Here is a 55,698-nt window from a genome sequence, read left to right on the forward strand (position 1 = left end):
AACCACTTGCGCTTTCGATCTCTCGTTAGCGGGAGGCGAATTCTACAGCGTTACACGCTGCTGTCAACACCTCTTTTTAACCGCTTTCGACCGAGAGGATCGAATCGTTAATAAGGCGAAAACGCACTGCCTTACTCACTGCTTCCGGCTTCGATGAACTGAAGCCTAAGCGCTGCTGAAACTGATTAACTCATTGAATCTCAAGGAGTTTTCCGTTTCGACTGCGCCGGAATTGGGGCGAATTATAGAGAGATATAATCAGCCGTCAACCGTTAATTTCAAAAAACTGTCATATCAGTCAGAACGCCCCAGAAAAGCAAAGGCCGGCCCCATGGGGCCGGCCTTCTGTTACCTCACGCCTTACAGGCTAGGAAAGGCAAATTGCGAGGCCTCATGGCTGGCACGTTGCGGCCAGCGCTGAGTAATGGCCTTGCGACGAGTATAGAAACGCACGCCATCAGGACCGTAGGCATGCAGGTCACCAAACAGCGAACGCTTCCAACCGCCGAAGCTGTGATAAGCCACAGGTACCGGCAGCGGTACGTTGACCCCCACCATGCCCACTTCGATCTCGTCACAGAACAGGCGAGCCGCTTCACCATCACGAGTGAAGATGCAGGTGCCATTGCCATATTCGTGATCGTTGATCAGTTGCATCGCCTCTTCCAGGCTGTTGACCCGAACGATGCACAGCACCGGACCGAAGATCTCTTCCTTATAGATGCGCATCTCCGGAGTGACACGATCGAACAGGCAGCCCCCCAGGAAGAAGCCGTCTTCATGACCGGCCACGCTCAGGCCACGACCGTCCACCACCAATTGCGCGCCCGCGGCAACACCGTCTTCGACATAACCACTGACCTTGTCCCGCGCTTGAGCAGTAACCAACGGCCCCATGTCCAGACCACAAGAGGTACCGGCACCAATCTTCAGCGCCTTGATTTGCGGCACCAGCTTGGTCACCAGGGCGTCAGCCACTTGATCGCCCACGCACACGGCAACGGAGATCGCCATGCAGCGCTCACCGCAGGAACCATAGGCAGCCCCCATCAGCGCACTGACTGCGTTATCCAGGTCGGCATCGGGCATCAGCACCGCATGGTTCTTCGCCCCGCCCAGTGCCTGGACGCGCTTGCCGCGCTTGGTACCTTCGGCATAGATGTACTCGGCAATCGGCGTCGAGCCAACAAAGCTCAGCGCCTTCACCTCCGGCGCCTCGATCAGCGCGTCCACCGCGGTCTTGTCACCATGCACCACGTTCAGCACGCCCTTGGGCAGGCCAGCCTCGTGCAGCAACTCGGCAATCAGCAGGGTCGAGCTTGGATCGCGCTCGGAAGGCTTGAGGATGAAGCAGTTGCCACAGGCGATCGCCAGCGGATACATCCACAGCGGCACCATGGCCGGGAAGTTGAATGGGGTGATACCGGCCACCACGCCCAGCGGCTGGAAGTCGGACCAGGCATCGATATTCGGCCCCACGTTACGGCTGTACTCGCCCTTCAGAATCTCTGGCGCGGCACAGGCGTACTCGACGTTCTCGATACCGCGCTTCAATTCACCCGCAGCGTCTTCCAGCGTCTTGCCATGTTCTTCGCTGATCAGTTGGGCAATGCGCGCCTCGTTCTGCTCCAGCAGTTGCTTGAAGCGAAACATCACCTGGGCACGCTTGGCTGGCGGAGTATTGCGCCAGGCCGGGAAAGCCGACTTGGCCGAGTCGATGGCTTGCTGGATGGTTTCGCGACTGGCCAGCGGCACCTTATGAATAGCCTGACCGGTGGACGGATTGAATACATCGCTGCTGCGACCGTTGTCGCTCACCAGCTCACCGTGGATCAGGTGTTGAATCAGACTCATGCGGGGACTCCTGAAAGAAGGAAGGCGCAGGCACGGAACATATCGTGCCTGCCTCTATATATAAGAAGGATCGAATCAGTCGAGCTTGTTCAGCACTTCACCAACGGCATCGAACAGGCGATCAAGATCCTGCGGCTTGCTGTTGAAGGTTGGCCCGAACTGCAGGGTGTCGCCGCCGAAACGCACGTAGAAGCCGGCTTTCCACAGGGCCATGCCGGCCTCGAATGGACGCACGATGGCATCACCATCACGCGGGGCAATCTGGATCGCGCCGGCCAGGCCGAAGTTACGGATATCGATCACGTTCTTCGCCCCCTTGATGCCGTGCAGTGCATTCTCGAAATGCGGTGCAACTTCAGCCACGCTCTGCACCAGGTTTTCCTTCTGCAGCAGATCCAGTGCCGCCAGCCCCGCAGCACAAGCCACCGGATGCGCCGAATAGGTGTAGCCGTGAGGGAATTCCACGGCGTACTCAGGCGTCGCCTGGTTCATGAAGGTCTGATAGATCTCGGAAGTGGCAATCACCGCGCCCATCGGAATTGCGCCGTTGGTGACCTGCTTGGCCACGCACATCAAATCCGGGGTAACGCCGAAGCTGTCGGCACCGAACATGGCACCGGTACGGCCAAAGCCGGTGATCACTTCGTCAAACACCAGCAGGATGCTGTGCTGATCACAGATTTCCCGCAGACGCTTGAGGTAGCCCTGTGGCGGTACCAGCACGCCCGCAGAACCGGCCATAGGCTCGACGAAGACTGCGGCGATGTTGGACGCGTCATGCAGTTCGATCAGTTTCAGCAGCTCGTCGGCCAGGGCAATACCGCCCTGCTCCGGCATGCCACGGGAAAACGCGTTGCTGGCCAACAAAGTGTGCGGCAGGTGATCGACATCCATCATCGCCTGACCGAACAGCTTACGGTTGCCATTGACCCCACCCAGGCTGGTGCCGGCGATGTTCACCCCGTGATAGCCACGGGCACGGCCGATCATCTTGGTCTTGGTCGGCTGGCCCTTCAGGCGCCAGTAGGCCCGCACCATCTTCACCGCGGTATCGGCGCACTCGGAACCGGAGTCGGTGAAAAACACATGATTGAGGTTGCCGGGAGTCAGGTCGGTGATCTTCTCCGCCAGCTGGAACGACAGCGGATGACCGTATTGGAAGCCCGGCGAGTAATCCAGGGTGCCCAGTTGCTTGGCCACCGCCTCCTGGATCTCCTTACGCGAGTGACCGGCGCCGCAGGTCCACAGGCCCGACAGCGAGTCATACACCTTGCGGCCCTTGTCATCCACCAGCCAGCTGCCCTCGGCGCCGACGATCAGGCGCGGGTCGCGCTGGAAGTTGCGGTTGGCGGTGTAGGGCATCCAGTGAGCATCGAGCTTGAGCTGGCTGGCCAGGGACTGAGGGGCGGTTTCCGGCATGTTCATGAGCAAAACCTCGCAAGGCAATGAAGCGGCGTAGGAATAGAAGCGTTGTTGCAGCTAAGTTGCCACGGCTATAAAGTCGATGAAATCCAACTTTAATAACCTTCAGTCAGGCATTCCCTAAACATATGAGCAGCCGTCGAGCCGACCCGCTGGCACAAGTCAGCGACTTTGATATCCGCCTGCTGCGGATCTTTCGCAGCGTGGTGGAGTGCGGCGGCTTCTCCGCGGCCGAGACCGTGCTCGGCATCGGCCGCTCGGCCATCAGCCAGCAGATGAGCGACCTGGAGCAGCGCCTCGGCCTGCGCCTGTGCCAACGCGGACGCGCCGGTTTTTCCCTGACCGAAGAAGGCCGCGAGGTCTACCAATCGAGCCTGCAACTGCTCAGCGCCCTGGAAAGCTTCCGCACCGAGGTCAACGGCCTGCACCGCCATCTGCGCGGCGAACTGATCATCGGCCTCACCGACAACCTGGTGACCCTGCCCCACATGCGCATCACCCACGCCCTGGCGCAGTTGAAGGAACGCGGCCCGGACGTGCAGATCCAGATCCGCATGATCGCGCCCAACGAAGTCGAGCAAGGGGTGCTCGACGGCCGCCTGCACGTTGGCGTGGTGCCTCAGGCCAGCGCCCTGTCCGGCCTGGAATACCAGCCGCTGTACGATGAGCGCTCGCTGCTGTACTGCGCCGTGGGCCATCCGCTGTTCTACGTCGACGACAGGCAACTGGACGACCAGCGCCTCAACGACCAGGACGCCATCGCCCCGACCTTCCGTCTGCCGGCGGAGATCCAGGCCCGTTACCAGGCCCTGAACTGCACCGCCAGCGCCTCCGATCGCGAAGGCATGGCTTTCCTGATTCTCACCGGGCGCTACATCGGCTACCTGCCCGACCACTATGCCGCGCTCTGGGTGCAGCAAGGCCGCTTGCGCGCCCTCAAGCCCAAGTCGCGCTTCTATGACCTGAGCCTGTCCTCGGTCACACGCAAGGGCCGGCGCCCTCATCTGGTGCTGGAAAGCTTCCTGGAAAGCCTTGCGGCCACTCGCTGAAACCGCTCTGCCCCAGCCCCGCAAACACCCAGAACGACACTAATCCGACGCCAGAAAACCCGGCGGTGCAGGCCCATCGCAGCTTTTGTTCCGCCAAGGCTTGTCTGATCACCCCGGGTACGTTATCAACGCAGAGGTTGCACCCACAGACTCCGCTCGGAAACCTCCATGACCTTTGAAGTCCCCGCCCACAGCGCTCCGCATCCCGGCAAACCCGCCAGCCGCATCCGCCAGAAGAATGAACAGGCGATCATCCAGGCCGCCGAGGACGAATTCGCCCGTCACGGTTTCAAAGGCACCAGCATGAACACCATCGCGCAGAAGGCCGGGCTGCCCAAGGCCAACCTGCACTACTACTTCACCAACAAGCTGGGGCTGTACATCGCGGTGCTGAGCAACATCCTCGAACTCTGGGACAGCACCTTCAACACCCTCACCGCCGAGGACGACCCCGCCGAGGCCCTGACCCGCTACATCCGCGCCAAGATGGAGTTCTCCCGCCGCCAGCCACAGGCCTCGCGGATCTTCGCCATGGAGATCATCAGCGGCGGGCAATGCCTCAGCGAATACTTCAGCCAGGACTACCGCACCTGGTTCCAGGGCCGCGCCAATGTGTTCCAGGCCTGGATCGACGCCGGCAAGATGGACCCAGTCGACCCCGTGCACCTGATCTTCCTGCTCTGGGGCAGCACCCAGCACTATGCCGACTTCGCCACCCAGATCTGCCGCGTCACCGGCCGCAGCCGCCTGACCAAGCAGGATTTCGACGCCGCCGGCAGCAACCTGATCCGCATCATCCTCAAAGGCTGCGGCCTGACCGTTGCCGAGAAAGACTGACGCCCATGCCCTTTACCCTGGCCGGCCTGTGCGAGTACCGCGAGGAAATCCGCAAAAGCCGCTTCATCACCTTCGCCGCGCCCATTAGCAGCGCGGCCGAGGCCCACGCCTTTATCCAGCAGTACAGCGACCTTAATGCCTCGCACAACTGCTGGGCCTGGAAACTTGCCGACCAGTACCGCAGCAACGACGATGGCGAACCCGGCGGCACCGCCGGGCGCCCGATCCTCGCGGCCATCGAGGCCCAGGACTGCGACCAGGTAGCGGTGCTGGTGATCCGCTGGTACGGCGGCATCCAACTGGGCACCGGCGGCCTGGCCCGGGCTTATGGCGGCGGCGCCAACAAATGCCTGCAAGGCGCCGAGCGCATCGCCCTGATCAACCGCGTGCCACTGCGCTGTGCTTGCAGCTTCAGCGAACTGGCGCTGGTCAAGCTGCGGGTCGCCGAGCTGGGCGGGCTGCTGGTCCAGGAAGACTTCACCGGCAACGGCGTGGAACTGCAGCTGGCCCTGGGCGAAGCCCAGATCGACACCCTGCAACAGCAACTGGCCGACCTCAGTCGCGGGCGCATTCTCTTGCAGCGTTGAACGCACCAAGGCAGCCCGCCCCCTCTGTGCATAACCGGCAAGCCCCCTGCGCAGTTGCCCACATCGGCTGTGCACCCGCCTGTGGATAACCTGAGCACACACGGCTGTAACCCTTCTGCAACGTGGCTTTGCCGGCTTTGCTCAGTTTTTGTGCAAAGCCTTGCCAAGGCAAACTTTTCCACCAAAAAACAGCAAGTTAGCGCGCTATATCGCCATTGGAAGACAGGCCCGCCGCGCTTATGCCCAAGCTCCCGGCTTGCGCACAAATACTGTGGAGCAAGTTGTGGATAACCCGTGCAAGGCTGCTCCAGCCGCTGGCGGCACAGGGCCTGCGGGCAACTGATCATATTTTGCTCAAAGCGCAGCGAACGAAAACCGCGCCGTTTCGGCCCCCTTGCCCCGTAGTGGTGCCCATCCTGGCTCAGCTCCGCCGGTTACAGGTGCAGGCGAAGCCGGGCTGCGGGCGTTCCTGACCCACTGGCCAGGAAATTGCTTTATCCACAGGCACAACGCCAAGCCGCCGAGCCTGTCATGCCCAATCCCTCTGTGCCACCTGCAACAACACCGCGCCTGCAACTGCGCCAGATCTGCAAAAGCTATCCCGGCTGCCGGGCCAACGACGCCATCGACCTGTGCATCGCCCCCGGTGAAATCCATGCCTTGCTGGGGGAGAACGGCGCCGGCAAAAGCACTTTGATGAAAATCATCTATGGGGTGATCCAGGCCGACTCGGGGGAGTTGCTCTGGCAAGGCCGCCGGCAACCGATCAACAGCCCGGCCCAGGCCCGCAGCCTGGGGATCGGCATGGTGTTCCAGCATTTCTCGCTGTTCGAAACCCTCAGCGTGGCGCAGAACATCGCCCTGGCCATGGGCCCCGCGGCCGGCACCCCAAGCCAGCTGGAGGGACGCATCCGCCAGGTCGCGCAGCGCTATGGCATGGCCCTGGAACCCCAGCGCCTGGTACACAGCCTGTCCATCGGCGAACGCCAGCGAGTGGAAATCCTCCGCTGCCTGATGCAGGACATTCGCCTGCTGATCCTCGACGAACCCACCTCGGTGCTCACCCCACAAGAAGCCGAAGCGCTGTTCATCACCCTGCGCCGGCTGGCCGCGGAAGGCTGCAGCATTCTGTTTATCAGCCACAAGCTGGCCGAGGTCCGCGCCCTGTGTCACAGCGCCACGGTACTGCGTGGCGGTCGAGTGGCCGGGCACTGCATTCCGGCGCAATGCAACGACCACCAGCTGGCGCGGCTGATGGTGGGAGACGCGGCCACCCTGCTCGGCGACCACCCCAAGGCCAGCGGCGGCAAGGACTTCCTGCGTATCGACAACCTCAGCTGGCACAACCCCGATCCCTTCGGCTGTTCCCTCAAAGGCATCGACTTGAGCCTGCGCAGCGGCGAGATCGTCGGCATCGCCGGGGTCGCCGGCAATGGCCAGGACGAGCTGCTGGCCCTGCTCAGCGGCGAGCAACCGCTGCCACGCACCGAGGCGCAACGTATCCGCTTCGCCGGCCAGGCCGTGGGCCATCTGCTGCCTGCCGCCCGCCGCCAGCAAGGGCTGGCCTTTGTCCCCGCCGAGCGCCTGGGGCAAGGCGCAGTGCCGGACCTGAGCCTGGAAGACAACGCCCTGCTCAGTTCCTTTCAGCAAGGCTTGGTACGCCACGGCCTGATCCGCAGGAAGCAGGTCCGGGCCCTGGCCGAACGCATTATCCAGCGCTTCAGGGTCAAGGCCGGCGGCAGCCTGAGCCCGGCCCGCAGCCTGTCCGGCGGCAACCTGCAGAAGTTCATCCTCGGCCGCGAAATCCTCCAGCAACCGCGCCTGCTGGTAGCCGCCCATCCGACCTGGGGCGTGGACGTCGGCGCCGCCGCCAGCATTCACCAGGCCCTGATCACCCTGCGGGATGCCGGCGCGGCGATCCTGGTGATCTCCGAAGACCTGGATGAACTCTTGCAGATCAGCGATCGCATCGGCGCCCTGTGCAACGGGCGACTCACGGCCCTGCAAGACAGCGCCACCACCACTCTGGTGGAAGTCGGCGGCTGGATGGCCGGGCGCTTCCCCTCCTCCCCTTCAACCTCCCTGTCGCTATAACGGAGTCATCCATGCTGCTGTCACTCGAACCTCGCGGTCGGCCATCGCGGCTGATGCTCTGCTGCTCGCCGCTGCTGGCCGCACTGCTGACTCTGGGCTGCGGCGCCCTGCTGTTCATGGCCCTGGGGCAAGACCCGCTGCAAGCCCTGCACACCCTGCTGATCGCCCCGGTCAGCGACCTGTACGGCGTCTCGGAGCTACTGGTCAAGGCACTGCCGATCCTGCTCTGCGCCCTGGGCCTGGCGGTGGCCTACCAGGCGCGCATCTGGAATATCGGTGCCGAAGGCCAACTGTTGCTCGGCGCCCTGGCCGGCAGCGCCCTGGCGGTCAACCTGATCGGCCTGCAAAGCCGCTGGGCACTGCTGCTGATCCTGCTCACCGGCACCCTCGCCGGGGCCGCCTGGGCCGGGCTTACCGCCTGGCTGCGCACGCGCTTCAATGCCAATGAAATCCTCACCAGCATCATGCTCAACTACATCGCCCTGAACCTGCTGCTGTACAGCGTGCACGGTCCGTTGAAAGACCCGGGCGGCTTCAACTTCCCCGAGTCGGCGATGTTCGGCGAGACCAGCCGCCTGCCGTTGCTGATGGACGACGGCCGGCTGCATGCCGGGGTGTATTTCGCCCTGCTGGCCCTGGTGGCGGTCTGGGTATTGCTGCAAAAAAGCTTTGTCGGTTTCCAGATCAAGGTGCTCGGGCTGGCCCCCCGCGCCGCCGCTTTCGTTGGCTTGCGCCACAAGCGCCTGATCTGGCTGGCACTGTTGATCAGCGGCGCCCTGGCGGGGCTGGCCGGGGTCTGCGAAGTCTCCGGGCCCATCGGCCAACTGGTGCCGCAAGTCTCCCCAGGCTACGGCTATGCGGCGATCACCGTGGCCTTTCTCGGGCGCCTGAAACCCATCGGCATCCTGTGTTCCAGCCTGCTGATGGCCCTGCTCTACCTGGGCGGCGAAAGCGCGCAGATGAGCCTCAACCTACCCCAAGCCATCACCCAGCTGTTCCAGGGCATGATGCTGTTCTTCCTCCTCGCCTGTGACGTGCTGATTCTCTACCGGCCGCGCCTGAAGCTGCGCTGGGTGCGCCGCGACACTCCCGCTACCGCCACTGCCGGAGCCCTTTGATGGACATCGATCTGCTGAGCAATATTTTCTACGCCATGGTTCGTTGCGGCACGCCGCTGCTGCTAGTGGCCCTGGGCGAGCTGATCTGCGAGAAGAGCGGCGTGCTCAACCTGGGCCAGGAAGGCATGATGCTGTGCGGTGCGGTCATAGGGTTTATCGTCGCCCTGAGCACCGGCCAGCTCTGGCTTGGGGTACTGCTGGCGATGGCGGCGGGCATGCTGCTGTCGGCGCTATTCGCTCTGGTGGCCCTGGGGTTCAACGCCAACCAGGTGGCCACCGGGCTGGCCCTGAGCATCTTCGGCGTGGGGCTTTCGAGCTTTGTCGGCGCAGCCTGGGTCGGCAAGCCCCTGGCGGGGTTCGAGCCCCTGGCGATTCCACTGCTCAGTGATATTCCGCTGGTCGGGCGCATGCTGTTTGCCCAGGACCTGCTGGTGTACCTGTCCTTTGCCCTGTTCGCCCTGGTGGCCTGGTTGATCGGCAAGAGCCGCATCGGCCTGATCATCCAGGCCGTCGGCGAAAACCCCGATGCCGCCAGCGCCCTGGGCCTGCAGGTGCTGCGGGTGCGCACCCTGGCAGTACTGTTCGGCGGCGCCATGGCCGGGCTGGCCGGGGCTTATCTGTCCCTGGCCTACACCCCGATGTGGGCCGAGAACATGAGCGCCGGCCGCGGCTGGATCGCCCTGGCCCTGGTGGTGTTCGCCAGCTGGCGTGTGTGGCGGCTACTGCTCGGGGCCTACCTGTTCGGCCTGGCGAGCATCCTGCACCTGGTGGCCCAGGGCCTGGGGCTGGCGATCCCCTCCAACCTGCTGGCGATGCTGCCCTATGCCGCCACCATCCTGGTGCTGGTGCTGTTATCCCGGGATGCCGTGCGCACCCGCCTCTATGCTCCGCTGTCCCTGGGCCAGCCCTGGCGGGCGGGACGTTGACCCCCGCGCGCCATTACGCCTTGGTGCCGGGCGAAACTGATCAGACAGCGCCGCCCGTGGCGGCCATGTCCTGCACCCGCTGCCGGGCGCCTTCGCGCACTGGCAGCCACTGCGCCACGCACCAGGCCAGCTCGAAGCACATGAACACCCCGATCAGCACCGTGCCCCCCTGCCAGAGGGCATAGCCCATCCAGGTGGCGAACAGGAGGCGCCCCAGGCCGTCATAACGACCGAAGGCCTGCTGCGGATCGACAATGCGCAGCAGCGACCACACACAGACAATCGAGCCCATCAGGTTGGCCATCAGCATATGCACAGGCTCGAACGGCGGCAGGCTTCCCGGCAAGTGCAAGGCCTGGGCCGTGTCCTGCATCAGCCCGTGCAGGGCCATGAAACTCCAGGGGGTGACAAAGGCCAGGGTCACCAGCAGGTCGTACCAGGCACTGGCCCGGACCAGGGTCCGGTATTGTTCGCGGGTCCACATAAGTATCGCTCCATAGATTCAAGGAGCGCGCAGGCTAAAGCCTGGAGTATGCTCCAAGGTCAAGCCCTTCGAGTGCCCCATCATGCGTATTGGAGAACTGGCCGACGCCTGCGCCGTCAGCCGCGACACCCTGCGGTTCTACGAGCAGCGCGGCCTGATCGCCGCCCGGCGCAGCGCCAATGGCTATCGCGACTATCCTGTGGAAGTGGTCCAGCTGGTGCTCTATATCAAGACCGCCCAGCGCCTGGGCTTCAGCCTCGAGGAAATCGGCAGCAGCGTCGGCGCCCTGTGGCAGAACGCCAAGCCGGACCAGGCCGTGGCGCAACTTCTGCGCGACAAACTGAGCCTGATCGAAACCCGCATCGACCAATTGCAGCAACTGCGCCAGGAACTGCAACAACGCCTGGGGCAAGCCTGTCCACTGAACCCCTGATCTTCACTCTTCAAGGAATCCTGTTATGTCCACGGCAAAAACCGCACTGATCATCGGCGCCTCCCGGGGCCTGGGCCTCGGCCTGGTGCAACGCCTGCTGGAAGACGGCTGGCAAGTCACCGCCACCGTGCGCGATCCGCACAAGGCCCAGGCCCTGCAAGCCCTGGGCAAGGTGCAAATCGAACAGCTGGACATGGACGATCAGCAAGCGCAGGCCGCCCTGAGCCAGAAGCTCCAGGGCCAGGTCTTCGATCTGCTGTTCGTCAACGCCGGGGTCAAGGGCCCGGACAACCAACTACCGGGCCAGGCCACCCAGGCCGAAGTCGGCCAGCTGTTCTTCACCAATGCCGTGGCACCGATCAACCTGGCCCAGCGCTTTGTCGGGCAGATCCGCAAGGACAGCGGCGTGCTGGCGTTCATGAGTTCGGTGCTGGGCAGCGTGACCATGCCCGACGCCCCGGAACTGGCGCTGTACAAGGCCAGCAAGGCGGCGCTGAACTCCATGACCAACAGTTTCGTGACCCAGCTTGCGCAAAAACTCACGGTGCTCTCGCTGCACCCGGGCTGGGTAAAGACCGACATGGGCGGCGAAGGCGCCGACATCGACGTGGAAACCAGCACCCGCGGGCTGGTCGCCCAGATCAATGCCTACACCGGCAAGGGCGGCCATCACTTCATCAACTACAAGGGCGAAACCATCCCCTGGTAAGCCAAGGCGCCCGCCGCAACCGGCTTGCCGGCGAGCGGGCGACTGCCCTAAACTCCCCCGCGCGCCCTTCCCGGGCGCCCCTGGATCAGCAGACAGGGCAACACTGAGCTGGCTAACCTGAACCCACTTTCAGAGGAGCCGGCCACCATGCCTGCGATCCGTACCTGGTTAAAAAATCCCCTGGCCATCTTCACCGGCAATGCCTTGGACGCCCGCGGCGGCCTGGTGCTGCAAGACGGCCTGATCGTCGAAGTGCTGGGGCTCGGCCAACACCCCGCCAGCCCTTGCCAGCAGATCTTCGATGCCCGCGAGCATGTGCTGCTGCCGGGCCTGATCAACACCCATCATCACTTCTACCAAACCCTGACCCGCGCCTGGGCGCCGGTGGTCAACCAGCCGCTGTTCCCCTGGCTGAAAACCCTGTACCCGGTCTGGGCCCGGCTGACTCCGGAAAAGCTCGCTCTGGCCACCAAGGTTGCCCTGGCCGAGTTGCTGCTGTCGGGCTGCACCACCGCCGCCGACCATCACTACCTGTTCCCCGACGGCCTGGAAAACGCCATCGACGTGCAAGTCGAAAGCGTGCGTAAACTGGGCATGCGCGCCATGCTCACCCGCGGCTCGATGAGCCTTGGCGAAAAGGACGGCGGCCTGCCACCGCAACAGACCGTGCAAGAGGGCCAGGTGATTCTCGACGACAGTCAGCGCCTGATCCGGCAGTACCACCAGCGAGGTGATGGCGCGCAGATCCAGATCGCCCTGGCGCCCTGCTCACCGTTCTCGGTGACCCCGGAAATCATGGCCGCCAGCGCGGAAATGGCCGAGGCCCTGGATGTACGCCTGCACACTCACCTCGCCGAAACCCTCGACGAAGAAGACTTCTGCCTGCAGCGTTTCGGCCTGCGCACCGTGGATTACCTGGACAGCGTCGGCTGGCTCGGCCCCCGTACCTGGCTGGCCCACGGCATCCATTTCAACCCCGATGAAATTGCCCGCCTCGGCGTCGCCGGCACCGGTATCTGCCATTGTCCGAGTTCCAACATGCGCCTGGCCTCGGGCATCTGCCCCAGTATCGAACTGACCGACGCGGGTGCGCTGTTCGGGCTGGGGGTAGATGGCTCGGCGTCCAACGACGCCTCGAACATGATCCTCGAAGCACGCCAGGCGCTGTACATCCAACGCCTGCGTTACGGCGCCGAGCAGATCACCCCGGAGCGCGTCTTGGGCTGGGCGACCCGGGGTTCGGCGAGCCTGTTGGGCCGCACCGACATCGGCGAACTGACAGTGGGCAAGCAGGCCGACCTGGCCTTGTTCAAGCTCGATGAGCTGCGTTTCTCGGGCAGCCATGATCCGCTTTCGGCGCTGCTGTTGTGCGGCGCGGATCGGGCGGATCGGGTCATGATTGGCGGCAAGTGGCGGGTGATCGATGGTCAAGTCGAAGGGCTGGACCTGAAGAACCTGATCGCCGATCACAGCCAGGCGGCGCGGCACCTGATCGCCGGTAGCTGATCCTTGCTTGCAGCGGCGAGGGAGCGATCCCTCGCCTTCGCATCGAGCGCAATCAGAGTGAGGAAACATGTTAGTTTTGCGCCCCCGAACGAGCCGCTTCAAGGACATTAGGTGAGACACAAACACGGACTGGCGCTCTGCATCGCGCTGCTGATTTCAGGCTGCGAGAAACAGGCAGTTGCTGGCCCGCCCAGCAAGGTGTTGTCACCTGGAAAAGTGGCAGAAATTGCTTCGACCATCAGCCGCAAATACCCGGACCTTTCCCCGCAAACCCGCGAGGCCGTGCTCAATACGGTCGTGCGCTCGATCGACAACATGGTGCGGATTGAAGGTGGCGAATTCCAGATGGGTGATTTCGGCTGGCCCCGTGGCTTCGACCCACAGGCCTTGTGCCAATGGCCCTGTGGCGTGGACCCGGCAAACATGGAGCGGATCAGCCTCGACGTCGACGACGACTTCGTGCACCCGGTCAAATTGAGCAGCTATTACCTGTCCTCGCTGCAAACCACACTGGGCGACTTCGATCTGTTCTTCCTGGCGCAAGGCAAGCCGCTATTCGACGAAAAACTGCGTAACCGCGCAGAGATGAAACACCTCTACCAGGAAAACCTGCCCGCCCCGGCTTCACGAGATTGGCAAGAAGCCAAGGATTATTGTGGCTGGCTGGCAGACCTCAGCGGCTACCCCATCGACCTTCCGACCGAGGCCCAATGGGAATATGCGGCGCGTAACCGTGGCCAGTCGGTGATGTTCGCCACCGACAACGGCAACCTGGATTACGGCCGCAACTTTCCAGCACCTGACGACAATCAGCCGTTCGCCGTGGACAGGTTTGCACCCAACCCTCTGGGCCTCTACAACCTCACCGGCAATGCCAGTGAATGGGTCAACGATTGGTACGACAAACACTACTACCGTGAATCGCCCGTGGAGAACCCGCAAGGGCCTGAAACAGGCATTAATCGGGCACAACGTGGCGCCAACAACCAGATTGCTAACGACCCGACCTTTTCACCTTCGGCCAGCACCGTGCGCCGTTGGCGGTGGGGGGTCCTATCGCCCTGGAATGCCCCCGGTGTGAGTTTCCGCTGTGCCATCCAGTCCGCCCAGGCGCTTTAGAGCCCCAGCAACGACAGCATGATGAAGGTGGCAAACAGGACGAAGTGGGTCATGCCCTCGATGGCATTGGTTTCACCGTCGTTGAGGTTGATGGCGCTGACGATCAGGGTGATGAACACCATCACCGTCTGCACCGGGGTCATGGCCATCTGGAACGGCTGGCCGGTGTACAGGGCCATGGCCTCCATCACCGGCACCGTGAGGATCACCGTCGACAGTGACGCTCCCAGGGCCACGTTGACCACCGACTGCATGCGGTTGGCCAAGGCCGCGCGCAGGGCAGTGAGAATTTCCGGCGCAGCGGAAATCGCCGCCACCAGGATCGCCGTGATCACCGGCGGCGCGCCCGTGCCTTCCAGGCCCAGGTCCAGGGTCTTGGACATCACCTCGGCCAGGGCACCGATCACCACCACCCCGAACACCAGGATGCCGATGCTCCAGCCCAGGTTGATGGTGGCGGGCTGTTCCTGGCTTTCCTTGTTGCGACGCTTTTCCGGGTAGCTGTAGCTGAAGAAATAGCTATGGGGCCCGACCTGCATACGCAGGAACAAGGTGTAGAGCACCACCATGGCGCCGATGGTGAAGGCCGAGTAAACCTTCCAGTCGGCCTCGGGGATGAACTCCGGCACCACCATCGACACCCCCATGGCGGTGAGAATCATCACGCTGTAGGTGCGTGCCGAATCGTCGTTGTAGGGCTGCTCGCCATGCTTGATGCCGCCCATCAGCGCGGCCAGGCCGAGGATGCCGTTGATGTCCAGCATCACCGCCGAATAGATGGTGTCGCGCACCAGGGTCGGCGAAGCATGGTTGCTCATCATGATCGCCAGGATCACCACCTCCACCAGCACTGCGGCCAGGGTCAGGATCATGCTGCCGTAGGGGTCGCCGACCTTTTCCGCCAGCAGTTCGGCGTGGTGGGCGACACGCATCGAGGCGACGACGATAAAGCCGATCAGCACCAGCCCGGACAGCAGGGCGATGCCCTGGCCGCTGCCCAGCAGCAGGTGTTCGAGAGGGTAGGCGGCCACGGCGGCCAAGAGCGCAAGCAGTAGAAACCGTTCTTGCTTGAGGGAAGTGAGCATTGCAGTCCTTTGACGGAATAAAAAACGAGTACAGGAGATGACTGAAAGACCGTACCGAGTCACTAACGTTTCGTTACAAGTGCGCGCACCAACCTCAGGCACCACGCCCCGGCATGGCCCCTGAGAACAGCCCCGCTCCGTAGGAGCTGGCTTGCCAGCGAAATGGCCACCACCAATCCCCTGTAAAAACCGGCTCGCCGGCGAAGAAGCCTCTTTGTTGTCCTGTTGGTCAGCTATTTGCATTGCCCTCCAACGCCTGCCGCCTCAGCCAACCCGATAACCACATGGAGCTCCAATTCATGCACAAACGCCCGTTGTCCACATTGCTCTGCAGCCTGGTCGCCGTCATCGGCCTGTGTGCCAGCCTCGGCGCCAGCGCCGCCGATCCGCTGAAGGTCGGCTTCGTCTATATCGGCCCCATCGGCGACCACGGCTGGACCTACCAGCATGAACAGGGACGCAAGGCACTGATGGAAAAGTTCGGTGAGCAGATCAAGACCAACTACGTGGAAAACGTCGCCGAGGGCGCCGATGCCGAGCGGGTGATCCGCAACATGGCCAAGGACAACTACGACCTGATCTTCACCACCTCCTTCGGCTACATGAACCCCACCCTGAAAGTCGCCAAACAATTCCCCAAGGTGACCTTCGAACACGCCACCGGCTACAAGCAGGACAAGAACCTCGGCACCTACCTGGCGCGCACCTACGAGGGCCGTTATGTCGGCGGCTTCCTCGCGGCGAAGATGACCAAGAGCAAGAAGATCGGCTATGTCGCCTCCTTCCCGATCCCGGAAGTGATCCGCGACATCAACGCCATCCAGCTGGCCCTGAACAAATACAACCCGGGCACCGAGATCAAGGTGGTGTGGGTCAACTCCTGGTTCGACCCGGGCAAGGAAGCCGACGCCGCCAACGCCCTGATCGACCAGGGCGCCGACGTGATCTTCCAGCACACCGACAGCCCGGCGCCGATCCAGGCCGCGGAACGCCGTGGCGTATATGCCGTGGGCTACGCCTCGGACATGGCCCACTTCGGGCCCAAGGCGGTGCTGACCTCCATCGTCAACAACTGGGGCCCGCACTATATCCAGGCCACCCAGGGGGTGATGGACCACAGCTGGAAATCCCAGGACTACTGGGGCGGCCTGAAAGAAGGTACGGTTGAGTTGCCCCTCAGCGACCTGCTGCCGGCCCCGGTGAAAACCCAGGCCGAGCAGATCATCGCCAGCATCAAGAGCGGTGAGTTCCACCCCTTCAGCGGCCCGATCAAGGACCAGGCCGGGGTGGTAAAAATCGCCGCTGGGGTCAGCGCCAGCAATGCCGACCTGGCCTCGATGAACTACTACGTGGAAGGCATGCAGGCGGACATCCCGAAGTAATCCGCGAGCCGCTGCCGGCACCTTCGGCAGCGGCAACAGACCGCCAACAGGATGGGAGCATTTCATGAACCAACTGCCGATCATCGACATCAGCCCGCTGTATCAAGAGCAGCAGCCCGGCTGGGACAGCGTGGCCCAAGCCATTGACCGCGCCTGCCGCGAGTGGGGGTTCTTCTATATCAAGGGCCACCCCATCAGCCCGCAGCGCATCGAGCAACTGCTGGCCAGCGCCCGGCAGTTCTTCGCCCTGCCCACGGCCGAGAAACTCAAGATCGACATCACCCAGAGCCGCCATCATCGCGGCTACGGCGCCATCGCCACCGAGCAGTTGGACCCGAGCAAACCCAGCGACCTCAAGGAAACCTTCGACATGGGCCTGCACTTGCCGGCCGAGCACCCGGAGGTGCTGGCCGGCAAGCCCCTGCGCGGGCCCAATCGCCACCCCCAACTGCCCGGCTGGCAAGCCCTGCTGGAGCAGCACTACCAGGACATGCAGGCCCTGGCCCAGACCCTGCTGCGGGCCATGACCCTGGCCCTGGGCATCGAGCGCGACTTCTTCGACCGGCGCTTCCAGGACCCGGTCAGCGTGCTGCGGCTGATCCACTATCCGCCGCGCCACACCGCCAGCAGCGAGCAACAGCAAGGCGCCGGCGCCCACACCGACTACGGCTGCATCACCCTGCTCTACCAGGACGCCGCCGGTGGCTTGCAAGTGCGCAACGTCCAGGGCCAATGGATCGACGCGCCGCCCATCGAGGGCACCTTCGTGGTCAACCTCGGCGACATGATGGCGCGCTGGAGCAACGACCGTTACCTGTCAACTCCCCATCGAGTCATCAGCCCCCTCGGGGTGGATCGCTACTCCATGCCGTTCTTCGCCGAACCGCACCCGGACACCCCCATCGAATGCCTGCCCGGCTGCCAGGAGGCCGGGCACCCGGCCAAGTACCCAGCGACCACCTGTGGCGAATTCCTGCTTTCGCGCTTTGCCGACACCTACGCCTATCGCCGGGAGCAGGAGCAGGCCTGAGTGCCACCCGGTCAGGTTTTGCCGAATATTTGCGCCGCCAGATGTAGAATGGCGGCTTTTTCGGGCCCGGTGAAAACCTGGCGCAAGCCGCACGCCGCCGTCAGTTCCCCGCAGAAGGGCACGGCCGTGGCAGCGCATCACCCTTGCAGCGCCCGCCTGCACCTGATGAGACACCACCATGTATGACTGGCTGAACGCCTTGCCCAAGGCCGAATTACACCTGCACCTGGAAGGTTCCCTGGAACCGGAACTGCTGTTCGCCCTGGCCGAACGCAACAAGATCGCCCTGCCCTGGAGCGACGTCGAAACCCTGCGCAAGGCCTACGCCTTCAACAACCTGCAGGAATTCCTCGACCTGTATTACCAGGGCGCCGACGTGCTGCGCACCTCCCAGGACTTCTACGACCTGACCTGGGCCTACCTGCTGCGCTGCAAAGAGCAGAACGTGATCCACACCGAGCCGTTCTTCGATCCGCAGACCCACACCGACCGTGGCGTGCCCTTCGAAGTGGTGCTCAACGGCATCGCCAGCGCGCTCAAAGACGGCGAGCAGCAACTGGGTATTACCAGCGGCCTGATCCTCAGTTTCCTGCGTCACCTGAGCGAGGACGAAGCGCAGAAGACCCTCGACCAGGCACTGCCATTCCGTGATGCCTTCGTTGCCGTGGGCCTGGACAGCTCGGAAATGGGTCACCCACCGAGCAAGTTCCAGCGGGTCTTCGACCGTGCCCGCAGCGAAGGCTTCCTGACCGTGGCCCACGCCGGCGAAGAAGGCCCGCCCGAGTACATCTGGGAAGCCCTGGACCTGCTGAAGATCCAGCGTATCGACCACGGCGTACGGGCCTTCGAAGACGAGCGGTTGATGCAGCGGATCATCGACGAACAGATCCCGCTCACTGTGTGCCCGCTGTCCAACACCAAGCTCTGCGTGTTCGACCACATGTCCCAGCACAACATCCTCGAGATGCTTGAGCGCGGGGTGAAGGTCACGGTCAACTCCGATGACCCGGCCTACTTCGGCGGCTACGTCACCGAGAACTTCCACGCCCTGCACACCCACCTGGGCATGACCCAGGACCAGGCCCGACGCCTGGCGCAGAACAGCCTGGATGCACGACTGGTCAAGCCGTAACGCCCCTCACCGGCACACCGGCGCCTACACAAGCCTGTAGGAGCCGGCTTGCCGGCGAATCTCGGATTCCCACCTCGCTCAACGCCTCAAGCGTCCCGCCCTAGCGCGGGCGCCGCACGCTAATCTCGGCGCAGCGGGCCTGGAGCATGTCCCGCAGCAACTTCACCGGTTTGCTCAGTTGGGCCCGATGGGCACACAGCAGATTCAGCGGCGCGCGCTCGCATTGCAGCTCCGGCAGGAGAATCCGCAGGCGCCCCTCCAGCACATCGGCGGCCACATCCAGCCAGGACTTGTAGGCAATCCCTTCCCCGGCCACCGCCCAGCGCCGCACCACATCGGCATCGTCGCTCAGGCGGTCGCCGCCGACGGTGAGGCTGACCTCACGCTTGCCGTCGGCAAAGCTCCAGTGATCGTGAATCCGGCTGTCGAGCATGTACAGCAGGCAATTGTGCTGGGCCAGTTGCTCCAGGTGGCGCGGCTCGCCATGCCGGGCCAGGTAGCCGGGGGCGGCGCACAGCACCCGGCGATTGTCCGAGGCCACCGGCAGCGCCACCAGGCTCGAATCCTCCGGCTCGCCGTAACGCAGGGCGATATCCACCGGCTGGCGAAACAGGTCGGCGATGCGGTCGCCCAGCAACAGGCGCACGCTGAGTTGCGGGTGCTCGCGCTGGAATTGGTCGAGCCAGGGCAGCAACCGGTTACGGCCGAAATCCGACGGTGCGGAGAGCTGCAACACGCCGCTGACCTGATCCTGGCCGGAGGCCAGCAAGCGCCGCCCTTCATCCAGGTTGCTCAAGGCGGCGCGGGCGTATGCAAGAAAGCCCTCACCTTCGGCGGTCAGGCGCAGGCTGCGGGTCGAGCGGGCCAGCAAACGCGCCCCCAGGTGTTGCTCGATGCGCTTGAGGGCAGCGCTGGCCACCGCCGGCGACAAGTCCATGACCCGGGCCGCCGCCGACAGGCTGCCCAGGTCGGCGGCACGCACAAACAACTGCAGGTCATCGAAGCGCAGCATGGATTGGCCTTGGATTATCAAAAAAATATTGAAAGAGACTGCTCTTTTAGCCGGTTTTACCTGGGAGAGAAATAGCCAATCATCTCGCCATCGCTCAAGCCGCCGAGGAACGCCCCATGTCCCAAGCCTTCACCGCCATCGCCACCCTGATCGCCAGGCCCGGCCAGCACAACCTGCTCAAGCACGCGCTCAGCGCCCTGGTCGGACCCAGCCGGGAAGAAGCCGGCTGCCAGTACTACATGCTGCACGAGGCTGCCGCGCAGCCAGGCAGCTTCTATGTGCTGGAACGCTGGGACGATGAAGCGGCCCTGGAATTTCACAACCAGACCGCGCACTTCCAGCACTTCATTGCCCAGACCCGCGAGGCCATCGAGCACTTCGAGCTCAAGCGCCTGCAACTGATCCTCTGACCCTCTATTCACCCGCCTCAGGAATCCATCATGAAAGCCATCGCCTACTACCACTCCCTGCCAATCAGCGACCCGCTATCGCTGCAGGACATTCAACTGCCGGAACCGCTGCCCGGCCCCCGCGACCTGCTGGTGGAGGTCAAGGCCATCTCGGTCAACCCGGTGGACACCAAGGTGCGCCAGAACGTCCAGCCCGAAGAGGGCGCCGCCAAGGTGCTGGGCTGGGATGTGGCCGGGGTGGTCAAGGCCGTGGGCAGCCAGGTCAGCCTGTTCAAGGTCGGCGACCGGGTGTTCTACGCCGGCTCCATCGCCCGCGCCGGCGGCAACAGCGAACTGCACACCGTGGATGAGCGGATTGTCGGCCATATGCCCAAGAGCCTGGATTTCGCCGCCGCTGCCGCCCTGCCGCTGACCGCGATCACCGCCTGGGAACTGCTGTTCGAACGCCTGCAGATCCGCCAGGCACCGAGTGATGAGGGCCAGAGCCTGCTGATCGTCGGCGCCGCTGGTGGGGTCGGTTCGATCCTCACCCAACTGGCCCGCCAGCTCACCGGCCTCAAGGTGATCGGCAGTGCGTCACGGCCACAGACCCAGGCCTGGGTCCGCGAGCTGGGCGCCCATGCGGTGGTGGATCACAGCCAGCCGCTGAGCACCGAACTCAAGCGCATCGGCATCAATCAGGTGACCCACGTCGCCAGCCTGACCCAGACCGACACTCACTTCGAACAACTGGTGGAAGCCCTGGCGCCCCAGGGCAAGCTGGCGCTGATCGACGACCCGAAAAGCCTCGACGTGACCCAGCTCAAGCGCAAGAGCCTGTCGCTGCACTGGGAGTTCATGTACACCCGCTCGCTGTTCGAAACCGCCGATATGCAAGAGCAGCATGTGCTGCTCAACAAGGTTGCCGAGCTGATCGATGCCGGCACCCTGAAGACCACCCTCGGCGAGCATTTCGGCCAGATCAACGCGGCCAATCTGCGTCGCGCCCACGCCCTGCTGGAGAGCGGCACGGCGCGCGGCAAGATCGTTCTGGAAGGTTTCTAAGGCGGCAGCGGACGGTGGCCAGCGTGCGACAACAGCGCTGGCCGCCGTCAGTCCGAGAGTTGATTTCGGTCATATTCATGACCGTATTCAGGATTACACTGGGGCCCCTTGCAGCGCAGTCTTTTACCGTTAGGAGGTCAGCAATGAAGATCCTGATAAAAGAATTGGCACAACCCCAGGGCTCTCAATGGCAGGTCCGTCTCGACCAGCATGTAGTGACATTCCGCAGTGAAGCCGAGGCCCGAGCCTTCACCCAGACCCTGCAGGCACGTCTGCAAGCCCCCCACCAGATTCCCCAGAGCCAGCGCGCCGTCGGCTGACTCAGAGCTCGGCGGCTTCCAGCGCCCGGGCATTCTGCAAACGCCGGGTCATCACCGCCATGCTCACCGCCAGAATTCCGCACAGGCTGATGACCATGGCCATCGGCATGGCGCTGCCGTCGTGCAACACCCCCACCAGATAGGCCGCGCCCGCCGCCACGCTGAACTGCAGGCAGCCGAGCATCGCCGAGGCGCTGCCAGCCCGGGCGCCCTGGCCGTTCATGGCACAGGCCGCGGCATTGGGGATGATGCAGCCCAGGCTGGCGATGCACACGAACAGCGGCAGCAGCAGTGGCCACAGCGCCTGGGTGTGCAAGGCACTGATGCCCAGCAGGGTCAGGCCCGCTGCCAGGTAGATCCACACCGTACGCGCCAGCAGGAAGGCCGGCCCGCGCTTGGCCAGCAAGCGGGCATTGACCTGCGCCACCAGGATGAAGCCACCGGCATTGATGCCGAAGAACCAGCCGAAGTGCTCCGCCGGCACGCCGTAGAGCTTGATCAGGACAAAGGGTGAACCGGCGATATAGGAAAACATCCCGGCGATGGCGATGCCGCCGGTCAGGGCGTGGCCGAGAAATACCCGATCCGCCAGCAGCAGGCGGTACTGGTGCAACGCCCCGGACAACGGCAGGCGCGGGCGCGTGGCCGGCATGCTTTCCGGTAGCCCCAGGGCCACCGCCAGGCCGGACAGGGCACTGAACAGCGTGAGCATGATGAAGATCGACTGCCAGCCATAGAGGTTGACCAGCAGGCCGCCGAGCATCGGCGCGAGGATCGGTGCCAGGCCCATCACCAGCATCAGTTGCGAGAACACCTTGGCCGAGCCCACCGCGTCGCATTTGTCGCTGACCACGGCACGGGAGATCACCATGCCGGCGCAGCCCCCCAGGGCCTGGACGAAGCGCGCAGCGATCAGCCACTCCAGGCTCGGCGCATAGGCGCAGGCCAGCGAAGCCAGGGTGAACAGCCCGACACCGACCAGCAACGGCAGGCGCCGACCAAAACGGTCGGCCACCGGGCCATAGGCCAGCTGGCCGATGGACAGGCCGAGGAAATAGGCCGCCAGGGTCAACTGCACATGTTTTTCATCGGTGCCGAAGGCCTGGGCCATTGCCGGGAAAGCCGGCAGGTAGAAATCGATGGCCAGAGGGCCGAAGGCGCTCAGGGCACCGAGAATCAGAATTGTGCGGAGGTTCATGGCATCCAGGCGAGCGTTGGTCAGCGGCCTGACAGTTTATCCCCGCGTGGACGCCTTGAACATTCCGATAGGTCGCTAACGATCAAAAAGACTCAAGCCACCTGCACCTCATAGCCTTCCTCGCCGATCAGGCTGATCACCTCGTCGCTGGACAAGCGGCTCTCCACCCCCACTTCCTTGGCCGCCAGATCCACCCGCACCGCCGCCGCCGGGTCCTTGTTCTGCAGTGCGGCAGTAATGGCCCGTACGCAGTGACCGCAGGACATGCCTTGAACCTTGAATACTTGCATCTCGCTTCTCCTGTATTGGGATGCACCGAGTCTTGTCCTTGCCACCATGGCAAGGTCAAGTTCCTGTGTGAGCTGCCGGGCTGGAAATCGGCGCCGCGCTCGGCCAAGCTGCACGTCTTACGACAACACAGCGGGAGATTCAGCCATGCGCTGGTCAACTTTCAGCCTCGTCGGCCTGCTCGGCCTGTTCGCGGCAACCTCACCGGCACTGGCCGCCGGCGAAGACTACGGCGTACTGATCATTTCCAGGGAGCGGCTGGAAGTCGCCACCTCCTGCGAGATCGGCCTGTACATCCAGGATCAGCTCGCCGGCCGCCTGTTCCAGGAGCAGACCACTTCCTTCAACCTGCCGCCAGGCAAGGTCTCGCTGCGCCTGAAGCTGCTGCCGGGCCAGGCCCCGGGCTGCAACCCGGGCCTGCTCGCCCCGGGTTCCCAGGACGTCACCCTGCGCGCCGGCGACGTGCTCAAGTTCCGTATCGCCGCCAACGCCTCGGGCATGTACCTCAAGCCCACCGCCCTGGGCTACTGACGCCCCGCACCCTGCATGCCTCGCGTTCGATGCCGCGAGGCATGGCCAGGCTCTCGCGCCCCGCCCCTGGGACAAAATGAAGCACCCCTGCGCCAGCCCCTTGACCTTGCCTACATGGCAAGGTTGATCCTGTGGGCAACTTTTACAGGGAGTGTCAGCCATGCCTGAATCAACCACCTTCGACCTGCCGATTGCCGGCATGACCTGCGCCAGCTGTGCCGGACGCGTGGAGCGGGCCCTGGGCAAAGTCGCGGGTACCGGCGCGGTCAGCGTCAACCTGGCCACGGAACAGGCCCGGGTCGAAGCGCCGGGCAACAGCCTGCCGGCCTTGCTCGCCGCCGTGGAGAACGCCGGCTACAGCGTGCCGGTGCACAGCCTTGAACTGAGCATCGGCGGCATGACCTGCGCCACCTGCGCCGGCCGCGTGGAGCGAGCCCTGAACAAGCTGCCCGGGGTGCGCAGCGCCAGCGTCAACCTGGCCACCGAGCGGGCCCACCTGGAACTGCTGGGGCAGGTCGAGCCAAGCCTGCTGATCGATGCCGTGACCCGGGCCGGCTATTCCGCCACCCTGTGGCAGGCCGAACAGGTACATAGCGACGACCCGCAGCAGCACCTGCGGCGCGAACGCTGGAGCCTGGTGCTGGCGATTCTCCTGGCCCTGCCGCTGGTGCTGCCGATGCTGGTGCAACCCTTCGGCCTGCACTGGATGCTGCCGGCCTGGGCCCAGTTCGCCCTGGCCACCCCGGTGCAGTTCATCTTCGGTGCACGCTTCTATGTAGCGGCCTGGAAAGCCGTGCGCGCCGGCAGTGGCAACATGGACCTGCTGGTGGCCCTGGGCACCAGCGCCGGTTATGGCCTGAGCCTGTACGAATGGGCCCAGGCCCCCGCCGGCAGCATGCCGCACCTGTACTTCGAGGCCTCGGCGGTGGTGATCGCCCTGGTGCTGCTGGGCAAGTACCTGGAAAGCCGCGCCAAGCGCCAGACCGCCAGCGCCATCCGCGCCCTGGAAGCCCTGCGCCCCGAACGGGCGATCCAGGTCATCGACGGACGCGAGCAGGACGTGGCCATCAGTGCCCTGCGCCTGAACGACCTGGTGCAGGTCAAGCCCGGCGAGCGCTTCCCGGTGGACGGCGAGGTCATCGAAGGCCAGAGCCATGCCGACGAAGCCCTGATCAGCGGTGAAAGCCTGCCGGTGCCCAAGCAGCCCGGGGACAAGGTCACCGGCGGCGCCATCAACGGCGAAGGCCGGCTGCTGGTGCGCACCCTGGCCCTGGGTGCGGAAACCGTGCTGGCGCGGATCATCCGCCTGGTGGAAGACGCCCAGGCCGGCAAGGCGCCGATCCAGAAACTGGTGGATAAGGTCAGCCAGGTATTCGTGCCCAGCGTGCTGGTGCTGGCGCTGATCACCCTAGTGGGCTGGTGGCTGTACGGCGCGCCGTTGGAAACCGCAGTGATCAACGCCGTGGCGGTACTGGTGATCGCCTGCCCCTGCGCCCTGGGGCTGGCCACACCGACGGCGATCATGGCCGGCACCGGGGTGGCCGCGCGCCACGGCATCCTGATCAAGGATGCCGAAGCCCTGGAGCGGGCCCACGAAGTCAGCGCGGTGGTCTTCGACAAGACCGGCACCCTGACTTCCGGCACTCCGCGCATCGCCCATATGCAGGCCCTGGAAAACGATGAAAACCACCTGCTGCAACTGGCCGGCGCCCTGCAGCGCGGCAGCGAACACCCGCTGGCCAAGGCCGTGCTGGACCAGTGCCAGGACCGCCAGCTGGCGGTGGCCGATGTCAGCGCCAGCCAGTCCCTCACCGGACGCGGCATCGCCGGCACCCTGGACGGCCGCCAACTGGCCCTGGGTAACCGTCGCCTGCTGGAAGAAAGCGGCCTGGCCCCGGGCAGCCTGGCCCAGGCGGCCAAGGACTGGGAGCACGAAGGCCGGACCCTGTCCTGGCTGATCGAGCAAAACCCGCAACCCCGGGTGCTGGGCCTGTTCGCCTTTGGCGACACCCTCAAGCCCGGCGCCCAGCAAGCGGTGCAGCAACTCAATGCGCGGCATATCAGCAGCCATCTGCTGACCGGCGACAACCGCGGCAGCGCCAGGGTGGTGGCCGAGGCCCTGGGCATTGAGGACGTGCACGCCGAAGTGCTGCCGGCGGACAAGGCGGCCACTGTGGCCGAGCTGAAAAAGACCGGGGTGGTGGCCATGGTCGGTGACGGCATCAACGATGCCCCGGCCCTGGCCGCGGCGGATATCGGCATCGCCATGGGCGGCGGTACCGACGTGGCCATGCACGCGGCGGGCATCACCCTGATGCGTGGCGATCCACGGCTGATTCCGGCGGCCCTGGAGATCAGCCGCAAGACCTACGCGAAGATCCGCCAGAACCTGTTCTGGGCCTTCGTCTACAACCTGATCGGCATCCCGCTGGCGGCCTTCGGCCTGCTCAACCCGGTGCTGGCCGGGGCGGCCATGGCCTTGTCCAGCGTCAGCGTGGTAAGCAATGCGCTACTGTTGAAAACCTGGAAACCCCAAGACGTGGAGAACGCCGAATGAACATCGGCCAAGCAGCCAGCAAGAGTGGCCTGAGCGCCAAGATGATCCGTTACTACGAATCCATCGGCCTGCTCAAGCCAGCCCATCGCAGCGACAGCGGCTACCGCCTGTACGGTACCGACGACCTGCACAGCCTGGCCTTCATCAAGCGCTCCCGGGACCTGGGGTTTTCCCTGGAAGAAGTCGGCAAGCTGCTGACCCTGTGGCAGGACCGGCAGCGCGCCAGCGCCGATGTGAAGGCCCTGGCCCGCCAGCATATCGATGAGCTGAACCGCAAGATCGTTGAACTGGCGGGGCTGCGCGACACCCTGCAAGACCTGGTGGAGCATTGCCAGGGCGACCATCGCCCGGACTGCCCGATCCTCAAGGAGCTGGCCTCCGGCAGTTGCTGCGGCACTGAATCGCGGGCATGAAAAATCCGGCCTTGTAGGCCGGATTTTTTTACTGCATCCAGGGCGGCGGTGGTGGTTCCGCCGAGGCGCCTGCAGGCGCTTCGTCAGCCGCACGCATGGCCCGGCGTCGCTCCTCGTCGAACCGCGCCGATTCGATCTCACGCATCACACTGCCGACATCCGCCAACTCTTCAGGGTCGTCGAACTCGCCGCTCAACACGCTGCCCGGGTGCAAGGTGCCGGCCTCATACAGGGCCCACATTTCCTTGGCATAACGGGTGCGCTTGAGCTCCGGGGCAAAACGTCCGAAATAGGACGCCATATTGCCCACGTCACGCTCGAGCATGCTGAAGGCGTGGTTGTTGCCTGCCGCATCCACCGCCTGGGGCAGGTCGATGATCACCGGACCTTCCGGTGTCAGCAGCACGTTGAACTCGGACAGGTCACCGTGCACCAGGCCGGTACACAACATCAGCACGATCTGCGAAATCAGGAAGGCGTGATACTCACGGGCCTGCTCCGGCTCCAGCACCACATCGTTGAGCCGTGGCGCGGCGTCACCATACTCGTCGGCCACCAGCTCCATCAGCAACACGCCCTCGAGGAAGTCGAACGGCTTGGGCACCCGTACCCCGGCATTGGCCAGGCGGAACAGGGCCGCCACTTCGGCGTTCTGCCAAGCGTCTTCAGCCTCCTTGCGGCCGAACTTCGAGCCCTTGGCCATGGCCCGCGCCTGGCGGCTGTTGCGCACCTTGCGCCCCTCCTGATACTCCGCCGCCTGGCGGAAACTGCGTTTGTTGGCCTCCTTGTAAACCTTGGCGCAACGCAGCTCGTTGCCGCAGCGCACCACATACACAGCTGCCTCTTTGCCACTCATGAGCGGACGCAGCACTTCGTCTACCAGACCGTCTTCAATCAGCGGTTCAATGCGTTTTGGAGTCTTCATCAGCTTTTATTCTGGGTTCCTTAGGTAGCAAAAACGGTGACCAAACACGCGAAAGTCATTCGTTATACGGCAATCCTCCCACCCCGGGAAAGGGTTGCCGAGCAGCGACCTGCAGCAATGCAGCCCCTGTGCCAGGTCCCTGGCGCCGGCCCAAGGATCATAGCCCAGCCCCCAGGGCACCTTGAGCGAGGTTTTTTCCTGCAACGGCTCAATATTCCCTCGCCGCAGCCGAAGCCCTCAGAGACACAGGGAGTTTGTCCGACAATCCAATAAAGACGTCAGCTGACGGCCAAGGTTCGATTGCCGTCCATTTGATCTCATGCCCAGGGATGGCAACCCGCATCATCTTTCAAGCTGCCCGATAAATCCGCGAGTCGCCTGTACTTCGTGGTCTGATAAAAAACTGGAGCGCGGATGAATATCAAACAGAAACTGACCTGGGCCTTCGCCGTTATCGCCTGCCTGCCCGTGGTGCTGGTGGCCACGCTGGTAGTGATCAATTTGCGCAGCGATGCCCAAGACTCCTTTATCGACAGCAGCGGTCGCGAGATCCGCCAAGTGGCCAACGCCATGCAGCTGTTTTTCCAGGGTATCAGCCAGAACATCGATTACCTGGCGGCGCAACCCCTGCTCACCCAGGCCGGCGACAACCTCAAGACCTGGATGAGCGCCGATGCCGCCAAGGCACCGGAAGGCGAGCAAGACAAACGCATCTTCGAGCTGTTCGCCGCCATGGCGGCCAGCCATCCCGCTTACTCCTATGTGTCCTATGGCGTGAGCAACGGCGGCTACGTTTCCTGGCCCGCCGACCTCAAGCTGGCCAACTACGACCCACGGGTACGTCCCTGGTACAAGACCGCCCTGGCCAACCCGGGCAAGACCTTGCGCACCGATGCCTATTACTGGGCCAGCGACGATGCGGTGCTGGTCAGCACCGTGCGCTCCCTGGGCAACCAGCTGGGGCCACAGGGCGGTGTGGTCGCGGTCGACGTATCGCTCAAGCAGCTCACCGAGATCGTCAAGCAGATCAAGCTCGGCGAATCCGGCTACCTGATGCTGATGGAAAACAACGGCACCGTGCTGGTGGACCCCAAGCAGCCAGAGCACAACTTCAAGGCCCTGGGCAGCCTCGGCGACGGCTACGCGCAGTTGGCCAAGGCCGGCAAGGGCCTGGTACGAATCGAGCTGGGCGGCGAACACTACATGGCCAACGTCTGGCCCTCGGAGCAACTGGGCTGGACCTTTATCGGCCTGATCAAGGAAAGCGAAGTCATGGGTTCGGCGACCCAGCTGACCTGGGTCATCGCGGTGATCGCCGGGGTCCTGGCCTTGCTGTTCGCGGTGGTCGGGGCCAGCTTCGCCAGCCTCATCGTGCGGCCGATCCGCGGCGTGGCCAGTGGCCTGGAAGGCATCGCCCAGGGTGAAGGCGACCTGACCCACAACCTGGACATCCGCGGCCGCGATGAAACCGCGCAACTGGCCAACTGGTTCAACCAGTTCCTCGCGGCGATCCGCAGCCTGATCCAGAACATCGGCCAGGCGGCGCAGAAGATCCTCGCCACATCGCAGTCCTCGACCCAGGTTTCCAACGATATGGCCGAAGCCGCCGGGCGCCAGCGCGAAGCGGTGGACATGGTCTCCACCGCCTTCCACGAAATGGTCGCCACGGCCAACGAAGTCGCCCGCTCCTGCAGCCAGGCCGCCGAGTCGGCGGACAGCGGCCAGCGCCAGGCCCGGGAAGGCCAGCAGCAGATCGACGACGCGGTACACAGCGTCGACCGCCTGAGCCAGGAAATCGAACAGTCGGCGCAGTCGATGCAGCAGCTGGAGCGCGACAGTACCGATATCCAGTCGATCCTCGGCACCATCCGCTCGATCGCCGAGCAGACCAACCTGCTGGCCCTCAACGCCGCCATCGAAGCGGCCCGAGCCGGTGAGCAGGGCCGGGGCTTCGCCGTGGTCGCCGATGAAGTGCGGGCCCTGGCCAAGCGCACCGCCGACTCCACCGCCGAGATCGACGGGCTGCTGGGCAACCTGGCCAAACGCACCAGCTCGGTGACCCAGCAGATGCATGCCAGCCTGGAGGTGTCCCAGCAGTCGGTGCAGCGCATTGGCCTGGCGCGCAACAGCTTCGGGCAGATCCGCGAATCGGTGGACGTGATCCGCGACATGAACACCCAGATCGCCACCGCCGCCGAAGAGCAGCATCAGGTGGCGGAAGACATCAACCGGCACATCAGCCAGATCCACGGCGATGCGCAACGGGTGGCGGAACTGGCGGACTCGGCGCGCCTGGACTCCCAGAGCCTGGCCGGGCTGTCCAATGAGCTGGACAGCCTGGTGCGACGCTTCAAGACCTGAAGGCATTTTCGCCAGCAAGCCGGCTCCTGCGGGGGCCGGTCAACGCTCGATGATCGCCGTCACCCCCTGCCCACCCGCCGCACAGATGGAAATCAAGCCGCGGCCCTGCCCTGCCACACTCAACAACTTCGCCAGGTTGGCGACGATGCGCCCGCCCGTGGCGGCAAACGGATGCCCCGCCGCCAGGGAGCTGCCCTTGACGTTGAGCCGGGCGCGATCGATGGGCCCCAGGGGCGCCTCCAGGCCCAGGCGCGTCTTGCAGTACTCCGGGTCTTCCCAGGCCTTGAGGGTGCACAGCACCTGGGCAGCGAAGGCTTCGTGGATCTCGTAGTAGTCGAAGTCCTGGAGGCTCAGGCCGTTGCGCGCCAGCAAGCGCGGCACGGCGTACACCGGCGCCATCAACAGGCCCTCGGCACCCTTGACGAAGTCCACCGCCGCCGCTTCGCCATCACGCAGGTAGGCGAGGATCGGCAGCCCGCGCTCCCGGGCCCACTGTTCGCTGCCCAGTAGCACCAGCGAGGCGCCATCGGTCAGGGGCGTCGAATTGCCGGCAGTCAGGGTGCCCGCCCCGCTGCGATCGAAGGCCGGCTTGAGGCTAGCGAGTTTTTCCAAGCTCAGGTCCGGACGCAGGTTGTTGTCGCGGTTCAAACCGAGGAAGGGCGTGAGCAGATCGTCCTGCCAGCCATCGGCGTAGGCCGCAGCCATTTTCTGGTGGCTCTCCAGGGCCAACTGGTCCTGTTCAGCGCGGGGAATGCTCCAGGTCTTGGCCATCTGTTCGCAGTGCTCGCCCATGGACAGCCCCGTGCGCGGCTCAGCGTTGCGCGGCAGCTCCGGCTTGAGGTGATGGGGCCGCAGTTGCAGCAGGGTCTTGAGCTTGTCGCCGGTGCTTTTGGCCCGGTTGGCCTGCAACAGGATCTGCCGCAGCCCCTCGTTGACCCCGATGGGCGCGTCCGAGGTGGTATCCACACCCCCGGCGATGCCGCAGTCGATCTGCCCGAGGGCGATTTTGTTGGCCACCAGCAGCAGCGCTTCCAGGCCGGTGCCGCAGGCTTGCTGGATGTCGTAGGCCGGGGTGGTGGGCGAGAGCCGCGAGCCCAGCACGCACTCACGGCTCAGGTTGAAATCCCGCGAGTGCTTGAGCACCGCCCCCGCTGCCACCTCGCCCATGCGCAGGCCATGCAGGTTGTAGCGCTCGATCAAGCCCTCCAGGGCGGCGGTCAGCATGGCCTGGTTGCTGGCCGTGGCATAAGGGCCGTTGGAGCGGGCAAAGGGAATACGGTTACCGCCGATAATCGCGACACGACGCAGCTGTGGCATGGAAAGCTCCCTGTTCTCTGGATGCGACATGGCTGGAACACCTCCCAGCAGCTTAGGAGGCTTGCGGCCAAGCGAACGACCTTGGGCCATTCGTGGTCCACACTTTGAACCCCAGCCTGCGGAGCGCGTTCCATGTCCGACCGTTATATCGACTTCGCCAACTCGTCCATTGGCCAGCGCCTGGTCAGGGCCCTTGGCTTGCCGGCGCCGGCGCACCTGGAGCGCTGGCAGGCCGGGCGCATGCGCCCCATCGAAGGCGCCCTGCTGATCGGCGGCGGTGCCCTGGCGCAACAGGTCGCCGCCCTGGCCCCGCGCCTGACCGACTCGATCTACAGCTACGGCGCTGATCCAACCCTGGCCACGCCGTGGATTCCCGGCCACGGCCCGAAGCTCAAGGCGGTGGTATTCGACGCCAGCGAACTGCGCCATAGCGACCAGCTCAAGCAACTGCGGGAGTTCTTCCAGCCCTTGCTGAGAAGCCTCGAAGCCAGCGCCCACCTGTTGATTCTTGGCCGTGCCAGGCAAAACCTCGACGAGCCCTTTGCCGCCAGTTGCCAACGCGCCCTGGAAGGCTTCAGCCGCTCCCTGGCCAAGGAGTTGCGCAACGGCGCCACCTTGCAATTGCTGTATCTGCAAGCCGGCGCCGAAACCTCGCTGGAAGGTGCCCTGCGCTTCTTCCTGTCGCCCCGGAGTGCCTTTGTTTCCGGGCAGGTGCTGCACCTGCAGCCCTGTGCTGCCCAGGTCCAGGACTGGAGTCGCCCGCTGGCCGGGCGCAAGGCGCTGGTCACCGGCGCGGCGCGGGGCATTGGCGCGGCCATCGCCGAAACCCTGGTCCGCGATGGTGCCCAGGTACTGGTGCTGGACGTGCCCCAGGCCAGGGCCGACCTGGAAGCCCTGGCCGCACGCCTGGGGGCTCGCGCCATCAGCCTGGATATCTGCGCCGAGGATGCATCGACGCAGTTGCTCGAACAGTTGCCAGACGGTCTCGACATCCTGGTGCACAACGCCGGCATCACCCGGGACAAGACCCTGGCCAACATGACCCCGGAGTTCTGGGACGCAGTGCTGGCGGTCAATCTCATTGCCCCTCAGGTACTGACCCAGGCCCTGCTGGACAGCGGCCGCCTGCACGACCACGGCCGGGTGATTCTGCTGGCCTCGATCAGTGGCATTGCCGGCAACCGCGGGCAGACCAACTACGCCGCCAGCAAGGCCGGCCTGATCGGCCTGGCCCAGGCCTGGGCGCCCTTGCTGCATGCCCGGGGCATCAGCATCAATGCCGTGGCACCGGGCTTTATCGAGACCCGGATGACCGCCAAGGTGCCTTTCGCCCTGCGCGAAGCCGGACGGCGCATGAGTTCCCTGGGCCAGGGCGGCCTGCCACAGGACGTTGCCGAAGCTGTGGCCTGGCTCGCCCAGCCAGGCAGCGGGGCGCTCAGCGGACAGGTGTTGCGGGTCTGTGGGCAAAGCGTCCTGGGGGCCTGAAGATGAACAGCCAATGGCATGAACTGAACATTCCCGCAGCCCTGGCGCCGCTGTATCTCAAAGCGGCGTTACGGCGCCGGGTCACAGGCCGGGAGTTGCCCGGGCAGGGCCTGCGCTGCTGGATCAGCCTGGAGCCCGAGCGCCTGCAGGCCTACCGCCAGGTCTGTGGCTTCGCCGACAACGGCCTGCTGCCCGCCACCTACCCCCATGTGCTGGCGCTGCCCCTGCAACTGCAACTGCTCACCGCCCAGGACTTTCCTTTTCCGCTGCTGGGGCTGGTTCACCTGGCCAACCGGATTCGGCTGCTGCGGCCCATGGGCAATCTCAGCGGGGTGCGGATCAGCGTGCGAGTGGACAATCTGCAAGCCCACGCCAAGGGCGCGACCTTCGATCTGCTGACCACCCTGGACGACCTGCTGGGGCCGTTGTGGGAAGCGCAAAGCCGCATGCTGTGCCGTGGCGTACAACTGCCAGGGGAGCCTGTGCCGCACATGCCGGCAAGCGTCGACGGCGTGCATGAAGTGAGCCGCTGGCAGGCAGAAAGGGATATCGGCCGGCGTTACGCCAGGGTTTCCGGTGACTGCAACCCGATCCACCTCAGCGCCTGGAGCGCCCGGCTGTTCGGCTTTCCCCAGGCCATCGCCCATGGCTTGTGGACCAAGGCCCGGACCCTGGCCGCCCTGGGCGGGCACCTGCCGGCGGCCAACCTGGAAATCGCCGTGGACTTTCTCAAGCCGCTGCTGCTGCCCGGCGAAGTGCGGCTGCTGGCCAGCGCCCCCGGTTCCAGCGGCAGCCTGCAACTGCTGGGCAACGGCGAGCGGGTGCATATGCAGGGCAACTGGCAGCCGATTGCCTGACCCCAATCAACCGCGGCGAATCAGCACCACGCCGGCAATAATCAGCAGCAATCCGGCCAACTTGCCGAGGCTGATCGGCACTTCACGAACCCCCACCCAGCCACTCCCCAAGGCCCACGAGTCCAGGCCAGGTATCTAAACCACTGCATGGCACAGTCAATAACACTCGTAAATTGTATATATACAACTTTAGTCACGCGTTCATGACGACCAAATGCAGAGAATCACAACACATTGATTATAAAGACCCGACAAACAAGAACTCATACTTTCCAACTAGTTGCTTATAAGCAAGCCAACCCCAGAAATACAAGTCATTAATACCAAGTTCATAATTGTTCAAAGTACTTCCCGCGCCTTTTATGTAGCCAACGGACGACGGCATCTTCAGCGCTAGAACTGCAGAGCCTTCGAAAACAACCGAGGTTGTAACAGGTGCAAGGAATACCAATCATGAACACTCATATCGGATGGAAAGCATGTACGGCACTGGCCATGGTCCTGACCCTCAGCCTGGCGGGCTGCAGCGGTGGCGGTGGTGGTCATAAGAGCGGCGGTAGCAGTTCATCTCCCGCAGCCACCGACAGTGGCAGCGGCAGCGGAACAGGCGGAGGAACGGGTGGTACCGGAGGCACTGGCGGCACAACCGGAGGTACTGGCGGTACCGGAGGCACTGGTGGCGGAACCGGAAGTACTGGCGGCACAGGAGGCACTGGTGGTGGAACCGGAGGTACGGGCGGCACTGGTGGAACCGGCGGTACTGGCGGTACTGGCGGTACAACCACCCCTCTGGCAACCAGCAGCCTGGTTTCCGACCTGGGCACCACTGTCAGCGGCGTCGGCACCGATGTCAGCAACCTTGGCACGTCCCTGGCGGCAGTCCCCGTGGTCGGTGGCGTGGTACAAAGCGCCGTCAATACCACCGGCAATGTAGTGGACTCCGTGGGTGGTGGCCTGACCAACGGCCTGGGCAAGCTGGGTAGCGATCCCCAGGCCCTGAGCAAGACCACCGCTACCGTCGGCAATGTGGTCAGCGATGTGGGCACTGGCGTCACCGACCTCAGCGGCAAGCTGGCCAGCACCACCCAGAGTGTCCCCGTGGTGGGAGGCGTGGTTACCCGCGTGGCCCCCTTGGTGGGCGGAGTCGGTAGCCGCGTGACCATGCTCGGCAACACCCTGAGCACCGCCACCAGCAGCGGCCCCTTGGGCACACTAACCGACGGCGCGGGCGATCAGATCCTGGTACCTGTGGTGAGCCTGGCGGAAGGCGCAACCAACGCGGTCGGCAGTACCACAGGGCTCGGCGCGCCAGTCAAGGGCCTGCTCAATGGCGTAGCCCAGGCGGTGGACAGCACTGGCAACAATATCGGCGGTGCAGGCAACGCCAACCCTGTGACCAACCTGCTGGGTAATGCCCTGAGCAACGGCAGCAGTGCCGTTGGTGCAGCGGGCGGCTATGTGGGTGGCCCCACAGGCACCGGCGGCGGCACTGGCGGGAACACCGGCGGCTTGCTGGAAACCGTCGGCGGCGCGGTGGCCAATCTGAGCAACGGGCTCAATGCCGGCAACACCAATGGCACGGTCAGCGCAGGCGGTGTCACCGGTACCGCGGCCGGTAACCTGGTGGCCTCGGTGGGCGGAGCCCTGGGCGGCAGTGGCACCCCTAACCTGGTGGTGAGCGCCCCTCTGGCCAGCGTCGGTACGAACCTGGGCTCGGCACTGAACCCTGTCACCAGTTCAGTATCTGGCCTGACCCAGCAAGTGGGTGCAGCCACAGGTGTTGGTGCTCCGGCCAGCGGCCTGCTGAATCAGGCCGGCGCAGCTGTCAGCAACGTCGGCAGCAGTATCGCCAGCAACGGCGGCGGCAATCAGGTAGGTAATGCGTTAGGTGGCACTCTGAACGCCGTCGGTGGCACCCTGAGCTCCGTGGGCGGCCTGGTCAATGGCGCAGGTAGCGCTCCCAGCGGGGGCTTGCTCGGCGGTCTTAACGTGGGTGCCAGCACTGGTGCCTCAGCCGGAACTACCGGCAACACTGGCCTGGTGGGCGGCCTGACCGGGGCCCTGGGCATCGGCGGCAAATAAATTGCACCTGGCCGTTTCGACGGCCTCACCTACAGCGCCTACGCTTGGTTGAGGGCGAGGGACTCAGATGATTCCCTCGCCTTTTTGTTTATCCAGCACCTGATCGCGACGGGGTTTGCGCAAGGTGCCTGGAGCAAGACGTTCTTGCATCGCTGCGGCTTGACCATGGAGTGTCCTATGCGCACGTTGGCCAGTTTGTTGTTACTTGGATGCTGTACCTCCGCTTTCGCCGACTCCCTCCCGCGCTTTCTCAACAACAACGACAGCATCAACAACCTGCCCATCCCCAACCTGCCGGTGGACGCCTATCGTCCAGTGACCCCGCAATTGCAACTGCCCGAACAACCGGTGGCACCACAAGGCCAGCAACCGTTGATGATGGGTACCAAGGTCACAGTGCGCACCGTGCAGATCGAGGGCGGCACTGTCTATCCGCTGGAACAGCTGGCGGCGATCTACCAGCCGCTGATTGGCCACGAAACCAGCTTCGGCCAATTGATCGAAGCCACGCGCAGCATCACTCGCCGCTACCAGGAAGACGGCTACCTGCTGTCCTATGCGTTTATGCCGCAGCAGAACCTCGACCAGGGCACCCTGCGAGTGGTGCTGGTGGAGGGCTACATCAAGGACTACCAGTTGCAGGGCGATATCGGCCCGGTGTCTGCCTACCTGGACAAACTAGTGGCCAAGCTCAAGGCCGAACACCCACTGACCCGCAAGACCTTCGAGCGCTACACCACACTGATGAGCCGAGTACCCGGGGTAACCCTGCAGGCCGTGGTACCGCCACCCGGCACCACCGACGGTGCCACCCGGCTAGTGGCCGTGGCCAGCCGCAAGGCCATCACCACCAGCCTCAACAGCACCCAGGACAACCGCAACGGCCTGCAGGCCCTGCTGGGCATCACCAGCAACTCACAAACCGCCTGGGGCGAACAGCTCAGCCTCAGCGGCCTGTTCCCCCCAGGCAAGGACAAGGAACACTACTATCGCCTGGACTACAGCCAGCTACTGGGCTCGGAGGGCACCCAACTGAGCCTCTACGGCGCGCGCTACCGTGCCGACCCCCACAGCAATCTGCAATTGAGCAACGGCCTGGAGCTGGAACCCCATCGCGAGAACGACCGCTTCTCCATCGGCGTCAATCACCCCTTCATTGCCTCGCCCAATGAGATGCTCACGGCCGGTACGCGCCTGTACGCGGTGAATGACAAGACCCGCTACCGAGTGAGCAACAGCTCGCTGACCCTGGAAGAACAAACCGATATCCGCGCCCTGGCCCTGGAGGGCGACTGGAGCAAGTCCGATCCGCGCCAATTGCGCATCCTCAGCGCCGGCCTGTACCGGGGCCTGGACAGCATGGGGGCGAAGACCAACAACGAGCTCTACGACCTGGATTTCTTCCGCCTGCGCCTGGCGGGGGTACAGAGCAATCGCTTCCTCGATAACTGGCAGGGGGTGCTGTCCGGTGCCCTGTACTGGAGCCGCGATAACCTGCCCGACAGCGAGCGCGCCAGCTTCGGCGGCCAGAACTTCGCCCGCGGCTATCCCGATGACCAGGCCACCGGCGACAAGGGTTGGGGCGTGGCTTACGAAGTGAACTACAGCTTCAACCGCGAAGGTCCCTGGGTCCGGGTATTGCAACCCTATGTGGTGCTGGACCGCTCCAAGACCTGGTTCAACCAGTTGCCGGTCAAGGGCAGCAGCCTGTCTTCCGCTGCCGTCGGCCTGCGCTTCGGCGACAGCAAGCACTACAACATCGCCCTGGAAGCGGCCAAGCCCATGTCCGACGAAGCCCTGGACACCTACAACCGCCGGCCGCGCTACAGCCTGAGCTTCAGCTATCAACTCTGAATGCTTGCGTGACCATGACCCGCTTTCCGGCGGGTCTTTTTTATGCGGGCAAAGACGCGATTCAAGCCCTGGAATCAGGGCCCGAGCACATGCAGGCGGGGTTCGGGGAACAGGTTGTTGAGGGTTTCCAGCAAGCGCACGTGATAGATCGGCTTGCGGAACAGGTCCAGCACCTGCAGGCGTAGCAGGTCGCTGACATCGTTCATGTCGGCGTGCCCCGACATCACGATCACCGGCAAATGCTGACGCGATGTGTGTTCGCGCAGACGCTTGATCAATGACAGGCCGCTCTCCTCCGGCATGCGCAGGTCAGTGATGACCAGCGCAATGTCGGGGTGGCGGGTGAGATGGTCCAGGGCCAGCTTCACCGAAGTGGCGGTGAAGCAACAGAAGCCCTCGCCTTCCAGCAACTCGGCGAGTTCCATCAGCGCGTCTTCTTCGTCATCCACAAGAAGCAGTTGCTGGCGAGGCTGGGAGACTGTGTTCATGAACCTTCCCTTGGACTGGCTGTTCGACGGTCTTCACTGCAAGCACAAGGCTCAAGGTGTAGGCCGGGTGACCGCCGTGCCTCCCATGGCAATGAGGAAATTGTTGAAGATCGCCAGCACCCGGTCGCCCATGGGCTTGACTAATACCACCACCTGCGCGGACGGGCGCTGCTTCATGGGGTGGGTCGAGTGACTGTAGCCCCTCCCATGGCCACCAGGACGTTATTGAAGATGGCCAGCACCCGGTCGCCCAGTGGGGTCACGAAGGCCACCACAACCACCGCCACCATGGACACCACTATCGCGTACTCGATCGCCGATGCGCCGTGGGTACGGTCAAAAAACAGGCGTGCCCTGAGCCACAAATATTGCAGAATCATCCTCGCTCTCCTTGGCGCCAGACGGCGCCGATGGGACTGCACCAGCACAAAGAAATCCGGCGCTACCTGAGCATCGTCAACAAAGTGGCGACCAGCAACTGTAAGAACGAATTAGTCGTTAAGTATTAATTGGGAGGGGGCCGTCAAAATCTCGCATGCACTTGCGAATGCTGTTCTTCTACCCGCTATTTTTGCCCAGTTAATGGCATTTCGTCCTAGCTCTACTACCTTCACATAACGAAATAGTTGCATGTTCATCGCTGCTTGATTGCACCCTCAATTGATCCGCAATCATGGGCTACCAATAAGGAAGTACGGCAGGAAAGGGAGAGCCTTCATGAGCAGTCGCGTCACCATGGGTCTCGCCGGACTTCTGCTGCTGGGCGCGGTGTTTTTCGGTTACTGGGGCCTGGTGCTCAGTCGCCAGCCCGAACCACCGGCCTCGGTGCAGGTGCCACCCCCGACAGTCATCGCGCAAGCCACCAACAGCGCGGAAGATCAGACCCGCCAACCCGTGGTGGTGCTGACTCGCGACGTACCGCCCTTCGTCGCCCTGAGCGCCGCAGACCTGCGCCTGGAAAAACTGCGCACCGCCCCGGCCGGCAGCCTCAGCGATATCAATCAGGCACTGGGGCGCAAGCCCTGGCGGCAACTCAACGCAGGCACCTGGCTCAACGAACAGAGCTTCGACAGCGGCGGCGCCCTGGCACGGATGATCCGCAGCAACGAGCGGGCCTTGGCGGTGGCCGTGGATGAGGTGATTGGCGCGGCCGGACAACTGAGCCCCGGAGACTACGTCGACGTGCTGCTGTTCCTGCGTCAGGACACCAGCAACCCGCAGCAGTCGGCACAGATCGCCGTGCCCGCCATGCGCGTCCTCGCGGTGGGCGAGCAACTGGGCCTGACCAATGATGGCGAGCCCGCCTCACCCGCGCTCAGCAATGAGGAAAAACTCAAGCAGGACCAACGCCGGATCGCCGCCCGCACCGTGGTCCTGGCGGTGCCCGAGCAACTGCTGAGCCGGATGATGCTGGCCACCCAGGTCGGGGTCCTGCGCCTGGCGGTGCGCAGCAGCGAAGAGCAGCGCCTGGCCCAGTACTGGGCCGGCACCAAGAGCGCCAGCGGCCATCTCGACGTCGCCAACAGCAACCTGTTCCAGTTCACCCAACTGGCCCTGAGTGGCGCCCCCCGCAGTCAGGTCGCGCAACCGAACGGTGCACCTCGCGCGGCGGTGGAGGTGATCCGCGGCAACCAGATCACTCAACAATCCCCCTGACCCAGCAAGGACGCACGATATGCGCAGTGGCGCCATGCCGATGTTCATCACTTCCCCGCCCCCGGGCCTGGATCAAGGGTCCGCTGCCCGCATTGACACACACCAAAGGCGATCGCGATGAGCCAGGACCTGAGCCAGACCTTTCTCGCCATCACCCGCAACAGCACCGACCTCGAGTGGCTGCAAGGCGCGCTGGCGCCCCTGGGCCAGGTGGTGGGGGCCGATGGCAGCCTCGACGAGCTGCTGGCGCTGGTGGACGTGACCTTCGCCAACCTGGTGTTCGTCGGCCTCGATCGCGAGCACCTGGTGGCCCAGGCCGCGCTGATCGAAGGCGCCCTGGAAGCCAAGCCGATGCTGGCGATCGTCGCCCTGGGCGACGGCATGGACAATCAACTGGTACTCAACGCCATGCGCGCCGGGGCCCGCGACTTCGTGGCCTATGGTTCGCGCTCCAGTGAAGTGGCCGGGCTGGTCCGGCGCCTGAGCAAACGCTTGCCGGCGGTGACACCCAGCACTCAGTTGGGGGGCCTGACCGTGCTCTACGGTACCCAGAGCGATGGCGATGGTGCGCTGCTGGCCGGGCACCTGGCGCTGGTGGTGCAGAAGAGCGGCCAGCAAACCCTGCTGCTCGACCTGGGTCTGCCCCGAGGCGACAGCCTGGCCCTGTGGGGGCTGGAGAGTTCGTTCCACTTCGGCGACGCCCTGCGTCACCTGCGCCGCCTGGACACCACCCTGATCGACAGCGCCTTCACCAGTGCCGAAGCCGGCCTGCGGATACTCGCCTACGCCAGCCACGACGGGCCCCTGGAAAACACCAGCGCAGCGGAGCTGTACATGTTGCTCAGCGCCCTGCGCCAGCACTTCCAGCACATTGTGGTGAACCTTGCCGGACAGCCCGACAGCGAGGCCCTGCGCACCTTCGTCAGCCATTGCGACAAACTGCTCTGGCGCACCGACCAGAGCGTGCTCGACTGCCGGCGCAACCTGGCGGTGCTCAATTACTGGCGGGAAAAGGGCATGAAGCTGGAACACGCGAAGCTGTTGGTGGACCGCTATCTGCGCGCCGTCGCCCCCGACTCCGACACCCTGGGCAAGACCTTCGGCCTGGAGGTGATTGCAGTCCTGGCCTACAGCCCCGAGGTCCGCCTGAATGCCAAGAACCAGGGCGTGACCCTGTTCGAGCTGGCCCCCCGCGAGGCCCTGACGCAAAGCCTGCGGACCCTGGGCGAACGGCTGGCGAAACGTTCCGAAGGCCTGCCCCGACCCAAGGCCGGCTGGCTCAACCGGATCATGGGGGGCAGATGAACGGCGAAAAACTCTTTGGCGCCCCAGCCCGCGCCACCTCCGGCAACAGCGACCACGAAGGCCTGAAGCTGGTGCTGCATCGCTACATCATCGATGCCATTGAGGAGTCGGGGAAGAACCTGCTGGAAAGCTCCCGCCAGAGCCTGGCGCAGTTCGTCACCGACAAGGCGGCGGAGTACATCGCGCGCATGCACCTGGCGATCTCTCGCTATGAAATGGAGCGGCTGGCAGAGGAAATAGTCGACGAACTGACCGGCTTCGGCCCCCTGGAAGTGCTGCTGCGTGACTCGGCGGTGACCGAGATCCTGGTCAACGGTCCGCACCGGGTGTTCGTCGAGCGCGATGGCGTGCTGCACCAGAGCGACCTGCGGTTTATCGATGCGCACCATGTGGAGCGTGTCATGCAGCGGATTCTCGCGCCCCTGGGGCGGCGCCTCGACGAGTCTTCGCCGATGGTCGATGCGCGCCTGCCGGACGGCAGCCGGGTCAACGCGATCATTCCACCCATTGCGCTGGACGGCCCTTGCCTGTCGATCCGCAAATTTCGCAAGGACATGCTCAAGAGCAGCGACCTGATCGCCATGCAGACCATCGACCTGGCGATCTTCGAATTTATCCAGGAGGCGGTGGGCAAGCGCTGCAACATCCTGATCAGCGGCGGCACCGGCACCGGCAAGACCACCTTGCTGAATATCCTCAGCCAGTTGATCAACCCCAACGAACGGCTAGTGACCATCGAGGACGTGGCCGAGCTGCAACTGGGACACCCCCACGTGGTGCGCCTGGAAACCCGCCCGCCGAATGCCGAGGGCCATGGCGAGGTCAAGGCCAGCGACCTGATCCGCAACGCCCTGCGCATGCGCCCCGACCGCATCATCCTTGGCGAGATCCGCGGCGTGGAAGTGTTGGATGTGCTGACCGCGATGAACACCGGCCACGACGGCTCCATGAGCACGGTGCACGCCAACAACGCCCAGGACGCCCTGCTGCGCCTGGAAACCCTGGTGGGGCTGACCGGCCGGCAGATCGCCGAGCGCACGCTGCGGCAGATGGTCTGCGCCGCCCTGGATGTGGTGATCCAACTCACCCGCCTGCCCGATGGCCGCCGCTGCGTCAGCGAAGTGGTGGAGGTGGTGGGCATTCGCGAGGACATCTACGTCACCAATACCCTGTTCCGACTGAATCGCCGCAGCGGCTTCGGCTTCGAGCGCGAGGCGATGAATCCGGCGGGTGACAAGCTGCGCCGCGACAGCGGCCAGGGCGCCCACTGAGCCTGCGAGGTGGCCCATGATAGGTCTGCTGTTTACCTTGATCTGCCTGCTTCTGCTGGGGCTTTCCGGCTGGCTGTTCTATCACGGCGTGCGCAAGACCGAACGCGAGCGGGTGCTCAACCGCCTGGCCGAAGGGCAACCCGACGTATCGGTGCAACACAACTCCTGGGGCGACCTGGAACGCGCCTTCGCCCGCGCCGGCCTGGGCCAGCCCGGCGCGCGCCTGGGCCTGTGGCTGGCGCTCTGGGCCCTGGCCATGCTGCTGGGCTACCTGCTGGCGGACTGGCCCGGCCTGCTGGCCGGCGTGCTCGCACCGCCGCTGCTGCTGCGGCTCTATGTCGCCTGGCGCTACCAGCGTCGGCTCAAGCGCATGATCGAGCAGTTGCCGGCCCTGCTGGACCACAGCGTGCGCAGCCTGAAGTCCGGGCGCACCCTGGCGGACGCCGTGCTGGGCGCAATCGAGGCCAGCAACGACCCGCTGCAGGAGGCCATGGGGCGTATCCAGCGCAACGTCCAGCTGGGGGTCAACCTGCCGGACGCGGTGCATGATTTCGCCGAGTTCTATGAACAGGACGAACTGCGCATGTTCGCTCTTGGCCTGAAGGTCAATCACCGCTACGGCGGCAATGCCAGCGAACTGCTGGAGAACCTGATCAAGCTGATTCGCGAGCGCGAACAAGGCGCTCGGCAACTGAGCGCGATGACCGGGGAAACCCGCCTGACCGCCTGGGTCCTGGGGCTGTTGCCCTTGCTCATGCTGGGCTACTTCATGCTCACCAACCCGGGCTACATGCTGGGCATGTGGCACGACCCTTCCGGACAGACCATGCTGATCGCCGCGCTGTGCCTGCAAGTCTTCGGCTGCCTGGCCCTGTGGCGCATGCTGAGGAGTATCTGAAATGCTGGTACTGGCCGCTGTACTGCTGTTGCTGGGCGCCTTGCTGCTGTTGGGCAACGGCCTGCTGGAGCAGCGCCGCCGCGAGCGCCAGATCACCCAGCGGCTGCTGGGCAACATGAGCCGTGAACACCGCCTGGGCAGTTGGTTACGCCAACTGGGCGAGAGCCGTTTCGGCCAGCGCGCGGTGAGCATGGACAGCGAAACCCAGACCCTGCTCAACCGCCTGGGCTGGCGCCGCGCCAACCAGCGCTCGCTGTTCGCCGCCTGCCAGCTGGCCGGGCCTGTGCTGGCGCTGTGCCTGGTGATTTTCGTGCAGGAGGTGGCCTTCGCCCAGGCGCAGAACAAATGGCTGCTGCCGCTGCTCGCCATCGGCGCCGGCTACCTGCTGCCCAAGCGGGCCTTGGCTTATGCCGCCCAGCGCCGGCAGAAACGCCTGGCCCGGGAAATCTCTACCTTCATTCCCTTACTGCGCATCCTTTTCGAATCTGGCATGGCGGTGGAGCAAGCCCTGCGAGTGCTGAGCACCGAGGCCCGCAAACTGCTGCCGGAACTGACCCACGAGTTGCGCCTGATCCTGGCGCGGGTCGACTCCGGCCTGGAACTGGGCCAGCAGCTCAACCAGACCGCAACCCTGCTGGCCGTGGACGAATTCACCGACACCTGCGTGATTCTCCAGCAGCTGATTCTGCAAGGCGGCGGAGCGATGAAGTCCCTGCAGACCCTCAAGCAATTGCTGGATGACCGGCGTCTGACCCGCCTGCAGGAATACATCTCGAAGATGTCGGCGAAGATGTCGGTGGTGATGATGCTGTTTCTCTTCCCGGCGCTGCTGATCGTGCTGGCTGGCCCGGGCTTTACCGCCATCGCCCGGGCCTTTTCCTACTGATCAGTGCGCAGTCACCCGCTGGCCGAAACCCGAATTGCTCGGCGATAGAGCCAGCGCCAGCTGGGTGCGGTTGTGCATATGGGTCAGGCGCAGCACCTGGGACACATAGAGCTTGACGGTGTTTTCGGTGATCCCCAGTTCACAGGCGATCTGGTAGTTGGTCTGGCCCTTGCCCACCAGCCGCGCCACATCCAGCTGCCGTGGCGACAGTTGGTTGAAGATCGCCGGTATCTCGATGACCTCGCCCTCACCGGGTTGCTCGGCAGGCCCGGCACTGCGGCCGGCAGCAGGGGGACGGCGGACCTTGTCCAGGTCCTGATACAGATCGTTGATGGATTCCGAGAGAAATTGCAGCTTCTGGTTCAACTGCCCCAGTTGCAGGTTCTTCTGCCGCTCCTGCAGGGCAACTTCCTGGCGCTGCAGGCCTTCGAGCAGTTCATCGAGGTCGATGGGCTTCTGGTAATAATCGGCGATACCGGCGCGCAGGGCCTTGATCACATCCTGCTTGTCGGCCTGCCCAGTGAGCATGATGGCCTCGAACACTCGATGCTTGCCGGCCAGTTGCTGCAGCTCCTGCACCAGCTGGATGCCGTCCAGTTCGGGCATATGCAGGTCGCACAGCACCAGGGCGATTTCCGGGTCCTTGTTGAAGCAGTCCAGTGCCTGGCGGCTGGACTCGCAAGGCACACATCGATAACCACTGCTTTCGAGAAATTCGCACAATTCTTCGACAATCAGCGGTTGATCATCGACCACTAGTACTTTTATCGCTGAGGTGAACTTGTTCACATGCAACTCCGTGCTGGCGCTCCTGTCCCGCCCAGAAATTCCTGGGGCTCCACTGGATAAAACCTAGACCGACTTTCCGACTATGTACATAGCATTAACACCCCTGGCGACTAGTGGATCACGCTCACAGTCAAGAGCATTCCCAGCAGTACACAGGGGGCGAAAGGGTATTTTTTTGACCTTTCGCCAGCGCTCGCTTCGCCTTGCGGCGCAAGCCCTTGTTTCTGTGCAGCGCCGGGCCTGGAAGCGACCAGCAGCCACAGCAGGCTGCAGGCCCCGGCGCCGATAAAAGTGCCCAACAGGTGCAGCGGATCAGACGCCAGCCCCAGGGCCGCCATCAGCTTGACGTCGCCTGCGCCCATCCGCCCCATGGCGTAACCCGGCAGGGTGAACAGCAGGGCCAGCAGCAGGGCCCAGCCGCCTTGCCCGGCCGGCGCCCCGAGCCAGGTGGAGCCGGTCCACAGCAGGTAGACCGCCGCCAGCAACGCCGGCCCCAGGGTCAAGGCATTGGCGATGTGCTGCCGACGCAGGTCCTGCACCGCACAGAGGGCCAGCCAGGCCCATAAAACCAAGAATTGCATAGGCTGCCGCGTTCCTTTTGCCGGAATGATCCTATGCTCAATGGACATAGTGGTTGTCAGGGTAGACGCACTCATGAAACCGGGCCTGGCGAGAAAGCAGAAAGGGGCAGCAGCGATCGAGTTCGCGGCGGTCTTCGTGATGTTCTTCGCGGTGTTCTATGGCCTGGTCAGCTACAGCGTGCCGCTGTTGATGATGCAGTCGTTCCACCAAGCCACCGCCGAGGCACTGCGCCGCGCGGTGATGGTCGACCCCAACAGCGCCAACTACACCAGCACGGTGCAGAACCTGGCCTTGAGCGTGATACAGAGCCAGACCCGGTGGATCCCCGCCGCCTTCAACTTCACCGCCACCGACTACAGCGCGGTGTACAGCGCCGGTGTGCTGACCGTCGCGGTGAACTACCCCAGCAACAAGCTGACCCAGGTGCTGCCCCTGGTGGTATTGCCGGTGATCGGCAGCGTGCCCAATCTGCCCGCCACCCTTTCCGTCAGCTCGAGTCTGCAATTTTGACCCCTGGCGACAAGCTGTTCGGACGGCTCCTGGGCCGCCAACCCTCGCTGGCCGAGGCGCCCCAGGCAACCCCGGTGTCCCAGGCCATGGGCCTGCTGCTGGTGCTGGATCAGCACGGACGAATCCTCAGCATGGGCGGTCCGCTGTGGCATGCCCTGGTCCAGTTGCCCCCCAGCCCTGAGCCGACCCACCTCAAGGACTACCTGGTGCCCGGCAAATCCCTGGCCCTGGAAGGCAGCCCCGCCGACTGGAGTGGGCAAATCCTCGACCTGGAGCTGCGTGGCATCGGCGGCAAGCCTCTGCACCTGCGAGGCTGGGTGCAGCGCTGGGCCCAGGAATGGCACCTGCAACTGCTGGACATCGGCGACCTGGTGCAACAGCGCCAACAGTCACTGGAGCGGGAGCAATGCCAGATCTTCGCCACGCAGATCAGCGAACAGCTGCGCCTGTGCGGCCAAGCGCGCCTGGACGACGTGCTGCACGACCAGCTCACCGACCTGGCGCACTACTGGCACATTCCCTGTGTCGCCCTGGCGCTACTGGACGAACAGCAACAGGGCTGGCTGGTCCACAGTTGCTACCACGCCCACGACGCCCCCCGCCTGTGGCAGGAGGGCCAGCCTCTGGGCAGCGGCCTCGACAGCCTGAGCGGCAACCTGCCGTTGCGCCTGAACCAGGTCCAGGGCCTCAACGAACACCCACGCTTGCAGGGCATCTTCGCCCACCGCCCGGGCCTGCTGGTGCCTTATCGGGACGATCACGGGGTCGCCGCCTGGCTGCTGTGTGGCGACTACGGGGTGCACCAGCAAGCGCCCAACCTGCTGGATCGCGACTGGCTGCTGCTCGCTTCGGCCCTGGCTGGGCCCTTGCTCGGGCGCCTGCGCGAACACCAGCATCATCTGCAACTGGAACGCCTGGAAGCCTTGCAGAGCCTGCTAGGTGCGGGCTGGTGGGAGCTGCTGCCAAGCACCGCGGAAATACTCCTGGCCAGCCCATTGGCCGCCAGCCTGAACCTGCCCGATGCCGCTTCGCAACTGCCGGTGCAGGCCTGGCTGGAACTGATCCATCCCGCCGATCGCGGCGAGCTTGGCCTGCGCCTGCAAGCCTTGGCACAGGGCAAGCCGCTGCTGCTCTGCGTGCGCCTGCTGCCCACCGACGCCGCATCGCCCCCGCGCTGGTACCGCCTGCAGGGCCAGGTTCTGGGGCGCGGGGAAAACCAGCGACTGCTGGGCTTCATGCTGGACATCAGTGACATCAAGAACCAGGAACAACAGGCCGCGGCGGCCCACGCGCGACTGGACAACCTGATTGCCAGCTCGCCGGCGGTGATCTATGTCCAGGACTACCGCGAAGGCGCGCTGTTACCGAGTTTCTTCAGCGCCAGCCTGCAACCCTTGTTGGGCTGGAGCCTGGACGACTGTGCCAACGGCCGGCTGCTGGAGTGGCTGCATCCCGAGGACCAGGACCTGTACTTCCAGCGCTGCCGCCAGTTACTGCGCGAAGGCAGTGTGCACAGCCGCTATCGCCTGCGCGACAGCCGTGGCGATTACCACTGGGTGCTGGACGAGGCCAGGCTGCTGCGCAATGACCTGGGCCTGCCGGTGGAGGCCGTCGGTCTGTGGCTGGACGTCACCGAAGCCACCCTGGCCGCCGAACAGGTGCGCCAGAGCGAGGAGCGCTACCGGATCCTGGTGGAAGATTCACCGGCGATGATTTGCCGCTACCGCCCCGACCTGACCCTGACCTTCGGCAACCGCCCCCTGGCGGCCTACCTGGAGCTGGCCGCCGAGGACCTGCCGGGAAGCAACCTCGGGCGGTGGCTGTCCAACGAACAGCGCGAAGGCTTCGAGCGACGGCTCAAGCTGCTGAGCCCGGAATTTCCGGTGAGCACCGCCGAGATCAGCCTGCAACTGCCGGGGCGCGAACATGCCTGGTGGGTCTGGTCGGATCGCGGGGTATTCGACGAGCAGGGCCTGCTGCTGGAGATCCAGGCCGTGGGCCGCGACAACACCGAGGTGCGACGCTCCCAGCAGCAACTGACCCAGAGCGCGAAAATGGCCACCCTGGGGGAAATGGCCACGGGCCTGGCCCACGAGATCAACCAGCCGCTGAACGTGATGCGCATGGCCATCGTCAATGTGCTCAAGCGCCTGGGCAATGGCGAGGTGCAGGTCGACTACCTCACCGACAAGCTCAAGCGCATCGACGCCCAGGTGCAAAGGGCCGCGCGGGTGGTGGACCATATGCGGATCTTCGGCCGCCGCTCGGAAGTGGAGCAGCAGCCCTTCGACCCGGCCCAGGCCATCGAGGGCACCTTGTCGTTGCTGGGCGAAGGCATGCGCGGCAAGGGCGTGGAACTGCGCATCAGTGAGCTGGGCTTCAAGGTTCAGGTGCTGGGTTTTGTCGACCAGTTGGAGCAGGTGCTGATCAACCTGATGATCAACGCCCGGGATGCCTTGCTGAGCAAGCGCGAGCAACACAGTGACTTCCAGCCCTGGATCGCCGTGCACGGCCAGCGCGAAGGCGAGTGGGTGCGACTGTGGGTCGAGGACAATGCCGGCGGCATCGACCCGCGGCTGCTGGAGCGGATTTTCGAACCTTTCTTCACCACCAAGCCGGTGGGCATCGGCACCGGGCTCGGCCTGTCGGTGAGCTACGGCATCGTGCAGAACATGGGCGGGCACCTGAGGGTCAGCAATGGCCAGGACGGCGCGCGCTTCTGCATCGAGCTGCCGACCGTGCACGGCAATCAGATCACCAGGTAGGCCTTGCCGGTCTGGCCGCAGGTCATGTTGGCGCCCACCTCGACGTCCATCAGGTTGATGCCCAGTGCCGTCAGCAGGTTGTTCAGCAAGGGGTCGAGCAAGGGGCTCAGCAGGTTGCTGATCAGCGGCATCAACAAATTGGTAACTGCGCCTATCGCCCCTCCTGCTGTAGCAATCACCGTTCCCAGAAGGTTGGCGCTGACCGGCTGATACACATTCAGGCTGATGCCGCTGATGGTGCCCGCCAGGCCGTTGACCAGGTTATTGGTCGGTGCCGCGTTCTGATAGGCCGGTGGCAGCTTGAGATTGGGCGGTGTGGCAAAGCCTGGCGCCCCGCTGGCGTAGACCAGATCGCGCCCGACATTGGGCCCGCTCTGGCTGAGCCCTACCGAGGAGTTGACCATAAGACCGATACCACCTGCGGCAAAGGCGGTGCGCGCCGGACCACAACTGCCCAGGCCGAGGATCTTGTGGCAGGTCCAGACGCCCAGATCGATGATTGGTATCGGCTGTACCGTGGGCTCTGCCGAAGAGGAAAAGGCCGCGACAGGGTCGATCTGCCCCACCCTTATATCGGCCACAGATGACTCGCTGTGCACGGTCAGGCTCTTGGTTCCCGAGCTTCCCGTCGGGCAACTGTAGTTGGTGACATAGGCCTTGGCGCCCCCCAACTCCAGGTTGATATCGATCCGTGGCGAGGGCAGCACCTCGGGATCGACCTGCTGGCAACCCGCTCCCAACAAGCAAGTTACCGAGTTGATGGTGGCCGCCAGGTTCAGGTTCAGCAGGTCATTCAGAGGCTGCGCCAGCGAACTCACTAGCCCGAGCAAGGCATTGGCCAATCCGGTGACCCCAGCCAGACCGGTAAGGTTGACTGAAACCAGGGTACGCACCTGGGCCGTGCGCACATAGATGCGATTGGCGCCCGTCGGGTCGAGAATCGCCAACCGCGGATCGCCAATGGCGGACAACTGCGGCGGTTCTATGACCTTGACCTGCACCGTGACATTGGCCAGGCCCAGCAGGTTGGCCGGCACCGTCGCCGCCACTGCGCTCTTGCTGTTGGCCAGCTGGATCATCGCTTGCAGCAGTTGGAAAAGTTGCAGGTTGCCATCCAGGGCGGTGGCCGCAGCGCCGGTCTGCAATTGCAGGATGTCTCCCAGCTTGACCTGTGGCAGCGAAGCGCTCACCGCTGCCTGCAGGGTTCCCAGGGTGGCGAGTATATCGGCGGCGGCACCATTGGCCTGGACCACGGTGGTGGCGGCCTGGATCAGTTTGGTCAGGGTCGCCTGGGTATTGAGCAACTGGCTGTAGTTGCCGGCGTTGACCCCCAGGTCGATGGCCAACTGATTGAAATAGCTCAACAGGTTGATATTGCTGTTGAGCAGGCCGTTCCAGCCTGCGGCGCTGATATTCAGGCTGCCCCCCAGCATGCTGCCCACCAGAAGGTTGAGCAGAGGAGAGTTGGCGCTGTTAACCGTGGCGATGGTGCTTCGGATGCTCAGTTGCGCCAGGGGCGGCAAGGGCGCTGCCGCTACCGCCGTGGCGCTGAGCGGTGTGGTGAGGTTGGTCGGGCCCGGGGTGAACAAGGCGGCAATCCCCGCCGCCACACTGATCGGCACGGTGTTGCTGACAACTACCCGCACCGCGGCGGATTGCGTGGCGTCGACATTGAAGCTGCGCAGGCCGGTGGCCCCGGTGCTCAGGGTGCCACAGGCGGTGCTCAGGCTGCTGCCGGTAGCGACAGTGAAACCGTTCCGGGTGGCGCTCTGCCCGGCATAGCTGGCGGCAGTCAGGCCGGCCTGGCAGTTGCCGCCACGGCTGACCGCTTCCAGGGCGGCGTTGTCCGCCACCCGCTGCAAGCGCCGCTGTTCCATATAGAGGCGCCCGCTGTCCACCACCAGCAGCATCAACAAGGCCGCCAGGGCGAAGGTCACCGCCGCCATCAGGCCAATGGCGCCACGTTGCCGGGTCGGGCCGCAAAATCGCTTCAGGGGGGGCATCGTGGCACTCCTTTACCGGCTCGCAGCCGGGCGCGCACTCCATCGATGCCAGCAGTGTAGTCAAGGGCCAGAGGCCACGCTGGCCAGGGGCCAGTTCTGCGGACTGGCGGCCCTGGCCAGAGGAAACTCAGTGCGGTGGGTAGTTCTGCAGGATGCGCATCACCGTGGTGCGTACCGCCGCGCTGCGATCGGTGGGCTTGGGCGAGTTGCTGAGCATCTGCTCGTCACTGCCGCGCCATACCAGCTTGCCGTCCTTGCCGTCGAGCAGGTCGATCTGGATAGTCGCCACCTTGTAGGTGATATTGCGCGTCTCGTTGTACATCGGCCCGCCCCAGTAACCGTTCCAGGGGCCGCCCCAACCGCCGCCATAGTTGGTGGTGACCTGCTGCTGGCGGTCCTCGACGATCAGGTAGGCCTGCACCTTCAGGTCGGCCCTGGCCCCCCCCTGGGCCGGGCGCAGGCCGCGCTGATCCAGTTGCTCGGCCACCGCCTGGCGGATGCGCTGCTCGGTCAGGTCGCTCTTGATCCGCGGATCGTCGGGCCGGTATTGCAGGGCGGGTTCTTTCCAGCTCCAGCTGCGGTAGGCGCCAAAGTCCCGGCTGGCGTCGAAGTCATGATTGACCTGGTCGGCGGCGCAGGCACTGAGCAAGGCGGCACACACCAGTAACGCGATTCGATGGAACATGCTGTTTCTCCGCGTGAAGACAAAAACCTGGAGCTAGCTGGGAGGATAGGCCGCCATGGCCTTGTTCAACGCCTCGCGTAGCGCATCGGCGCGCTCGCCCAGGCTGCCCCGACTGCTGGTCTCGGCACTGGCGCTCCACACCGGCTGGCCGCTGGCGCCGTCGTACAGATTGACCCTGACCACCACCACTTCCACTTCATAGGTGCGCACCACAGGTACGCTGCCGTACATCCCATAGCCGGGGCCGTAGCGGTTGTAGCCGCCGTAACCGCCATATCCGTAATCGTCCTGGACCTGGCGCAGGCGCTTCTCCAGGTGCAGGTCGGCGCTCACCCACAGGTCTGCCGGGCGCTGGTCATACACCGGACGCAAGCCACGCTGGTCCAGGGCACCGCCCACCGCGTCGGCGATCTGCGCCGAGTCGGCCCAGGCCGAGCCGGCAGGCAACTGGCCGTTGCGCCAGGCCCAACTGCGGTAGCGCCCATAGTCGCGTTGCGGGGCCGGGTAGGCACTGCGGTCGAAGGTATTGGCCGCTTGCGGCGGCGCCGGCGGCAGCGGGTTGCTGCTGGCGACATAGGGGTTGCTGCCCTGACAGGCGGCAAGCCCGCTACACAGAAGGATCAGACCCAGGCGGCCTTTCATTGCGCACTCCGTTATACCGGCCGGCACAGCCAATGCAGATAACGCCCAAGCCCGGCGAAACTTGGGTGACGGCGGTGAGCCAGTTCCATTTCCAGCAAATCCGTCAGCTCGGCCCGAGACTGGAATTCCACCGGCATGTAATCGTGGAATACCCGCACCCCGCTCTGGCTTTCGACTTGCCACAGGCCTTCAAGTTGCGCCGCCAGCTCGCGCGGATCAAGGGGTTGTTGCGGGGTCAGGCTCTGTTTCTCGCCGGCCATGTCATTCTTGCGCAGCTTGCGGAAATGGCCCTTGAGCAGGTTGCGATACACCAGCGCATCGCGGTTGTAGAACGCCAGGGACAGCCAGCCGTCGGCGGCCGTCAGCTGGTGCAGCACCGGCAGGATCGAATGAGGTTCGGCCAGCCATTCCAGCACCGCGTGGCACAGCACCAGGTCATAGGATTCGGTGAGCTGCCCCAGCAGTTCCTGCCACGGCGCCTGGATAAAGGTCGCCTGCTGCCCAGCCTCGGCAAAGCGCTGGCGAGCGCCTTCGAGCATGGGCGCGGCGGGTTCGGCCAGGGTCACCTGGTGCCCGCGCTGGGCCAGCCACAAGGACATGTGCCCCAGGCCAGCGCCAATATCCAGCACCCGCAGCGGACGCTCGGGCAGGCTTTCCTTGAGGTCGGCCTGGAGCACCGCCAGGCGGATCGCGCCCTTGGCACCGCCATAGATCTTCTCGGCGAAACGGGTGGCCAGTTGGTCGAAATGCCGATCGCTCATGAGCAGAACCGCCGTTCGCTGTCGGCCAGCTTGGCGCGCACCACCTGCTCCATGTCCAGCCCCAGTTCGCTGCACAGCAACAGCAGGTAGAGGACGATATCGCCCACTTCCTGTCCGGCGTGGGCCAGCTTGTCCGCCGGCAATTGCCGCGACTGGTCCTCGCTCAGCCACTGGAAGATCTCCACCAGTTCGGCCATCTCGACGCTGGCGGCCATGGCCAGGTTCTTCGGGCTGTGGAATTGCCGCCAGTCGTTGTGGTCACGAATGGCATGCAGGCGTTGGGTCAGTTGCTCTAGGTTCATCGGGGTCTCCTGAAGGCCTATAGCTTCCGGGGGATGGGCATGGGACGCAAGCCGCTCCTGTAGAATATGCCGCCCCTGGCAGCTTCTATGCTTACCGGGAACTCGACCCGGGCTTGCATGCCCAAGGTCAGGCTCCGGCGCCCCGCTCTTCTTCCATCAGGACATGCACATGCAGGCAGAAAGTTTCTTCGAATGGCTCGGTCAGGCCATCGGCTCGGTTATCCGCTTTATCGTCGACCTGCTCAGCGGGTTGTTCAATACCCTGACCCACGCCGGTGGCAACTTTGTCGACGGCCTGGCCCGGGCCTTGGGTATGGACACTTCGATTGTCAGCATCATCGGCCTGATCATCGGCCTGCTGTTCCTCTACTGGGCGATTCGCGCCTTTATGCGCGCCTCGATCATCCTCGGCATCATCTGGCTGGTGCTCGGCCTCTGGCTGCTGAGCTGGATCATCCACTGACCTGCGGCCAGATCCTCGGCGCATTGCCACGCCGAGGCTACAATGCCGGCTCTCGCAAGGAGCCTTCATGTCCCCCCTGATCAACGCCTGGCGTCACCGCCCTACCCACAGTCGCGTCTGGGCCCTGGCCGCGCCGATGATCCTGTCGAATATTTCCGTGCCCCTGGTGGCCCTGGTGGACAGCACGGTGATCGGCCACCTGCCCCACGCCCACCAGTTGGGCGCCGTGGCAGTGGGGGCCAGCCTCTATACCTTTCTCGCCTGGGCCATGGGTTTCCTGCGCATGGGCGCCACCGGCTTTGCCGCCCAGGCCGCCGGGCGCGGCGATGGAGCGGCGCTGCGCCAGGTACTGCTGCAGGGGCTGTTGCTGGCCCTGGGCATGGCGCTGCTGCTGAGCGCCATCGGCGTGCCCCTGAGCGGCGCGGCCCTGCAAATGATGCAACCCTCGGCAGACCTGGAACAGATGACCCGGGGATTTTTCCACACCCGCCTGCTGGGCCTGCCCGCTGCCCTGGCCAGCTTCGCCCTGGTGGGCTGGTTCCTCGGCACCCAGAACGCCCGGGCACCGCTGGCCATTCTGCTGAGCACCAACCTGATCAACATCGTCCTCAACCTGTGGTTCGTCCTGGGCCTGGAATGGGGCGTGCAGGGCTCGGCCCGGGCCTCGGTGATCGCCGAATGGAGTGGCGCCCTGCTCGGCCTGGCCATGACCCGCCCGGCCCTGCGCGCCTACCCGGGACGCATCGCCTGGGCCGCGCTGCGCCGCTGGCACAGCTGGCGCCCGCTGCTGGCGGTGAACCGCGATATCTTTATTCGCAGCCTGGCCCTGCAATCGGTGTTCTTCATGATCACGGTGCAAGGCGCACGGCTGGGGGATGCCACGGTGGCCGCCAACGCCCTGTTGCTCAATGGCCTGCTGCTGACCGCCCACGCCCTGGACGGGCTGGCCCACGCGGTGGAAGCCCTGTGCGGTCACGCCATAGGTGCCCGTGATCGCCTGGCCCTGCACCGCTCATTGGTGGTGGCCGGCGGCTGGTCACTGCTGGCCAGCCTGGGCTTCGCCCTGCTGTTCCTGCTGGGCGGCCATCTGTTTATCGAGATGCAGACCGATATTGCCGAGGTGCGCCAGACCGCTTTCGCCTACCTGCCCTACCTCGCCGTGCTGCCCTTGATCGCGGTCTGGAGCTACCTGCTGGATGGCTTGTTTATCGGCGCTACCCGGGCCCGGGAAATGCGCAACGGCATGCTCCTCAGCCTGCTGCTGCTGTTGCCCTGCGCCTGGGCCCTGCAAGGCCTGGGCAATCATGGCCTGTGGTTGAGCTTCCTGCTGTTCATGCTGCTGCGCAGCCTGACCCTGGGTGCCTGCGCCTGGCGCCTGGAACGCCAGGACCGCTGGTTCAGCGGCGCTCACTGAGCCGGGGGCGACTCGACGAAATCGCTGACCCGCTGCAGCACCGGGGCCATCCAGCGCAAGGGCCGGGACAAGGCGGCCACCAGGGTGGCGTGGCCGGTGCGGGCGAAATGGAACTCCTGCACCGGCACCCCGGCCGCCCGCAACTGGCCGGCCAGGCCGCCGGTGTTGCGCTGCGGGTTGACCAGGGAATCGTCATTGGAAGCCATCAACAGCGCCGGAGGTGCTCCCTGGCTGACATGGTTGATCGGTTGCGAGTCCTCTGGCGAGTCGGGGTAGAAAAATACCGGCCGTACCGCGGTGTTGCGGATCGGCAGAAAGTCATAGGGCCCGGCCAGGCCGATCCAGCCCTTGATCATCTGCGGGCTCAGGCCCACCTCGGCCAGCCAGCGCGGGTCCAGGGCCAGCATCGCTGCGTTGTAGGCTCCGGAGCTGTGGCCCATCAGGTACAGGCGCCGGGGGTCGCCGGCAAAGTCGCCAACATGCTCATGGGCCCAGGCCACGGCGCGGGCACAGTCCTGGAGAAAACTCGGGTAGCGCACCTGGGGGTACAACCGGTAGTCCGCCACGACCACCACCATGCCGCGGGAAGCCAGGGCTTCGCCGACAAACTCGTAGTCGCTGCGCGAGCCGCTGTTCCAGCTGCCGCCATAGAAGAACACCACCACCGGCGCCCCTGGCTTCAAAGGCCAGGGCTGATAGACATCGAGCTTCTGCCTTGGGTCGCTGCCATAGGCGATGCCGGAGGTTTTGCTGAAGGTACTGTCAGGGGTCAGGGCGTTGAGCAACTTGAGTGGCGAACAGGCCACCAGCAGGCCAATCACCAGGGCGCCGAACAACTGCTGCCAGACAGCGCTTGA

At 64.5% G+C, this 55,698-nt stretch carries 52 protein-coding genes and 3 pseudogenes (1 of these 55 only partly in view); 34 read left to right on the plus strand and 21 right to left on the minus strand.

Annotation, left to right across the window (positions count from 1 at the left end):
- Nucleotides 1–360: 360 nt before the first annotated feature.
- Together J4P02_RS05775 and J4P02_RS05780 are read right to left on the minus strand one after the other, a co-directional pair.
- Nucleotides 361–1,854 carry a CoA-acylating methylmalonate-semialdehyde dehydrogenase gene (locus tag J4P02_RS05775; protein ID WP_426188626.1) on the minus strand — a complete coding sequence of 498 codons (1,494 nt, stop codon included), beginning with the start codon at nt 1,852–1,854 and terminating at the stop codon, nt 361–363.
- A 75-nt stretch (nt 1,855–1,929) separates the two neighbouring features.
- The gene (locus tag J4P02_RS05780; protein WP_426188627.1) at nt 1,930–3,279 is read right to left on the minus strand and encodes an aspartate aminotransferase family protein; all 1,350 of its coding nucleotides are present in this window, start codon (nt 3,277–3,279) and stop codon (nt 1,930–1,932) included.
- 125 nt (nt 3,280–3,404) lie between these two features.
- Here J4P02_RS05780 and J4P02_RS05785 point away from each other — a divergent pair, with 125 nt between their 5' ends.
- From J4P02_RS05785 to J4P02_RS05810, 6 genes are all read left to right on the plus strand, one after another.
- Nucleotides 3,405–4,325: a LysR family transcriptional regulator gene (locus J4P02_RS05785; protein ID WP_426188628.1), complete on the plus strand. Its 921-nt coding sequence runs from the start codon at nt 3,405–3,407 to the stop codon at nt 4,323–4,325.
- A 168-nt stretch (nt 4,326–4,493) separates the two neighbouring features.
- Nucleotides 4,494–5,162, plus strand: coding sequence for a TetR/AcrR family transcriptional regulator (locus tag J4P02_RS05790; RefSeq protein WP_426188629.1), 669 nt, complete (start codon nt 4,494–4,496; stop codon nt 5,160–5,162).
- A 5-nt stretch (nt 5,163–5,167) separates the two neighbouring features.
- Nucleotides 5,168–5,749 (plus strand): IMPACT family protein, encoded by a 582-nt coding sequence (locus J4P02_RS05795; RefSeq protein WP_426188630.1) that lies wholly within the window; start codon nt 5,168–5,170, stop codon nt 5,747–5,749.
- 531 nt (nt 5,750–6,280) lie between these two features.
- Nucleotides 6,281–7,843 carry an ABC transporter ATP-binding protein gene (locus J4P02_RS05800; RefSeq protein WP_426188631.1) on the plus strand — a complete coding sequence of 521 codons (1,563 nt, stop codon included), beginning with the start codon at nt 6,281–6,283 and terminating at the stop codon, nt 7,841–7,843.
- 11 nt (nt 7,844–7,854) lie between these two features.
- Nucleotides 7,855–8,961 carry an ABC transporter permease gene (locus tag J4P02_RS05805; RefSeq protein ID WP_426188632.1) on the plus strand — a complete coding sequence of 369 codons (1,107 nt, stop codon included), beginning with the start codon at nt 7,855–7,857 and terminating at the stop codon, nt 8,959–8,961.
- On the plus strand, nt 8,961–9,887 hold the full coding sequence (locus tag J4P02_RS05810; protein WP_426188633.1) for an ABC transporter permease: 927 nt from the start codon (nt 8,961–8,963) through the stop codon (nt 9,885–9,887). The genes J4P02_RS05805 and J4P02_RS05810 overlap by 1 nt, the downstream gene beginning before the upstream one ends.
- Before the next feature lie 40 nt (nt 9,888–9,927).
- On the opposite strand, the gene J4P02_RS05815 is transcribed toward J4P02_RS05810, so the two are convergent.
- On the minus strand, nt 9,928–10,371 hold the full coding sequence (locus tag J4P02_RS05815) for a hypothetical protein (protein ID WP_426188634.1): 444 nt from the start codon (nt 10,369–10,371) through the stop codon (nt 9,928–9,930).
- A gap of 82 nt (nt 10,372–10,453) precedes the next feature.
- Between J4P02_RS05815 and J4P02_RS05820 the strand changes: the two genes are divergently transcribed.
- The 4 genes from J4P02_RS05820 to J4P02_RS05835 all read left to right on the plus strand — a co-directional run bounded on the left by J4P02_RS05820 (nt 10,454) and on the right by J4P02_RS05835 (nt 14,138).
- A complete protein-coding gene (locus tag J4P02_RS05820; protein ID WP_426188635.1) occupies nt 10,454–10,804 on the plus strand; it encodes a MerR family transcriptional regulator in 351 nt (116 codons plus the stop codon).
- A 25-nt stretch (nt 10,805–10,829) separates the two neighbouring features.
- Nucleotides 10,830–11,513 carry an SDR family oxidoreductase gene (locus J4P02_RS05825; protein ID WP_426188636.1) on the plus strand — a complete coding sequence of 228 codons (684 nt, stop codon included), beginning with the start codon at nt 10,830–10,832 and terminating at the stop codon, nt 11,511–11,513.
- Between the two features lie 147 nt (nt 11,514–11,660).
- Nucleotides 11,661–13,019 carry an 8-oxoguanine deaminase gene (locus tag J4P02_RS05830; protein WP_426188637.1) on the plus strand — a complete coding sequence of 453 codons (1,359 nt, stop codon included), beginning with the start codon at nt 11,661–11,663 and terminating at the stop codon, nt 13,017–13,019.
- Between the two features lie 111 nt (nt 13,020–13,130).
- The gene (locus tag J4P02_RS05835) at nt 13,131–14,138 is read left to right on the plus strand and encodes a formylglycine-generating enzyme family protein (RefSeq protein WP_426188638.1); all 1,008 of its coding nucleotides are present in this window, start codon (nt 13,131–13,133) and stop codon (nt 14,136–14,138) included.
- Here J4P02_RS05835 and J4P02_RS05840 read toward each other — a convergent pair.
- Nucleotides 14,135–15,223 carry a calcium:proton antiporter gene (locus J4P02_RS05840; protein ID WP_426188639.1) on the minus strand — a complete coding sequence of 363 codons (1,089 nt, stop codon included), beginning with the start codon at nt 15,221–15,223 and terminating at the stop codon, nt 14,135–14,137. The genes J4P02_RS05835 and J4P02_RS05840 overlap by 4 nt on opposite strands.
- Before the next feature lie 299 nt (nt 15,224–15,522).
- Here J4P02_RS05840 and J4P02_RS05845 point away from each other — a divergent pair, with 299 nt between their 5' ends.
- The 3 genes from J4P02_RS05845 to J4P02_RS05855 all read left to right on the plus strand — a co-directional run bounded on the left by J4P02_RS05845 (nt 15,523) and on the right by J4P02_RS05855 (nt 18,767).
- Nucleotides 15,523–16,605 (plus strand): BMP family ABC transporter substrate-binding protein, encoded by a 1,083-nt coding sequence (locus J4P02_RS05845; RefSeq protein WP_426188640.1) that lies wholly within the window; start codon nt 15,523–15,525, stop codon nt 16,603–16,605.
- A gap of 64 nt (nt 16,606–16,669) precedes the next feature.
- On the plus strand, nt 16,670–17,635 hold the full coding sequence (locus J4P02_RS05850; protein WP_426188641.1) for an isopenicillin N synthase family dioxygenase: 966 nt from the start codon (nt 16,670–16,672) through the stop codon (nt 17,633–17,635).
- A gap of 178 nt (nt 17,636–17,813) precedes the next feature.
- A complete protein-coding gene (locus J4P02_RS05855; RefSeq protein ID WP_426188642.1) occupies nt 17,814–18,767 on the plus strand; it encodes an adenosine deaminase in 954 nt (317 codons plus the stop codon).
- Between the two features lie 100 nt (nt 18,768–18,867).
- Here the strand turns inward: J4P02_RS05855 and J4P02_RS05860 are convergent, their stop codons facing one another.
- Nucleotides 18,868–19,779 carry a LysR family transcriptional regulator gene (locus J4P02_RS05860; protein WP_426188643.1) on the minus strand — a complete coding sequence of 304 codons (912 nt, stop codon included), beginning with the start codon at nt 19,777–19,779 and terminating at the stop codon, nt 18,868–18,870.
- Between the two features lie 116 nt (nt 19,780–19,895).
- On the opposite strand from J4P02_RS05860, the gene J4P02_RS05865 reads away from it, so the two are divergent.
- The 3 genes from J4P02_RS05865 (at nt 19,896) to J4P02_RS05875 (ending at nt 21,553) form a co-directional block, all read left to right on the plus strand.
- Nucleotides 19,896–20,189: a putative quinol monooxygenase gene (locus J4P02_RS05865; RefSeq protein WP_426188644.1), complete on the plus strand. Its 294-nt coding sequence runs from the start codon at nt 19,896–19,898 to the stop codon at nt 20,187–20,189.
- A gap of 30 nt (nt 20,190–20,219) precedes the next feature.
- Nucleotides 20,220–21,233, plus strand: coding sequence for a zinc-binding alcohol dehydrogenase family protein (locus tag J4P02_RS05870; protein WP_426188645.1), 1,014 nt, complete (start codon nt 20,220–20,222; stop codon nt 21,231–21,233).
- 143 nt (nt 21,234–21,376) lie between these two features.
- Entirely contained in the window at nt 21,377–21,553 is a 177-nt protein-coding gene (locus J4P02_RS05875; protein WP_426188646.1) for a hypothetical protein, read from the plus strand.
- Nucleotide 21,554: 1 nt separating this feature from the next.
- Here the strand turns inward: J4P02_RS05875 and J4P02_RS05880 are convergent, their stop codons facing one another.
- Nucleotides 21,555–22,751, minus strand: coding sequence for a multidrug effflux MFS transporter (locus tag J4P02_RS05880; protein WP_426188647.1), 1,197 nt, complete (start codon nt 22,749–22,751; stop codon nt 21,555–21,557).
- Nucleotides 22,752–22,843: 92 nt separating this feature from the next.
- Nucleotides 22,844–23,041 (minus strand): heavy-metal-associated domain-containing protein, encoded by a 198-nt coding sequence (locus J4P02_RS05885; protein WP_426188648.1) that lies wholly within the window; start codon nt 23,039–23,041, stop codon nt 22,844–22,846.
- A gap of 145 nt (nt 23,042–23,186) precedes the next feature.
- On the opposite strand from J4P02_RS05885, the gene J4P02_RS05890 reads away from it, so the two are divergent.
- The 3 genes from J4P02_RS05890 (at nt 23,187) to cueR (ending at nt 26,540) form a co-directional block, all read left to right on the plus strand.
- Nucleotides 23,187–23,570, plus strand: a complete 384-nt coding sequence (locus J4P02_RS05890; protein ID WP_426188649.1) for a hypothetical protein — start codon at nt 23,187–23,189, stop codon at nt 23,568–23,570.
- Between the two features lie 160 nt (nt 23,571–23,730).
- Entirely contained in the window at nt 23,731–26,127 is a 2,397-nt protein-coding gene (locus J4P02_RS05895) for a heavy metal translocating P-type ATPase (RefSeq protein WP_426188650.1), read from the plus strand.
- The gene (gene cueR / locus J4P02_RS05900; RefSeq protein WP_426188651.1) at nt 26,124–26,540 is read left to right on the plus strand and encodes a Cu(I)-responsive transcriptional regulator; all 417 of its coding nucleotides are present in this window, start codon (nt 26,124–26,126) and stop codon (nt 26,538–26,540) included. The genes J4P02_RS05895 and cueR overlap by 4 nt, the downstream gene beginning before the upstream one ends.
- Before the next feature lie 28 nt (nt 26,541–26,568).
- Here the strand turns inward: cueR and J4P02_RS05905 are convergent, their stop codons facing one another.
- Nucleotides 26,569–27,465, minus strand: a complete 897-nt coding sequence (locus J4P02_RS05905) for a PA4780 family RIO1-like protein kinase (RefSeq protein ID WP_426188652.1) — start codon at nt 27,463–27,465, stop codon at nt 26,569–26,571.
- Between the two features lie 570 nt (nt 27,466–28,035).
- Here J4P02_RS05905 and J4P02_RS05910 point away from each other — a divergent pair.
- Together J4P02_RS05910 and J4P02_RS05915 are read left to right on the plus strand one after the other, a co-directional pair.
- Nucleotides 28,036–28,968 (plus strand): annotated as a pseudogene (locus J4P02_RS05910) (cache domain-containing protein); the annotation flags it as partial.
- A 261-nt stretch (nt 28,969–29,229) separates the two neighbouring features.
- Nucleotides 29,230–29,826: pseudogene (locus J4P02_RS05915) on the plus strand (methyl-accepting chemotaxis protein); the annotation flags it as partial.
- Nucleotides 29,827–29,865: 39 nt separating this feature from the next.
- Here the strand turns inward: J4P02_RS05915 and J4P02_RS05920 are convergent.
- Nucleotides 29,866–31,143, minus strand: a complete 1,278-nt coding sequence (locus tag J4P02_RS05920) for an acetyl-CoA C-acetyltransferase (RefSeq protein WP_426188653.1) — start codon at nt 31,141–31,143, stop codon at nt 29,866–29,868.
- Nucleotides 31,144–31,275: 132 nt separating this feature from the next.
- Between J4P02_RS05920 and J4P02_RS05925 the strand changes: the two genes are divergently transcribed.
- Both J4P02_RS05925 and J4P02_RS05930 read left to right on the plus strand, forming a co-directional pair.
- On the plus strand, nt 31,276–32,628 hold the full coding sequence (locus tag J4P02_RS05925) for a 3-oxoacyl-ACP reductase (RefSeq protein ID WP_426188654.1): 1,353 nt from the start codon (nt 31,276–31,278) through the stop codon (nt 32,626–32,628).
- A 2-nt stretch (nt 32,629–32,630) separates the two neighbouring features.
- Nucleotides 32,631–33,485 (plus strand): MaoC/PaaZ C-terminal domain-containing protein, encoded by an 855-nt coding sequence (locus tag J4P02_RS05930; protein WP_426188655.1) that lies wholly within the window; start codon nt 32,631–32,633, stop codon nt 33,483–33,485.
- 6 nt (nt 33,486–33,491) lie between these two features.
- On the opposite strand, the pseudogene J4P02_RS05935 reads toward J4P02_RS05930, so the two are convergent.
- Nucleotides 33,492–33,587 (minus strand): annotated as a pseudogene (locus tag J4P02_RS05935) (DMT family transporter); the annotation flags it as partial.
- Between the two features lie 351 nt (nt 33,588–33,938).
- Here J4P02_RS05935 and J4P02_RS05940 point away from each other — a divergent pair.
- Nucleotides 33,939–35,567 carry a collagen-like triple helix repeat-containing protein gene (locus J4P02_RS05940; protein WP_426188656.1) on the plus strand — a complete coding sequence of 543 codons (1,629 nt, stop codon included), beginning with the start codon at nt 33,939–33,941 and terminating at the stop codon, nt 35,565–35,567.
- A gap of 177 nt (nt 35,568–35,744) precedes the next feature.
- Nucleotides 35,745–37,421, plus strand: coding sequence for a ShlB/FhaC/HecB family hemolysin secretion/activation protein (locus tag J4P02_RS05945; protein WP_426188657.1), 1,677 nt, complete (start codon nt 35,745–35,747; stop codon nt 37,419–37,421).
- Between the two features lie 74 nt (nt 37,422–37,495).
- Here the strand turns inward: J4P02_RS05945 and J4P02_RS05950 are convergent, their stop codons facing one another.
- The 3 genes from J4P02_RS05950 to J4P02_RS05960 are packed head-to-tail and all read right to left on the minus strand — an operon-like array spanning nt 37,496 to nt 38,289.
- Nucleotides 37,496–37,909 carry a response regulator gene (locus J4P02_RS05950; protein ID WP_426188658.1) on the minus strand — a complete coding sequence of 138 codons (414 nt, stop codon included), beginning with the start codon at nt 37,907–37,909 and terminating at the stop codon, nt 37,496–37,498.
- 51 nt (nt 37,910–37,960) lie between these two features.
- A complete protein-coding gene (locus J4P02_RS05955) occupies nt 37,961–38,086 on the minus strand; it encodes a hypothetical protein (protein ID WP_426188659.1) in 126 nt (41 codons plus the stop codon).
- A complete protein-coding gene (locus J4P02_RS05960; protein ID WP_426188660.1) occupies nt 38,083–38,289 on the minus strand; it encodes a Flp family type IVb pilin in 207 nt (68 codons plus the stop codon). The genes J4P02_RS05955 and J4P02_RS05960 overlap by 4 nt, the downstream gene beginning before the upstream one ends.
- A 337-nt stretch (nt 38,290–38,626) precedes the next feature.
- On the opposite strand from J4P02_RS05960, the gene cpaB reads away from it, so the two are divergent.
- The 5 genes from cpaB (at nt 38,627) to J4P02_RS05985 (ending at nt 43,925) form a co-directional block, all read left to right on the plus strand.
- Nucleotides 38,627–39,565, plus strand: coding sequence for a Flp pilus assembly protein CpaB (gene cpaB, locus J4P02_RS05965; RefSeq protein WP_426188661.1), 939 nt, complete (start codon nt 38,627–38,629; stop codon nt 39,563–39,565).
- A 117-nt stretch (nt 39,566–39,682) separates the two neighbouring features.
- Complete coding sequence (locus J4P02_RS05970) at nt 39,683–40,870, plus strand: AAA family ATPase (RefSeq protein WP_426188662.1); 1,188 nt, start codon at nt 39,683–39,685, stop codon at nt 40,868–40,870.
- Entirely contained in the window at nt 40,867–42,141 is a 1,275-nt protein-coding gene (locus J4P02_RS05975) for a CpaF family protein (RefSeq protein ID WP_426188663.1), read from the plus strand. Before J4P02_RS05970 ends, J4P02_RS05975 begins: the two co-directional genes overlap by 4 nt.
- A gap of 16 nt (nt 42,142–42,157) precedes the next feature.
- On the plus strand, nt 42,158–43,039 hold the full coding sequence (locus tag J4P02_RS05980; RefSeq protein WP_426188664.1) for a type II secretion system F family protein: 882 nt from the start codon (nt 42,158–42,160) through the stop codon (nt 43,037–43,039).
- Nucleotide 43,040: 1 nt separating this feature from the next.
- Nucleotides 43,041–43,925 carry a type II secretion system F family protein gene (locus J4P02_RS05985; RefSeq protein ID WP_426188665.1) on the plus strand — a complete coding sequence of 295 codons (885 nt, stop codon included), beginning with the start codon at nt 43,041–43,043 and terminating at the stop codon, nt 43,923–43,925.
- Here the strand turns inward: J4P02_RS05985 and J4P02_RS05990 are convergent, their stop codons facing one another.
- The gene (locus J4P02_RS05990; RefSeq protein ID WP_426188666.1) at nt 43,926–44,714 is read right to left on the minus strand and encodes a response regulator; all 789 of its coding nucleotides are present in this window, start codon (nt 44,712–44,714) and stop codon (nt 43,926–43,928) included.
- A 110-nt stretch (nt 44,715–44,824) separates the two neighbouring features.
- On the minus strand, nt 44,825–45,295 hold the full coding sequence (locus J4P02_RS05995) for an A24 family peptidase (RefSeq protein ID WP_426188667.1): 471 nt from the start codon (nt 45,293–45,295) through the stop codon (nt 44,825–44,827).
- A 73-nt stretch (nt 45,296–45,368) separates the two neighbouring features.
- Between J4P02_RS05995 and J4P02_RS06000 the strand changes: the two genes are divergently transcribed.
- Nucleotides 45,369–45,806: a TadE/TadG family type IV pilus assembly protein gene (locus J4P02_RS06000; protein WP_426188668.1), complete on the plus strand. Its 438-nt coding sequence runs from the start codon at nt 45,369–45,371 to the stop codon at nt 45,804–45,806.
- Nucleotides 45,803–48,571, plus strand: a complete 2,769-nt coding sequence (locus tag J4P02_RS06005; RefSeq protein ID WP_426188669.1) for an ATP-binding protein — start codon at nt 45,803–45,805, stop codon at nt 48,569–48,571. The genes J4P02_RS06000 and J4P02_RS06005 overlap by 4 nt, the downstream gene beginning before the upstream one ends.
- Here the strand turns inward: J4P02_RS06005 and J4P02_RS06010 are convergent.
- The 5 genes from J4P02_RS06010 to J4P02_RS06030 form a co-directional block, all read right to left on the minus strand.
- Nucleotides 48,556–50,574, minus strand: a complete 2,019-nt coding sequence (locus J4P02_RS06010; RefSeq protein ID WP_426188670.1) for a pilus assembly protein TadG-related protein — start codon at nt 50,572–50,574, stop codon at nt 48,556–48,558. The genes J4P02_RS06005 and J4P02_RS06010 overlap by 16 nt on opposite strands.
- Nucleotides 50,575–50,701: 127 nt before the next feature.
- Nucleotides 50,702–51,259 (minus strand): DUF4136 domain-containing protein, encoded by a 558-nt coding sequence (locus tag J4P02_RS06015; protein WP_426188671.1) that lies wholly within the window; start codon nt 51,257–51,259, stop codon nt 50,702–50,704.
- Nucleotides 51,260–51,292: 33 nt separating this feature from the next.
- Nucleotides 51,293–51,901 (minus strand): DUF4136 domain-containing protein, encoded by a 609-nt coding sequence (locus J4P02_RS06020; protein WP_426188672.1) that lies wholly within the window; start codon nt 51,899–51,901, stop codon nt 51,293–51,295.
- Between the two features lie 11 nt (nt 51,902–51,912).
- Nucleotides 51,913–52,662 (minus strand): methyltransferase domain-containing protein, encoded by a 750-nt coding sequence (locus tag J4P02_RS06025; protein ID WP_426188673.1) that lies wholly within the window; start codon nt 52,660–52,662, stop codon nt 51,913–51,915.
- Nucleotides 52,659–52,964: a MazG-like family protein gene (locus J4P02_RS06030; RefSeq protein WP_426188674.1), complete on the minus strand. Its 306-nt coding sequence runs from the start codon at nt 52,962–52,964 to the stop codon at nt 52,659–52,661. Before J4P02_RS06030 ends, J4P02_RS06025 begins: the two co-directional genes overlap by 4 nt.
- A 169-nt stretch (nt 52,965–53,133) precedes the next feature.
- Between J4P02_RS06030 and J4P02_RS06035 the strand changes: the two genes are divergently transcribed.
- Nucleotides 53,134–53,427 carry a hypothetical protein gene (locus J4P02_RS06035; RefSeq protein ID WP_426188675.1) on the plus strand — a complete coding sequence of 98 codons (294 nt, stop codon included), beginning with the start codon at nt 53,134–53,136 and terminating at the stop codon, nt 53,425–53,427.
- A gap of 67 nt (nt 53,428–53,494) precedes the next feature.
- Nucleotides 53,495–54,841 (plus strand): MATE family efflux transporter, encoded by a 1,347-nt coding sequence (locus tag J4P02_RS06040; protein ID WP_426188676.1) that lies wholly within the window; start codon nt 53,495–53,497, stop codon nt 54,839–54,841.
- On the opposite strand, the gene J4P02_RS06045 is transcribed toward J4P02_RS06040, so the two are convergent.
- Nucleotides 54,835–55,698: the 3' portion of an alpha/beta hydrolase gene (locus tag J4P02_RS06045; protein ID WP_426188677.1), read on the minus strand. It continues 12 nt past the right edge of the window; the window shows 864 of its 876 coding nt (coding positions 13–876); the start codon falls outside the window, past its right edge; the stop codon is at nt 54,835–54,837. The two genes, J4P02_RS06040 and J4P02_RS06045, sit on opposite strands and share 7 nt — an antisense overlap.

Origin of the sequence: Pseudomonas sp. NFXW11 (assembly GCF_049887815.1) — a bacterium.
Classification (GTDB): Bacteria; Pseudomonadota; Gammaproteobacteria; order Pseudomonadales; family Pseudomonadaceae; genus Aquipseudomonas.

Bases quoted from the DNA above. Each gene is read 5' to 3' on its own strand.
- J4P02_RS05775 (WP_426188626.1), bottom strand. From the start codon at position 1,854: ATGAGTCTGATTCAACACCTGATCCACGGTGAGCTGGTGAGCGACAAC.
- J4P02_RS05780 (WP_426188627.1), bottom strand. From the start codon at position 3,279: ATGAACATGCCGGAAACCGCCCCTCAGTCCCTGGCCAGCCAGCTCAAG.
- J4P02_RS05785 (WP_426188628.1), top strand. From the start codon at position 3,405: ATGAGCAGCCGTCGAGCCGACCCGCTGGCACAAGTCAGCGACTTTGAT.
- J4P02_RS05790 (WP_426188629.1), top strand. From the start codon at position 4,494: ATGACCTTTGAAGTCCCCGCCCACAGCGCTCCGCATCCCGGCAAACCC.
- J4P02_RS05795 (WP_426188630.1), top strand. From the start codon at position 5,168: ATGCCCTTTACCCTGGCCGGCCTGTGCGAGTACCGCGAGGAAATCCGC.
- J4P02_RS05800 (WP_426188631.1), top strand. From the start codon at position 6,281: ATGCCCAATCCCTCTGTGCCACCTGCAACAACACCGCGCCTGCAACTG.
- J4P02_RS05805 (WP_426188632.1), top strand. From the start codon at position 7,855: ATGCTGCTGTCACTCGAACCTCGCGGTCGGCCATCGCGGCTGATGCTC.
- J4P02_RS05810 (WP_426188633.1), top strand. From the start codon at position 8,961: ATGGACATCGATCTGCTGAGCAATATTTTCTACGCCATGGTTCGTTGC.
- J4P02_RS05815 (WP_426188634.1), bottom strand. From the start codon at position 10,371: ATGTGGACCCGCGAACAATACCGGACCCTGGTCCGGGCCAGTGCCTGG.
- J4P02_RS05820 (WP_426188635.1), top strand. From the start codon at position 10,454: ATGCGTATTGGAGAACTGGCCGACGCCTGCGCCGTCAGCCGCGACACC.
- J4P02_RS05825 (WP_426188636.1), top strand. From the start codon at position 10,830: ATGTCCACGGCAAAAACCGCACTGATCATCGGCGCCTCCCGGGGCCTG.
- J4P02_RS05830 (WP_426188637.1), top strand. From the start codon at position 11,661: ATGCCTGCGATCCGTACCTGGTTAAAAAATCCCCTGGCCATCTTCACC.
- J4P02_RS05840 (WP_426188639.1), bottom strand. From the start codon at position 15,223: ATGCTCACTTCCCTCAAGCAAGAACGGTTTCTACTGCTTGCGCTCTTG.
- J4P02_RS05845 (WP_426188640.1), top strand. From the start codon at position 15,523: ATGCACAAACGCCCGTTGTCCACATTGCTCTGCAGCCTGGTCGCCGTC.
- J4P02_RS05850 (WP_426188641.1), top strand. From the start codon at position 16,670: ATGAACCAACTGCCGATCATCGACATCAGCCCGCTGTATCAAGAGCAG.
- J4P02_RS05855 (WP_426188642.1), top strand. From the start codon at position 17,814: ATGTATGACTGGCTGAACGCCTTGCCCAAGGCCGAATTACACCTGCAC.
- J4P02_RS05860 (WP_426188643.1), bottom strand. From the start codon at position 19,779: ATGCTGCGCTTCGATGACCTGCAGTTGTTTGTGCGTGCCGCCGACCTG.
- J4P02_RS05865 (WP_426188644.1), top strand. From the start codon at position 19,896: ATGTCCCAAGCCTTCACCGCCATCGCCACCCTGATCGCCAGGCCCGGC.
- J4P02_RS05870 (WP_426188645.1), top strand. From the start codon at position 20,220: ATGAAAGCCATCGCCTACTACCACTCCCTGCCAATCAGCGACCCGCTA.
- J4P02_RS05875 (WP_426188646.1), top strand. From the start codon at position 21,377: ATGAAGATCCTGATAAAAGAATTGGCACAACCCCAGGGCTCTCAATGG.
- J4P02_RS05880 (WP_426188647.1), bottom strand. From the start codon at position 22,751: ATGAACCTCCGCACAATTCTGATTCTCGGTGCCCTGAGCGCCTTCGGC.
- J4P02_RS05885 (WP_426188648.1), bottom strand. From the start codon at position 23,041: ATGCAAGTATTCAAGGTTCAAGGCATGTCCTGCGGTCACTGCGTACGG.
- J4P02_RS05890 (WP_426188649.1), top strand. From the start codon at position 23,187: ATGCGCTGGTCAACTTTCAGCCTCGTCGGCCTGCTCGGCCTGTTCGCG.
- J4P02_RS05895 (WP_426188650.1), top strand. From the start codon at position 23,731: ATGCCTGAATCAACCACCTTCGACCTGCCGATTGCCGGCATGACCTGC.
- cueR (WP_426188651.1), top strand. From the start codon at position 26,124: ATGAACATCGGCCAAGCAGCCAGCAAGAGTGGCCTGAGCGCCAAGATG.
- J4P02_RS05905 (WP_426188652.1), bottom strand. From the start codon at position 27,465: ATGAAGACTCCAAAACGCATTGAACCGCTGATTGAAGACGGTCTGGTA.
- J4P02_RS05920 (WP_426188653.1), bottom strand. From the start codon at position 31,143: ATGCCACAGCTGCGTCGTGTCGCGATTATCGGCGGTAACCGTATTCCC.
- J4P02_RS05925 (WP_426188654.1), top strand. From the start codon at position 31,276: ATGTCCGACCGTTATATCGACTTCGCCAACTCGTCCATTGGCCAGCGC.
- J4P02_RS05930 (WP_426188655.1), top strand. From the start codon at position 32,631: ATGAACAGCCAATGGCATGAACTGAACATTCCCGCAGCCCTGGCGCCG.
- J4P02_RS05940 (WP_426188656.1), top strand. From the start codon at position 33,939: ATGAACACTCATATCGGATGGAAAGCATGTACGGCACTGGCCATGGTC.
- J4P02_RS05945 (WP_426188657.1), top strand. From the start codon at position 35,745: ATGCGCACGTTGGCCAGTTTGTTGTTACTTGGATGCTGTACCTCCGCT.
- J4P02_RS05950 (WP_426188658.1), bottom strand. From the start codon at position 37,909: ATGAACACAGTCTCCCAGCCTCGCCAGCAACTGCTTCTTGTGGATGAC.
- J4P02_RS05955 (WP_426188659.1), bottom strand. From the start codon at position 38,086: ATGAAGCAGCGCCCGTCCGCGCAGGTGGTGGTATTAGTCAAGCCCATG.
- J4P02_RS05960 (WP_426188660.1), bottom strand. From the start codon at position 38,289: ATGATTCTGCAATATTTGTGGCTCAGGGCACGCCTGTTTTTTGACCGT.
- cpaB (WP_426188661.1), top strand. From the start codon at position 38,627: ATGAGCAGTCGCGTCACCATGGGTCTCGCCGGACTTCTGCTGCTGGGC.
- J4P02_RS05970 (WP_426188662.1), top strand. From the start codon at position 39,683: ATGAGCCAGGACCTGAGCCAGACCTTTCTCGCCATCACCCGCAACAGC.
- J4P02_RS05975 (WP_426188663.1), top strand. From the start codon at position 40,867: ATGAACGGCGAAAAACTCTTTGGCGCCCCAGCCCGCGCCACCTCCGGC.
- J4P02_RS05980 (WP_426188664.1), top strand. From the start codon at position 42,158: ATGATAGGTCTGCTGTTTACCTTGATCTGCCTGCTTCTGCTGGGGCTT.
- J4P02_RS05985 (WP_426188665.1), top strand. From the start codon at position 43,041: ATGCTGGTACTGGCCGCTGTACTGCTGTTGCTGGGCGCCTTGCTGCTG.
- J4P02_RS05995 (WP_426188667.1), bottom strand. From the start codon at position 45,295: ATGCAATTCTTGGTTTTATGGGCCTGGCTGGCCCTCTGTGCGGTGCAG.
- J4P02_RS06000 (WP_426188668.1), top strand. From the start codon at position 45,369: ATGAAACCGGGCCTGGCGAGAAAGCAGAAAGGGGCAGCAGCGATCGAG.
- J4P02_RS06010 (WP_426188670.1), bottom strand. From the start codon at position 50,574: ATGCCCCCCCTGAAGCGATTTTGCGGCCCGACCCGGCAACGTGGCGCC.
- J4P02_RS06015 (WP_426188671.1), bottom strand. From the start codon at position 51,259: ATGTTCCATCGAATCGCGTTACTGGTGTGTGCCGCCTTGCTCAGTGCC.
- J4P02_RS06020 (WP_426188672.1), bottom strand. From the start codon at position 51,901: ATGAAAGGCCGCCTGGGTCTGATCCTTCTGTGTAGCGGGCTTGCCGCC.
- J4P02_RS06025 (WP_426188673.1), bottom strand. From the start codon at position 52,662: ATGAGCGATCGGCATTTCGACCAACTGGCCACCCGTTTCGCCGAGAAG.
- J4P02_RS06030 (WP_426188674.1), bottom strand. From the start codon at position 52,964: ATGAACCTAGAGCAACTGACCCAACGCCTGCATGCCATTCGTGACCAC.
- J4P02_RS06035 (WP_426188675.1), top strand. From the start codon at position 53,134: ATGCAGGCAGAAAGTTTCTTCGAATGGCTCGGTCAGGCCATCGGCTCG.
- J4P02_RS06040 (WP_426188676.1), top strand. From the start codon at position 53,495: ATGTCCCCCCTGATCAACGCCTGGCGTCACCGCCCTACCCACAGTCGC.